General features: G+C 66.9%; 51 protein-coding genes (1 of these 51 running past the window's edge). 33 read left to right on the top strand and 18 right to left on the bottom strand.

Annotated features, from left to right (window positions below):
• The 6 genes from sucC to purH all read left to right on the top strand — a co-directional run.
• Positions 1–395 carry the end of an ADP-forming succinate--CoA ligase subunit beta gene (gene sucC, locus B9C43_RS12100; protein ID WP_084428059.1) on the top strand. It extends 784 nt beyond the left edge of the window, so the window shows 395 of its 1,179 coding nt (coding positions 785–1,179); its start codon lies off the left edge, out of view; the stop codon is at positions 393–395.
• Positions 396–400: 5 nt separating this feature from the next.
• A complete protein-coding gene (gene sucD / locus B9C43_RS12095; RefSeq protein ID WP_084428057.1) occupies positions 401–1,285 on the top strand; it encodes a succinate--CoA ligase subunit alpha in 885 nt (294 codons plus the stop codon).
• A gap of 752 nt (positions 1,286–2,037) precedes the next feature.
• On the top strand, positions 2,038–2,649 hold the full coding sequence (locus tag B9C43_RS56675; RefSeq protein ID WP_235038572.1) for a DUF5336 domain-containing protein: 612 nt from the start codon (positions 2,038–2,040) through the stop codon (positions 2,647–2,649).
• Between the two features lie 153 nt (positions 2,650–2,802).
• A complete protein-coding gene (locus B9C43_RS12085; protein ID WP_084426185.1) occupies positions 2,803–4,161 on the top strand; it encodes a cell division protein PerM in 1,359 nt (452 codons plus the stop codon).
• Positions 4,162–4,202: 41 nt separating this feature from the next.
• A complete protein-coding gene (gene purN / locus B9C43_RS12080) occupies positions 4,203–4,835 on the top strand; it encodes a phosphoribosylglycinamide formyltransferase (RefSeq protein ID WP_084426184.1) in 633 nt (210 codons plus the stop codon).
• Positions 4,832–6,397, top strand: coding sequence for a bifunctional phosphoribosylaminoimidazolecarboxamide formyltransferase/IMP cyclohydrolase (purH, locus tag B9C43_RS12075; RefSeq protein ID WP_084426183.1), 1,566 nt, complete (start codon positions 4,832–4,834; stop codon positions 6,395–6,397). Before purN ends, purH begins: the two co-directional genes overlap by 4 nt.
• Before the next feature lie 138 nt (positions 6,398–6,535).
• Here the strand turns inward: purH and B9C43_RS12070 are convergent, their stop codons facing one another.
• Entirely contained in the window at positions 6,536–9,625 is a 3,090-nt protein-coding gene (locus tag B9C43_RS12070) for a S8 family serine peptidase (RefSeq protein WP_160096487.1), read from the bottom strand.
• Between the two features lie 171 nt (positions 9,626–9,796).
• Here B9C43_RS12070 and B9C43_RS12065 point away from each other — a divergent pair, with 171 nt between their 5' ends.
• Positions 9,797–10,975 (top strand): phytase, encoded by a 1,179-nt coding sequence (locus B9C43_RS12065; protein ID WP_084426181.1) that lies wholly within the window; start codon positions 9,797–9,799, stop codon positions 10,973–10,975.
• On the opposite strand, the gene B9C43_RS12060 is transcribed toward B9C43_RS12065, so the two are convergent.
• A complete protein-coding gene (locus tag B9C43_RS12060; RefSeq protein WP_033392785.1) occupies positions 10,960–11,727 on the bottom strand; it encodes a putative hydro-lyase in 768 nt (255 codons plus the stop codon). The two genes, B9C43_RS12065 and B9C43_RS12060, sit on opposite strands and share 16 nt — an antisense overlap.
• On the bottom strand, positions 11,724–12,977 hold the full coding sequence (locus tag B9C43_RS12055; protein ID WP_033392786.1) for an MFS transporter: 1,254 nt from the start codon (positions 12,975–12,977) through the stop codon (positions 11,724–11,726). The genes B9C43_RS12060 and B9C43_RS12055 overlap by 4 nt, the downstream gene beginning before the upstream one ends.
• A 94-nt stretch (positions 12,978–13,071) precedes the next feature.
• Between B9C43_RS12055 and B9C43_RS12050 the strand changes: the two genes are divergently transcribed.
• From B9C43_RS12050 to B9C43_RS57500, 3 genes are all read left to right on the top strand, one after another.
• Positions 13,072–13,764 (top strand): GntR family transcriptional regulator, encoded by a 693-nt coding sequence (locus B9C43_RS12050; protein ID WP_033392787.1) that lies wholly within the window; start codon positions 13,072–13,074, stop codon positions 13,762–13,764.
• A gap of 112 nt (positions 13,765–13,876) precedes the next feature.
• A complete protein-coding gene (locus B9C43_RS12045) occupies positions 13,877–14,629 on the top strand; it encodes a hypothetical protein (RefSeq protein WP_143446295.1) in 753 nt (250 codons plus the stop codon).
• 717 nt (positions 14,630–15,346) lie between these two features.
• The gene (locus B9C43_RS57500; protein ID WP_200825536.1) at positions 15,347–15,523 is read left to right on the top strand and encodes a hypothetical protein; all 177 of its coding nucleotides are present in this window, start codon (positions 15,347–15,349) and stop codon (positions 15,521–15,523) included.
• A gap of 15 nt (positions 15,524–15,538) precedes the next feature.
• Here the strand turns inward: B9C43_RS57500 and B9C43_RS12040 are convergent, their stop codons facing one another.
• Positions 15,539–16,159: a tyrosine-protein phosphatase gene (locus tag B9C43_RS12040; protein ID WP_084426179.1), complete on the bottom strand. Its 621-nt coding sequence runs from the start codon at positions 16,157–16,159 to the stop codon at positions 15,539–15,541.
• Between the two features lie 261 nt (positions 16,160–16,420).
• Between B9C43_RS12040 and B9C43_RS12035 the strand changes: the two genes are divergently transcribed.
• The gene (locus B9C43_RS12035) at positions 16,421–17,965 is read left to right on the top strand and encodes a DNA polymerase Y family protein (protein WP_084428055.1); all 1,545 of its coding nucleotides are present in this window, start codon (positions 16,421–16,423) and stop codon (positions 17,963–17,965) included.
• Positions 17,966–18,706: 741 nt separating this feature from the next.
• The gene (locus B9C43_RS12025) at positions 18,707–20,668 is read left to right on the top strand and encodes a S9 family peptidase (RefSeq protein WP_084426174.1); all 1,962 of its coding nucleotides are present in this window, start codon (positions 18,707–18,709) and stop codon (positions 20,666–20,668) included.
• 186 nt (positions 20,669–20,854) lie between these two features.
• Here the strand turns inward: B9C43_RS12025 and B9C43_RS57495 are convergent, their stop codons facing one another.
• On the bottom strand, positions 20,855–21,598 hold the full coding sequence (locus tag B9C43_RS57495) for a hypothetical protein (RefSeq protein WP_200825535.1): 744 nt from the start codon (positions 21,596–21,598) through the stop codon (positions 20,855–20,857).
• Between the two features lie 106 nt (positions 21,599–21,704).
• Here B9C43_RS57495 and B9C43_RS12015 point away from each other — a divergent pair, with 106 nt between their 5' ends.
• A complete protein-coding gene (locus tag B9C43_RS12015) occupies positions 21,705–25,013 on the top strand; it encodes an error-prone DNA polymerase (protein WP_084426173.1) in 3,309 nt (1,102 codons plus the stop codon).
• A 1-nt stretch (position 25,014) separates the two neighbouring features.
• Here B9C43_RS12015 and B9C43_RS12010 read toward each other — a convergent pair whose 3' ends face one another.
• The gene (locus B9C43_RS12010) at positions 25,015–25,608 is read right to left on the bottom strand and encodes a hypothetical protein (protein ID WP_084426171.1); all 594 of its coding nucleotides are present in this window, start codon (positions 25,606–25,608) and stop codon (positions 25,015–25,017) included.
• Positions 25,609–25,784: 176 nt separating this feature from the next.
• Here B9C43_RS12010 and B9C43_RS12005 point away from each other — a divergent pair, with 176 nt between their 5' ends.
• On the top strand, positions 25,785–27,023 hold the full coding sequence (locus tag B9C43_RS12005) for a reverse transcriptase family protein (RefSeq protein ID WP_235038571.1): 1,239 nt from the start codon (positions 25,785–25,787) through the stop codon (positions 27,021–27,023).
• Between the two features lie 17 nt (positions 27,024–27,040).
• Positions 27,041–27,493, top strand: coding sequence for a universal stress protein (locus B9C43_RS12000; RefSeq protein ID WP_037251523.1), 453 nt, complete (start codon positions 27,041–27,043; stop codon positions 27,491–27,493).
• Here B9C43_RS12000 and B9C43_RS11995 read toward each other — a convergent pair.
• Both B9C43_RS11995 and B9C43_RS11990 read right to left on the bottom strand, forming a co-directional pair.
• On the bottom strand, positions 27,490–29,775 hold the full coding sequence (locus tag B9C43_RS11995) for an NHL repeat-containing protein (protein ID WP_200825534.1): 2,286 nt from the start codon (positions 29,773–29,775) through the stop codon (positions 27,490–27,492). The two genes, B9C43_RS12000 and B9C43_RS11995, sit on opposite strands and share 4 nt — an antisense overlap.
• A 214-nt stretch (positions 29,776–29,989) precedes the next feature.
• A complete protein-coding gene (locus B9C43_RS11990) occupies positions 29,990–31,870 on the bottom strand; it encodes a TNT domain-containing protein (protein ID WP_407657086.1) in 1,881 nt (626 codons plus the stop codon).
• Between the two features lie 126 nt (positions 31,871–31,996).
• On the opposite strand from B9C43_RS11990, the gene B9C43_RS11985 reads away from it, so the two are divergent.
• The 6 genes from B9C43_RS11985 to B9C43_RS11960 all read left to right on the top strand — a co-directional run bounded on the left by B9C43_RS11985 (position 31,997) and on the right by B9C43_RS11960 (position 37,012).
• Positions 31,997–33,214, top strand: coding sequence for an MFS transporter (locus B9C43_RS11985; protein ID WP_084426167.1), 1,218 nt, complete (start codon positions 31,997–31,999; stop codon positions 33,212–33,214).
• Complete coding sequence (locus B9C43_RS11980) at positions 33,211–34,143, top strand: DMT family transporter (protein ID WP_084426165.1); 933 nt, start codon at positions 33,211–33,213, stop codon at positions 34,141–34,143. The genes B9C43_RS11985 and B9C43_RS11980 overlap by 4 nt, the downstream gene beginning before the upstream one ends.
• Positions 34,140–34,988, top strand: a complete 849-nt coding sequence (locus B9C43_RS11975; protein WP_033394218.1) for a bifunctional methylenetetrahydrofolate dehydrogenase/methenyltetrahydrofolate cyclohydrolase — start codon at positions 34,140–34,142, stop codon at positions 34,986–34,988. Before B9C43_RS11980 ends, B9C43_RS11975 begins: the two co-directional genes overlap by 4 nt.
• The gene (locus B9C43_RS11970) at positions 34,985–35,275 is read left to right on the top strand and encodes a DUF3017 domain-containing protein (protein WP_051898429.1); all 291 of its coding nucleotides are present in this window, start codon (positions 34,985–34,987) and stop codon (positions 35,273–35,275) included. The genes B9C43_RS11975 and B9C43_RS11970 overlap by 4 nt, the downstream gene beginning before the upstream one ends.
• A gap of 89 nt (positions 35,276–35,364) precedes the next feature.
• On the top strand, positions 35,365–35,928 hold the full coding sequence (locus tag B9C43_RS11965; protein WP_084426163.1) for a VanZ family protein: 564 nt from the start codon (positions 35,365–35,367) through the stop codon (positions 35,926–35,928).
• 94 nt (positions 35,929–36,022) lie between these two features.
• A complete protein-coding gene (locus B9C43_RS11960; protein WP_033394216.1) occupies positions 36,023–37,012 on the top strand; it encodes a malate dehydrogenase in 990 nt (329 codons plus the stop codon).
• A 48-nt stretch (positions 37,013–37,060) separates the two neighbouring features.
• Here B9C43_RS11960 and B9C43_RS11955 read toward each other — a convergent pair whose 3' ends face one another.
• Genes B9C43_RS11955 through B9C43_RS11945 form a run of 3 tightly spaced genes read right to left on the bottom strand, consistent with a single transcriptional unit; the run spans position 37,061 to position 40,275 of the window.
• Positions 37,061–38,242: a cytochrome P450 gene (locus tag B9C43_RS11955; RefSeq protein WP_084426161.1), complete on the bottom strand. Its 1,182-nt coding sequence runs from the start codon at positions 38,240–38,242 to the stop codon at positions 37,061–37,063.
• Between the two features lie 60 nt (positions 38,243–38,302).
• Positions 38,303–39,589, bottom strand: coding sequence for a sensor histidine kinase (locus B9C43_RS11950; protein WP_084426159.1), 1,287 nt, complete (start codon positions 39,587–39,589; stop codon positions 38,303–38,305).
• Entirely contained in the window at positions 39,589–40,275 is a 687-nt protein-coding gene (locus tag B9C43_RS11945) for a response regulator transcription factor (protein ID WP_033384682.1), read from the bottom strand. The genes B9C43_RS11950 and B9C43_RS11945 overlap by 1 nt, the downstream gene beginning before the upstream one ends.
• A 66-nt stretch (positions 40,276–40,341) precedes the next feature.
• On the opposite strand from B9C43_RS11945, the gene B9C43_RS11940 reads away from it, so the two are divergent.
• Both B9C43_RS11940 and B9C43_RS11935 read left to right on the top strand, forming a co-directional pair.
• Complete coding sequence (locus tag B9C43_RS11940) at positions 40,342–41,160, top strand: inositol monophosphatase family protein (protein WP_143446294.1); 819 nt, start codon at positions 40,342–40,344, stop codon at positions 41,158–41,160.
• Positions 41,147–42,337, top strand: coding sequence for an MFS transporter (locus B9C43_RS11935; RefSeq protein WP_033384680.1), 1,191 nt, complete (start codon positions 41,147–41,149; stop codon positions 42,335–42,337). The genes B9C43_RS11940 and B9C43_RS11935 overlap by 14 nt, the downstream gene beginning before the upstream one ends.
• On the opposite strand, the gene B9C43_RS11930 is transcribed toward B9C43_RS11935, so the two are convergent.
• The 3 genes from B9C43_RS11930 to B9C43_RS11920 all read right to left on the bottom strand — a co-directional run bounded on the left by B9C43_RS11930 (position 42,277) and on the right by B9C43_RS11920 (position 43,634).
• Positions 42,277–42,468, bottom strand: coding sequence for a DUF1918 domain-containing protein (locus tag B9C43_RS11930; protein WP_033384679.1), 192 nt, complete (start codon positions 42,466–42,468; stop codon positions 42,277–42,279). The two genes, B9C43_RS11935 and B9C43_RS11930, sit on opposite strands and share 61 nt — an antisense overlap.
• Before the next feature lie 156 nt (positions 42,469–42,624).
• The gene (locus tag B9C43_RS11925; protein ID WP_033384677.1) at positions 42,625–43,200 is read right to left on the bottom strand and encodes an HhH-GPD-type base excision DNA repair protein; all 576 of its coding nucleotides are present in this window, start codon (positions 43,198–43,200) and stop codon (positions 42,625–42,627) included.
• Positions 43,201–43,259: 59 nt separating this feature from the next.
• The gene (locus B9C43_RS11920; RefSeq protein ID WP_084426155.1) at positions 43,260–43,634 is read right to left on the bottom strand and encodes a DUF4267 domain-containing protein; all 375 of its coding nucleotides are present in this window, start codon (positions 43,632–43,634) and stop codon (positions 43,260–43,262) included.
• 75 nt (positions 43,635–43,709) lie between these two features.
• On the opposite strand from B9C43_RS11920, the gene B9C43_RS11915 reads away from it, so the two are divergent.
• A complete protein-coding gene (locus B9C43_RS11915) occupies positions 43,710–44,258 on the top strand; it encodes a TetR/AcrR family transcriptional regulator (RefSeq protein ID WP_084428048.1) in 549 nt (182 codons plus the stop codon).
• Between the two features lie 21 nt (positions 44,259–44,279).
• On the opposite strand, the gene B9C43_RS11910 is transcribed toward B9C43_RS11915, so the two are convergent.
• Together B9C43_RS11910 and B9C43_RS11905 are read right to left on the bottom strand one after the other, a co-directional pair.
• Positions 44,280–44,873 (bottom strand): class I SAM-dependent methyltransferase, encoded by a 594-nt coding sequence (locus B9C43_RS11910; protein WP_235038569.1) that lies wholly within the window; start codon positions 44,871–44,873, stop codon positions 44,280–44,282.
• A 10-nt stretch (positions 44,874–44,883) separates the two neighbouring features.
• The gene (locus B9C43_RS11905; protein ID WP_033384671.1) at positions 44,884–45,690 is read right to left on the bottom strand and encodes a metal-dependent hydrolase; all 807 of its coding nucleotides are present in this window, start codon (positions 45,688–45,690) and stop codon (positions 44,884–44,886) included.
• Between the two features lie 202 nt (positions 45,691–45,892).
• Between B9C43_RS11905 and B9C43_RS11900 the strand changes: the two genes are divergently transcribed.
• The 5 genes from B9C43_RS11900 to B9C43_RS11880 all read left to right on the top strand — a co-directional run bounded on the left by B9C43_RS11900 (position 45,893) and on the right by B9C43_RS11880 (position 50,518).
• Positions 45,893–46,591 (top strand): LPXTG cell wall anchor domain-containing protein, encoded by a 699-nt coding sequence (locus tag B9C43_RS11900; RefSeq protein WP_084426151.1) that lies wholly within the window; start codon positions 45,893–45,895, stop codon positions 46,589–46,591.
• 150 nt (positions 46,592–46,741) lie between these two features.
• On the top strand, positions 46,742–47,956 hold the full coding sequence (locus tag B9C43_RS11895) for an NADP-dependent isocitrate dehydrogenase (RefSeq protein WP_033384668.1): 1,215 nt from the start codon (positions 46,742–46,744) through the stop codon (positions 47,954–47,956).
• Positions 47,957–48,098: 142 nt separating this feature from the next.
• A complete protein-coding gene (locus B9C43_RS11890) occupies positions 48,099–48,464 on the top strand; it encodes an SH3 domain-containing protein (protein WP_235038568.1) in 366 nt (121 codons plus the stop codon).
• A 148-nt stretch (positions 48,465–48,612) separates the two neighbouring features.
• Positions 48,613–49,416, top strand: a complete 804-nt coding sequence (locus B9C43_RS11885) for an exodeoxyribonuclease III (protein WP_084426147.1) — start codon at positions 48,613–48,615, stop codon at positions 49,414–49,416.
• Positions 49,417–49,612: 196 nt separating this feature from the next.
• Positions 49,613–50,518, top strand: a complete 906-nt coding sequence (locus B9C43_RS11880) for a hypothetical protein (protein ID WP_143446293.1) — start codon at positions 49,613–49,615, stop codon at positions 50,516–50,518.
• On the opposite strand, the gene B9C43_RS11875 is transcribed toward B9C43_RS11880, so the two are convergent.
• Both B9C43_RS11875 and metG read right to left on the bottom strand, forming a co-directional pair.
• Positions 50,515–50,943: an RDD family protein gene (locus tag B9C43_RS11875; protein WP_033384664.1), complete on the bottom strand. Its 429-nt coding sequence runs from the start codon at positions 50,941–50,943 to the stop codon at positions 50,515–50,517. The genes B9C43_RS11880 and B9C43_RS11875 overlap by 4 nt on opposite strands.
• Positions 50,940–52,331: a methionine--tRNA ligase gene (gene metG / locus B9C43_RS11870; protein ID WP_084426143.1), complete on the bottom strand. Its 1,392-nt coding sequence runs from the start codon at positions 52,329–52,331 to the stop codon at positions 50,940–50,942. The genes B9C43_RS11875 and metG overlap by 4 nt, the downstream gene beginning before the upstream one ends.
• A 197-nt stretch (positions 52,332–52,528) precedes the next feature.
• On the opposite strand from metG, the gene B9C43_RS11865 reads away from it, so the two are divergent.
• From B9C43_RS11865 to yhjD, 4 genes are all read left to right on the top strand, one after another.
• Positions 52,529–55,045, top strand: coding sequence for a bifunctional FO biosynthesis protein CofGH (locus tag B9C43_RS11865; RefSeq protein WP_084428046.1), 2,517 nt, complete (start codon positions 52,529–52,531; stop codon positions 55,043–55,045).
• Between the two features lie 259 nt (positions 55,046–55,304).
• On the top strand, positions 55,305–55,556 hold the full coding sequence (locus B9C43_RS11860; protein ID WP_143446292.1) for a hypothetical protein: 252 nt from the start codon (positions 55,305–55,307) through the stop codon (positions 55,554–55,556).
• A 30-nt stretch (positions 55,557–55,586) separates the two neighbouring features.
• Positions 55,587–56,603 (top strand): tryptophan--tRNA ligase, encoded by a 1,017-nt coding sequence (gene trpS / locus B9C43_RS11855; RefSeq protein WP_084426139.1) that lies wholly within the window; start codon positions 55,587–55,589, stop codon positions 56,601–56,603.
• A gap of 44 nt (positions 56,604–56,647) precedes the next feature.
• Complete coding sequence (gene yhjD, locus B9C43_RS58435; protein WP_084426136.1) at positions 56,648–57,625, top strand: inner membrane protein YhjD; 978 nt, start codon at positions 56,648–56,650, stop codon at positions 57,623–57,625.
• Positions 57,626–57,671 lie beyond the last annotated feature (46 nt).

Raw genomic sequence — 57,671 nt, 5'->3', positions numbered from 1 at the left:
TGTCCACTTTGGACGTTGTCGCTTACGCGGGCGAGAAGCACGGCGGCGTGAAGCCTGCCAACTTCCTCGACATCGGTGGTGGCGCGTCGGCCGAGGTGATGGCCAACGGGCTGGAGATCATCCTGTCTGACCCGGACGTGCGCAGCGTCTTCGTGAACGTCTTCGGCGGCATCACCGCGTGCGACGCGGTCGCCAACGGCATCGTGCAGGCCTTCAAGCTGCTTGAGTCCCGCGGCGAGGCGGTCAGCCGGCCGATCGTGGTCCGGCTGGACGGCAACAACGCCGAGGAGGGCCGCCGCATCCTCACCGAGGCCGCGCTGCCCGGCCTCGAGCAGGTGGACACAATGGACAACGCAGCTGACAAGGCTGCCGCACTTGCTGCTGCGGGGGCGTGAACGAGATGGCCATCTTCCTCAACGAGAACTCCAAGGTCATCGTCCAGGGCATGACCGGGTCCGAGGGCACCAAGCACACCAAGCGGATGCTCAAGTCGGGCACGAACATCGTCGGCGGCGTGAACCCGCGCAAGGCCGGCACCGAGGCTGACATCGACGGCACGCTCGTACCGGTGTTCGGTTCGGTGGCCGAGGCGATGGAGAAGACCGGCGCGGACGTGTCGGTGATCTTCGTCCCGCCGAAGTTCGCCAAGGACGCCGTGATCGAGGCGATCGACGCCGGCATCGGCCTCGCCGTCGTGATCACCGAAGGCATCCCGGTGCACGACTCGGCCTACTTCTGGGCGCACGCGGTCGCGAAGGGCAACAAGACCCGGATCATCGGCCCGAACTGCCCCGGTGTGATCTCGCCCGGCAAGTCCAACGCGGGCATCATCCCCGCGGACATCACCGGCCCCGGCAAGATCGGCCTGGTGTCGAAGTCCGGCACGCTGACCTACCAGCTGATGTACGAGCTGCGCGACATCGGTTTCTCGTCCGCGGTGGGCATCGGCGGTGACCCGGTCATCGGCACCACGCACATCGACGCGTTGGCGGCGTTCCAGGACGACCCCGAGACCGAGCTGATCGTGATGATCGGTGAGATCGGTGGTGACGCCGAGGAGCGCGCGGCGGCCTACATCAAGGAGAACGTGACCAAGCCGGTCGTCGGCTACGTCGCGGGCTTCACTGCCCCCGAGGGCAAGACCATGGGCCACGCGGGCGCGATCGTGTCCGGCTCGGCCGGTACCGCCGCGGCGAAGAAGGAAGCCCTCGAGGCCGCCGGCGTGAAGGTCGGCAAGACCCCGAGCGAGACGGCTGCCCTGGCACGGGCCATCGTCGAAGGCTGATCGCACGAACGGTCCGTTCGTACGCGGAGTTGTTGGCCGTACGAACGGACCGTTCGCAAATCTGGTTGTCCACAACCCGCCGTAACCCCTTTGACCAGCCCATACCCCCAGTAGAATGGGATCGGGGTCGCCCCCCGGGAGTGGTGGGGGCTGCTTGGGAGCGGGTTTTCTGGGTGAGCGCAGTGGTCTGGTGATGTCGCGGGCCCTGTGTAAGCCGGTTTCGCCAGGTTCGCCTGGCTGTGTTGTGGGTGTGCGCGTGAGGTTGGGGACGACGGCCCAGGTGAGGAACTTCGGCACCAGCCCCAGCCAATGCTGTGTGTCTCGCGGATCGGTCGTCCGGTCGAAGTGTTCTCGCAGGTCGCAGCGTTCTCGACAGACTGCATGGCGGTCGGCTTTCCCGCGCCGGGCCAAAGTTTTCGCTGGTCTGCGGGTTGTGTGCGGTCGTGTCCATGGGTTGTGGCGCCGTTGGGCGGCGCACCGGGGCGAAGAGTGATTCACTGACAGGGCTGGGCGCTGGTGTAGCGTCCGGCCCTGCCATGTGTGCAGTAACCGGAACAATCGGGAACCGTGTTGTGCCGGGCTGCGTCAGAGGTGGAAAAATTTCATCCGAACTATCGCGGTGAGCAGCAGCTGAGGAGAACCACGCGATGACCTTCCCGAGCGGAGCGCCGGGCGGCTACCCGGGTCAAGGCCCGCACCAGCCCCCGCCCGGCCCACCTGGTTACGGTCCCCCGCCCGGCCAAGGCGCCGGCATGAAAATGAGCCTCCCGCAGATGCTCGCGCTCGGTGCGGGCGGTCTCGGTGTGCTCAACCTCTTCCTCGGCTTTGCCCCGATCATCACCGGCAGCGCCTTCTACGAGTCGCCGTTCGGCTGGCTGCCCGCGTTGTTCGCGGCCGGTGGCTTCGCCGCGCTCCCGGTGATCCTGCCGGGTGACAAGGACAAGAAGGCAGGCGTGCTGCCCGCGGCGTTGAGCCTCGGCGCGATGCTCGCGTTCTTGTTCACCGTGTTCTCCATTTCCGGCAGCCTCGCGGCCGGTGGCGTCATGGTGTTGATCTTCGGCATCTTGCAGGCCGGTGCCGCGGTGGCGGCGTTCCTGTTCGAAGAGGGCGTCATCAAGCCGCCCGCGCCGAACCCGTACGGCGCGCCGGGTGGTGGTTACCCGCAGCAGCAACAACAGCCTGGTGCGTACCCGCCCAGTGGTGCGTTCCCGCAGCCTGGTGGCGGTCCGACGGTGCAGCAGCCGCAGCCCGGCCAGCAGCCGTTCGGCGGGCCCGGCCAGCAGACGCAGTTCGCGCCGCAGCAGGGCCAGTTCGGTGCTCCCGGCACCCCGCCGGGTGGCTACCCGCAGCAGCCGCCGCAGTAAAGGATCTTGTCCGGCGGGCGGGTCGTGATCTTCACGGCCCGCCCGTCGTCTTATGTAGACACTCTGTGAGCAGCGCCGACAGTGTTCACTTGATCGGTTGACTGGCGGCGTGCCGTCCGGCGGGCGGCCCGCGACGGCTGTCAGGGTGCGTGCATGTCGCTGTACCCACCCGATGTCGAGGACGACGTCGACGAGCCGATCCGCAGCCGTGCGCGGGTCCTGCTGGTCGCCGGTATCGGCCCGCTGTTCGTGGGGTACGCGGGTGTGGTCGTGGTGCTCGCGTTGGTGATCTCCGTCGCGACCAAAGCCGACGTCTCCACCGTGAGTGTGTTGTCCGCGGCCATGCCGGGCTGGCTTGCCGCGTACCAGGTGCCACTGCGGCTCGACGGGCACGACCTCGGCGCCTTGCCGCTGCTGCCGACGTTGTTGATCATTCTCCTCATCGGCCGCGCGGTCACGAACGCCGCCGATCGCATCGAGGTCGACTCCGCGCGGGACACCTTGCCGATCATCGCGACTGTCTCGGCCACGCACGCCATCGCGGGCGGGGTGCTCGCTGAGGTCACGTCATCGGCGTCGCTTGCGGCCGGATTGCTTGTGCCAGCTGGGGTTGCCGCGCTGGCCGCGGTGATTGGCCTTGCCAGGCAGGGATATCTGGACGACGTGTTCGACCGGGTCGACGAACTCGCGGTGCACGGCCTGTGGGCCGGACTGATCGGTCTCGGCACGATGATCGGCGTGGGCACCTGCCTGGTCCTGTTGGGATTGGGCACGTCCTTCACGACGGCCGCTGGTCTTTTCTCGCCGGGGATCGGCGACAGCGTCGGCATGTTCTTGCTGTCGGTCGCGTACCTGCCGAACGCCGTCGTGGGCGGAATGTCCTTCGCCGCAGGCCCTGGCGTGACGATCGGCCAGCTCACGGCCACGCCGCTGCATTTCACCGGCGGTCCGTTGCCCGGTGTGCCAGTGCTTGCCGCCCTGCCGGAGACCGGTGCGGCGTGGTGGCCGGTGTTTTTCCTGCTGCCGCTTGGCGTTGGCGCGTTCGTGGGCTGGATTCTGCGTGACGCCAGCGAAGACCCGATCGCACGGCTGCGCGCGGTGGGCGCAGCGGCCGTGGTGGTGGCCGGTGGTTGTCTGTTGCTCGCCATTGGCGCGGGTGGACGGCTCGCGGACGGCATGTTCGATCCGTTGAGCATGCATCCGTGGAGCCTCGGCCTGGCGATGCTGTTGTGGATCGCGTTGCCCGCGGCGACCGTGGCGTGGTGGGCCGGGCCGCGTCTGGTGCTGGTTCCGTCGCGTGGGCTGCTTGACGACGCCATCGAGGCCGAGGCCGCCGCCGAAGCCGCTGAGGAGCCCGAAGACCTCACGGACAGTGCCGAAGCGCAAGACGCCGAGGAAGAACCGGCCGAGGAGCAGGAGGCCGGCCCACCGGCGGAACCGGTCGCGCAGGACACCGATGAGCAGGCCGAAGACAACGATGAGCCGGACCTGCCGGAAGAGATCGAGAAGTGAGCACTTAGGCTGGCCACAACCGACCAGGCCAGGAGATCACGCTGAGCGCTCACCCGACATCTCTGCCCACCCCCGCCAAGGTCGTCGTGCTCGTCTCCGGATCGGGCACCCTGCTGCAGGCGCTGCTGGACGAGGCCCGCGACGAGACCTGTCCGATCAAGGTCGTCGCGGTCGGAGCCGACCGCACGGGTATCGAAGGGCTGGCGCGCGCCGAACGCGCCGGAGTGCCCACGTTCGTCGAACGCGTGCGTGACCACGCCGACCGGTCCGCGTGGGACCAAGCGCTCGCCAAGGCGGTCGCGGCCTACGAACCCGACTTGGTGGTCTCGGCGGGCTTCATGAAGATCCTCGGGTCTGCGTTCCTGACTCAGTTCGCCGGGCGCGTCATCAACACGCATCCCGCGTTGCTGCCCGCGTTCCCCGGCGCGCACGCGGTCGAAGAAGCGGTCGCGTACGGCGTGAAGGTCACCGGCTGCACCGTGCACCTGGTGGATACCGGTGTGGACACCGGACCAATCCTGGCCCAGGAGGCGGTGCCGGTCGAGTCCGGCGACGATGTGGCCGGACTGCACGAACGGATCAAGACGGTGGAGCGGCGGCTGCTGGTCGACGTGCTCGCGCGGTTGGTGCGCGAGGGCTACACCGTGGATGGACGAAAGGTGAGCATCCCGTGAACTCAGAGACACGTCCGGTGCGGCGTGCGCTGATCGGCGTCTCGGACAAGGCCGGTCTGCTGGAGCTTGGGACCGGGCTGCACGCGGCCGGGGTGGAGATCATCTCCACCGGCGGGACCGCGAAGGTGCTCGCCGACGCGGGCGTGCCCGTGACGCCGGTCGAGCAGGTCACCGGGTTTCCCGAGTCGCTCGACGGCCGGGTCAAGACGCTGCACCCGCGTGTGCACGCCGGTCTGCTGGCCGACATGCGCCGCCCCGAGCACGTCCAGCAGCTGGCTGACCTGGACATCAAGGCGTTCGACCTGCTCGTGGTGAACCTGTACCCGTTCGAGCAGACAGTCGCGTCCGGTGCGTCGCCGGACGAGTGCGTCGAGCAGATCGACATCGGTGGCCCGGCGATGCTGCGTGCGGCGGCGAAGAACCACGCGTCGGTCGCGGTGGTGATCGACCCGTCGCGATACGACTGGGTGCTGGAGAAGGTCAACTCTGGTGGCTTCACCATCGAGGACCGCCAGCAGCTTGCGCTGGAGACCTACCGGCACACCGCGTCGTACGACATCGCTGTGGCCTCGTGGATGGGCAGCGTGCTGTCGCAGGACGACGAGGGCAGCAACTTCCCCGGCTGGGTCGGCGCGAGCTGGAAGCGCTCGAACGTCCTGCGCTACGGCGAAAACCCGCACCAGAGCGCGGCGTTGTATGTCTCGAGCCACGGCGGATCCGGCCTGGCGACTGCAGAACAGTTGCACGGCAAGGAAATGTCGTACAACAACTACGTGGACGCCGATGCCGCCTACCGCGCGGCGTACGACCACGCCGAGCCCTGCGTTGCGATCATCAAGCACGCCAACCCTTGTGGTATCGCAGTGTCCACTGTGAGCATTGCCGAGGCACACCGCAAGGCGCACGAGTGCGACCCGGTCAGCGCGTACGGCGGCGTGATCGCCTCGAACCGTGAGGTCACGCTGGACATGGCCGAGCAGGTCGCGGAGATCTTCACCGAGGTGATCCTGGCGCCTTCGTACGCCGAGGGCGCGGTGGATGTGCTGACCCGCAAGAAGAACATCCGCATCCTGGTCGCGCCCGAGCCGCAGCGCGGCGGCGCCGAGATGCGCCCGGTGTCCGGCGGCTTGCTGCTGCAGACCAAGGACACGCTGCAGGCCGACGGCGACGACCCGGCGAACTGGACGCTCGCCACCGGCGAGGCCGTTGACGAGGAAACGTTGGCGGACTTGGCTTTCGCGTGGCGTGCATGCCGGGCCGTGAAGTCCAACGCGATCCTGCTGGCTTCTGGTGGCGCGACCGTTGGCGTCGGTATGGGCCAGGTCAACAGGGTTGACTCGTGCCGGCTGGCGGTGACCCGTGCTGGTGACCGGGCGAAGGGTTCGGTTGCCGCTTCGGATGCGTTCTTCCCGTTCCCCGACGGCCCGCAGGTGCTGATCGACGGTGGCGTGAAGGCGATCGTGCAGCCGGGTGGCTCGATCCGGGACCAGGAGACCATCGCGGCGGCCGAGGCCGCGGGTGTCGCGGTGTACCTGACCGGGACGCGTCACTTCGCCCACTGATTGACTGAGCAAAGGGCCGCCCAGCCAGGTCTTCCCTGGCTGGGCGGTTTTGTCAGACCCCACTGATAACGTGAAATCAGGGGGACCCCCTCGGGAATTGCTGTTGCGGTCGGGGCTGCCCGTCTGGCGGGTCTTCCCCTATTTCAGCAGGAACGCGCGGTGGATGGTCTGGTCGACCGCGTTGCCGTCCGCGTCCTTGGCGGATGCCTTCAGCGACACGGTGTTCGCGGAACTCGGATGCGACACCACCGTGAACCACTTGCCGTTGAAGTTCACCACCGGCGCGGCCTTCCAGGTCAGGCCGTCGTCATGGGAGACCTGGACTGACAAGGACCGTGCCTGACCGCCCGAGTTGTGGTCGATGTGCACCGGGACCACGGTCGGAATCAGCCGGGAAACCCGCTGGCGGGCATCCACCGCCGGAGCGAAGCGGACGGCCATCAGCGGCAAAGCCTGCTGTGCGGGCGTTGTCCCCGAACGGAACGTCCAGTCCACGACGACCTTGTTGGAGACCTCCAACTGGTTGCGGGCCTCGATGTGCAGCCGGAACTGAGCGTCTCCGGCAGGCACGGTGTGCAGCCCGTATCCGGACCACGGCTCGGTGCCGATCTGTTCGCCGTCGCGGTACAACGTTGTTGAACCGGTGTCGTTCGAAGCGCCGGTTCTGCGCAGGTCGTGGTCGGCGTAAAGCCCGAAGTTGAAGAGCATCACGTCGCCCGCGCGAGCCGCGGAGGTGTTGACGGTGTTCGGCTGTGGCACGAAGGCGGGACCGAAGACCCCGAAGTTCCACCGTTCGGTGACCACCGGACCCAGCTTGTAGGACCGGCGGGTGTCGGTGCGCGTCGACGACTGCGGACTGCCGTCGCTGCTCTGCTGGGAGAACTTGTTGTACCAGGGGAAATCGGGCGTGTACAACTCGTCCAAAGTGTACGGAAGAGGTCTGGTGACGATGCTGTCACGTGCGCCGAGGCTTCCCGGAGCCGTGGTGCCGTGCTCGGAACGCACCCGCGCAAGCTGATTGTCCCGCACGCGAACCATCAGCGAATCGGGAACACGGCCGTCGACATCGTGGTTCAAGTGGTACATGTACGGACTGGTTGTGAAGCCGCCGTTGCCGTCCGGTTCCGCCATCCGGGTCTGCGTTGTGTAGGTGAACTGGCCCGGTGCGGCGGACGTCTGGGATGGCACGACATGCACCCCGTCGAAGTTCGGCCACAGGAAACCGGCTCCGGTTCCGCCCGGCCACGACGTCTTCCGGGCGAACTGGAAGAACGCCGTGCCAGCCTTGGCGTTCGGCTTGTCCACAGTGAACCCGATCGGTTTTCCCTTCCTGGCGTCGATGTCCAGTGTCGTGTTGCTGGAGACCACGAATTCGGGTTCCATCTGCAGGGTGATCCGGTTTCCGGGATCGTCGACGCCCGAGTCGACGAAGTACCGTCCTTTCGGCAGCCGGGCGACCAGTGAACCCGTTGGGTTGTCAGGGATGAACGCCTTGCGGATGTCCATCTCGACGAACCGGATCTCGGATTCCGGGGTCAGGTTTCCGTTCTGGTCAATGAAGTTCACGGTGACGTCGTAGCTCTCGACCTCCCGGTCGACCGCGATGGGCGTCCGAACCCCGCCCGCCTCGACGACTCCGCTGTAGAACCCGTCCGGGCCGTTCACCCGAGTGTCGATCGTGACGACGACCTCGGCTTCACCACCGGCGGGAACAGTGATGCTCGGCGAGGAGAAGGTGAACATCCCCGCGGGCGCTGGGTTTCCGTGCGGGTCGCGAATCGAAGCCGTCATGTCGGCGGTCATCGGTGCTGAACCGGAGTTGTGGTACCTCACCGTTTTCCGGATCGGCTCGTCGTCATGGTGCGGCCACAGAGCCACACCGGCGTTGATACTCGCCGGAGCGGACCGCAGCGGCTGCTTGGCCGCCTTGGCCACGTCGAGCCGTCCGGAACCCTGCTCGAACACCGTCAACGAGGGATTGGGCTTGGCACTGCCCATCAACGCGGACTTGATCTCCGTGGCAGTCCAGGACGGGTGGATCCCGGCCATGATCGCTGCCGCACCGGCGACGTGCGGCGCGGCCATCGACGTACCGGACAGCCGGACGTGCGTGGGGTCCACAGGCGCCCCGATCCGGCCGTTCGTGGCCTTCGCGGCGGCGATGTCCACGCCTGGTGCGGTGATGTCGGGCTTGATCGCGTTGTCGCCCCAGCGTGGGCCACGGCTGGAGAACTCCGCGAGAGCGTCGTTGTGGTCGACCGCGCCGACCGTGAGCGCCGCGTCCGCCGCGCCTGGGCTGGGCGGCATGCCGCCCGTGTTGCCCGCCGCGATGACGAACAGCGAACCCGTCTCGGCGGTCAGCCTGTTCACCGCCTGGGACATCGGATCGGTGCCGTCGCTGGGCAGCGAGCCGCCGAGGCTCATGTTGATCACGTCGGCGCCCTGCTTGGCCGCCGCCCACTCCATCCCGGCGATGATCCAAGACTCCTGACCGGAGCCGAAATCGTTGAGCACTTTGCCGTTCAGCAGCTTGGCGTCCGGTGCGACACCGCGATACTTCGCGTGTTCGCCCGTGATGATCGAGGCGACATGTGTCCCGTGTCCATCGCGGTCGTCAACGCCGCTGGCGGAACCGGTGAAGTCCTGCGCGCCGACGACGGCGTCGGAGAGATCGGCGTGGGTGGCGTCGATCCCGGTGTCCAGCACTGCGACTGTCGTGCCTTTGCCGGTGTGCCCGGAGTTCCACGCCTCCGGCGCACCGATTTGCGGGATGCTCTTGTCGAGGGACGCCCGTACGGGGCCATCCAGCCATATCTTGTCCGCGGCTGCGAACGTCCGCAGCCCTGCCGCCTTGTCCACGCGGACGACGGATGCGTTCAGGCTCGGCAGGTCTCGTTCCTTTGCAAGGCCCACGCCGCCGCTGACGATCAACGGGATGTCCGCACGTGTCTTGTCGTCGTAGCCGTTCTTGATCAGCTGTGTGACGTTGAACAGTCGCCGATCAAGCTTGTCCGCGCGTAAGAGCGGTCTGGCATCCTCGGGGATCACATGGATGTCGCCGCGTTCGTCGGAGTAGTAGGAGAAACGGGTCCCCTCACGCCCTTTGCCCGCGAGCACAGTCACCTCGTGCTCGCCGCCGAGAACCACTTTGTCCCCGGTGAACAACGTGACCGCACGGTCTGGCGGCAGTGTCCGGGTGAGCGGGGCGGCGGTTGCCGTCCCGCTCACTGGAACGGTGAGGCCGCAAGCCACTAGACCGGCCAGCACAGCTATGGCAGAACGTTTGTGACTCATGCACCCACAGGTGCCATAAGACGCCGGTTTGTTGCGTCCTCCTGAAGGAGGATTCGACGTCTGCTGTTAGAGAGCCGTTCACAGTCGGCAGGAAGGATCCCCGGAATGCGAAGAGTGCTGCTGGTGCTGACCGTATTGCTGCTGACCGCCCCCGCGGCCGCCGCGACGGGTGTTCCGCAAGTCAAAGCGCAGGTGGAGACGCCTGGGCTGTTCGACGACGAGGAAGGCGGCAACGCCGACGCCGACGACCCGGCGATCTGGGTGAACGAGCGCGATCCCGGCCGCAGCATCGTGGTCGCGACCGCCAAGGAAGGCGGGCTGTACTCGTACCGGCTGGACGGCACGCAGATCAAGCACGTGCCCGCGCCCGCGCGACCGGGACCTGAGCACGCCCCGGGCCGGTTCAACAACGTCGACATCGTGGGCGACTTGGCGATCGTGTCCGACCGCGGCCGGGACCACATCCGGTTCTACCAGGTCAACGGCCTGGTCGACGTGACAGCGCCGGATGTGCCGTTCGTGTTCAACAGCTCCCAGTCCGAAGTGGACGAGCAAAAGACGGCCTACGGCCTCGCGGCGTGGTACTCCCCGAGCGATCGCGCCACCTACGTCCTGGTGAGCCGCAGGTCGACGACCCAGGTCGCGTTGCTGAAAGTCCTGCCCCAGGGCGGAAAGTACAGCTACCGCGTCGTCCGGACCCTGGACCTGCCTGCCGAGTTCACATTGCCGAACGGCACAAAGTGGCAGCCATGTGACGAACCCGGAGTCCTGCCGCAGGTCGAGGGCATGGTCGTCGATTACCGGACCGGGACGTTGTACGCCGGTCAGGAAGACGTCGGCATCTGGCGGATGCCAGCCAATCTGGTCGGCGAGCCCGTGCTGATCGACAAGGTCCGTGAGTTCGGCGTGCCGGGGACGTACGACCCGGAGACCGAGGAGTGCACGCCTGGTGCGGACCCTGGCTTCGGCGGCAAGCACATCTCGGCGGACGTCGAGGGTTTGACCATCCACTATGGACGCAACCTGTTGCTCGCGTCGAGCCAGGGCGACAACACATTCGCGGCCTACGACCTGCCGGGCAAGTACAAGACGTCGTTCCAGATCAAGCTGGGTGACGACCTGGTGCAGGAGAGCGACGGCGCCGCGGTGATCGGTACCGGCCTCGGCCACCGGTTCCCGCACGGCCTGCTGGCCGTGCAGGACGGTGACAACGCCGGCGAACCGAGGGAGAGCACCAACTTCAAGTTCGTCCGGTGGGACTTGGTCGCTCAGGCGATCCGGTAGGTCTCGTCCGGGACGTCCGTGATGAACATGTGGCCCGGCGAGTGCGTGATCGCGAACGGCGGGCACGAGGTCATCAACGCCGCCTGCGGGGTCACCCCGCAGGCCCAATAAACCGGCACGTCACCGGGTTCGGCTTCGACCGCGTCCCCGAAGTCCGGTGTGGACAGGTCCTTGATGCCGAGCCCGCCCGGGTCGCCGACGTGCACGGGTGCGCCGTGCACGTCCGGCATCCGGCTGCTGATCCTGCTCGCCAGCTCGACCATGTCCGCCGGGATCGGCCGCATCGACACCACCAGCGGGCCACGCATCCGGCCAGCCGGCCGGCAGTCCCGGTCGGTGATGTACATCGACACGTTGCGCCCCTGCTGGACGTGCCGCAGCGGGATGCCCGCCGCAGCCAACGCATGCTCGAACGTGAAGCTGCAGCCGAGCAGGAACGCCACCAGGTCCGAGCGCCAGAGCCGGGTCGCGTCCCGCAGCTCGCACACCAGCTCGCCGTTCTCCCAGACGCGGTAGCTCGGCAGGTCTGTGCGCAGGTCCGCATCGGGCGCCAGCGGCGTGCTTGTCACGCCCGGATCCGTGACGTCGAGGATCGGGCACGGCTGCCGGTTGCGTTGCGCGAACAGGAGAAGGTCGTACGCCCAGTCGCGCGGGACCGCGATCAGGTTGGCCTGCGTGTACCCGGGGGCCCAGCCGCTGGTCGGCGAGACTGTCCCGTCGCGGAAGGCTTTTCGTGCTTGCTCCGGGGTCATGTCAGCTCCCTTCCCACGGTTTCCGGCAGCCACAGCAACGCCAGCACAGCGATGCCGTACGCGACCGCCCCGAACACCATTGCACCACCGACGCCCCAGCTCGTGGCGAGGAAACCGACCAGAGTCGGGAACAGCGCGCCGACCGCGCGACCGAAGTTGTACGTGAACCCTTGGCCCGTGCCGCGAAGTGCGGTCGGGTACAGCTCGGCGAGGAATGACCCGAACCCGCTGAAGATGGCCGACGCGGAGAAGCCGAGCGGGAAGCCGAGGAACAACACCAGGGTGTTCGCGCCTTCGGGAATGTTGATGTACGCGACGATCAACACGGCGGACAGCACGGCGAAGAGAGTGAAGGTCTTCTTACGCCCCAACCGGTCGGTGAGATAGCCGCCGGTGACGTACCCGATGAAGGCGCCAGAGATCAGGAAAGCCAAGTATCCGCCGGTGCCCACGACCGTCAGATTCCGCTCCTCCTTGAGGAACGTGGGCAGCCACGTCGCCAAGGTGTAGTAACCGCCCTGCACGCCGGTTGCCAGCAGTGCGGCGAACAACGTGGTCTTGGTCAGCTCTCCTTTGAAGATCGCCGCGAAAGACCCGCGGTTCTTGTTCGCTGTGCGCTGTTCTGCGACGTGTGGCGCGTCGGTGACGTTGCGGCGCACGTACCAGATCAGAATCGCGGGCAAAGCGCCTGTCCAGAACAGGATCCGCCACGCGATGTCCGGGTCGGCGAGGCTGAACACGACCGTGTAGACGACCACCGACAGACCCCAGCCGACCGCCCACGCGCTCTGGATGAACGCGACCGCACGGCCGCGGTACTCGGGTTTCGCGTACTCGGCGATCAGAATGGCGCCCGCGGCCCACTCGCCGCCGAAGCCAAGGCCCTGGAATGCCCGCAGGACAAGCAAAGTCTCGTAGTTCGGGGCGAACCCACACGCCACCGTGAAGACCGCGTACGTGATCACCGTGAGCACCAGCGTGCGGACCCGGCCGATCCGGTCGGCCAGAATCCCCGCCACGGCACCGCCGATCGCCGACACCACCAGGGTCACCGTGGTGAGCAGGCCCGCTTCCGGCTTGCTGAGGCTGAAGTACGCGGTGATGGCCACCATGCCGAGTGGCAGCACCTGGAAGTCGTAGGAGTCGAGGCCGTAGCCGCCGAACGCGCCGACGAAGGCGCGGCGTCCGCGCTGGCCGAGCGACCGGAACCACTCGAACGGCCTGGCTTTGTCCTGGGTCGTCGTGCTCATCCGCACCTCCCGAGGATGTGCTCTGGGCCTGGTGGCCCAGGTCGTGTTGACTGTAAGGATCGTTCAACAATCCTTCAAGAGGTAAGATGAGCGAATGTCGCTCGAAACGTCCGGACTGATCGCCGATCGAGCGCTGCTCGGCCGGACCAGCACCGCCGAACGAGTCGCTGACGTGCTGCGGACGCGGATCAGCGAAGGCTTCTTCACGCCCGGCACGCGGCTGGCCGAGGACACGATCGCGAGCGCGCTTGCCGTCTCCCGCAACACTTTGCGTGAGGCGTTCCGGTTGCTGACACACGAGCGCCTGCTGACGCACGAGCTCAACCGTGGCGTGTTCGTCCGGGTTTTGACCACCGACGATGTGATTGACATTTACCGCGTTCGCAAGTTCATCGAATGCGCCGCTGTTCGCGACATGACAGCGCCGCCCGCTGGGCTGGACGCTCTGCTAGCCGCGGTGTCCGACGGTGCCGCGGCGGCCGAGAAGTCCGATTGGCGTGCGCTCGGCACCGCGAACATCCGGTTCCACCAAGTGATCGCGTCGTTCGCGGGCAGCCCGCGGGTCGACGAGATCATGCGCGGCATCCTCGCCGAGCTGCGTCTGGTGTTCTACGTGATGGCGGATCCGCGCTGGTTCCACGAGCCGTACCTGGTGCGCAACGGTGAGATCGCCGCACGTATCCAGCAGGGCGATGGCGCGGGCGCGGCAGGCATGCTGGCGGCGTATCTGGACGACGCGGAACGCCAGCTCGTGGGCGCCTACTCGAAGCACAACCCATCAGAGTGACCCGCCTTGCGGTCCGAATCGAAACCTGGATAAGCTAGCCTCAGCGCTCGAACACATGTTCGAGACGCGCCGGCTCCCCACGGCGGTCGTTCGGTGTGCGGGAGGTGTTCCGGTGTCAGGGTCGGCAGTGACGAGAGCGGCGTCGCTGAAGTCCGTGGCCATGCCCGACGGGGTGGGAGTGGCCAGCGGCCTGACCCTGACATCGGTCGACCGGGAACGAGTGCTGCCGGTGTGTCAAGCACTGGCCGGGCTCTTCCCATGGGGTGGCTTGCGGCGTGGCAGCACAGTAGCGGTACGCGGGTCCGTCACTGTGCTGCTCGCGCTGCTCGCCGAAGCCACGGCCGGCGGGTCGTGGGCGGGGGTGATCGGCATGCCTCGATTGGGGGTCGTGGCCGCGGCGGAGCTTGGTGTCGCCGTGTCCCGCTTGGCACTGGTTCCCCGTCCCGGGCCCGACCTGCCAGCCGTGGCAGGCGCACTGCTCGACGGCGTGGACATCGTCGTGATCGCGGCGGCCGGACGGCTGCAGGAGTCGCACGCCCGCCGTTTGTCAGCGCGCGCCCGGCATCGGGGTGCCGTGCTGATCCCATTCGGCCCCTGGCCCGGCGCCGACCTCGAGCTGACGCACGTCGAGTCAAAGTGGTCAGGCCTGCAAGACGGCTACGGCCACTTGCACACGCGCGAGCTCACCGTCTCAGCCCGTGGCCGCGGCTCAGCGGCCCGGCCGACCACGACCACAGTTTTCGTTGGCCCAGAAGGCATTTCCGAAACGCCGACACCGCTGCCCTCCGAAGGCATATGGCCCCCGCATGCGGAGGAGACGCCGCGCCCGGTCGAACTGGCCGCCGTGGATGGCGTTATCCGCTGACGACCCGCGGTTGCGCCTCGGCGGGTTCACGCGCATCCCGTCTCCACGTCCGTGGATACCTCTTCCGTTGTGACCGGATGTGCGTGGGCGAACTGTCTGTCATGGTCGCGATCACCACAACGCCAAGGTGCAGCGGGAATTCCGCCGCCCAGGACCCTCCGCCTCTACTGCCTCCGCCACGGCCACGGCCACCACCGCACAACTGCTACCACCACCGGCGCTTACAGCCGCCATAGTCGCGGCCACCGCCACCGCCAACAGCCACGGCCGCTTACAGCCGCCGCCCGGTCATGGCTGCCACCACCGCCGCACGGCCGACACGCCACCTCAGCCAAGGCTGCCGCTATCGCTGCCGCGCGGCTGCCGCCGCCGCTGGTGCAACTGCTTCGCCATGCCGCCACCGAAGAAGTCGTCCACCTTGCTCACCGAAGGTTTTGAAGCTGCACTGGTTCCGCAGGCGGGCGTCCGTCTGGCGTGCCGAGGCCATTTCCGAAGCGGAGCACCCGCCATCGTGGACAACCGGCGACTCCAGGTACGCAAGGTTCTTGGACACCTTTGTGTCCCGTACGGGCCGGGGCAGACCGGTCAGGAATCGAGAAGCGTCCGCCTGCGTGCCGGAACTAGCGTGACCACCACGGAAATCACCACTCAGTCGAGTTCCTGCGGGAGGTTCCAGTGTGGAGCAAGCGGATTCGCTCAACCCATCGTTGGCTGTCCATGACCTTCTTGTTGACCGTCGTCATCACCGCAATCGCTGTCGCCACGCAGGATCAGCCCGCCGATTGGGTGTTGTACCTACCGCTGTTCCCCTTGGCATTCCTCGCGTTCAGCGGTGTGTACTTGTTCGTACTGCCCTACAAGACCAAACGTCGAGGCACCGTCAGCGCGGAATAGTCCAGAGTGGACCTGTCATCGCGTTTCCAGTAGGCGGTTCCTTACTTGCCTGAGCTGGGCGTGGCTCGCTCCACCCGCCAGCAAGTATGCATCCACGCCTCCATGTTGGTTATGCAGGTGGGTCAGCGTTCGGAGGATTGTGTCGCCGCTGCAGCCATCTGTGAGCGCGTAATCCGCGGCGATCGACGTGGGTGGCACGCCCGCGACGCTCAGCGCAAGCGCCACGAGTACTCCCGTCCGGTCTCGGCCTGCGCTGCAGTGCACCGCGAGTGGGCCGGGTGGTGCGTCAACTATCCGCGTGAGGACGTCAGTGATTTGACGTTGGTTGTTGTCGAGCATGGATCGGTAGGCGTCCGGCATGGTGGTGCCTTGCTCTGCCAGCTCTGCAATCAATGGCACGTTGCAGTACACGGGATCATCTGCGAACGGGCTGGGTTCCTGCTCGGTCTCCCGCGTCCAGCGGAGGTCCAGTATGCGAGTGATCCCCACGGCGCGGACTGCCGCTATTCCGTCGGCGGTCAACCGACTGTGGCTGTCTGACCTGAGAAGCACGCCGGAGCGGATTCGTCGACCATCGGACGAGGGCAATCCGCCTACGTCACGGCCGTTGAGGCAGCCCTCCCATTCCAACACCATCAAGCAGCTCCAAGGAATCTCAAAGTCTTGCCTGGGACAGGGATCATGCGGCTCGCCGCCCGGCGATGTCGTCGTCGACATCCAACGGTCCGGAGGTTATCTGATCTGAGACAAGGCGTGGGCGATCTCGATCACCACTCGCCAGCGGGGGCCTTCTCGACAGTCAGTCCATTGTGGACGACCATAGGAGGTCGCTGCCGACGGCAACCCCATCGAGTGATTGACTCTCCATCCCCTCGAACCTATGTTCGAATTATGCGCATGCTCGTGGTCTGGTGTCCGGACTGGCTGGTGGTGGCGGCCGCTTCGGGTGCCGGGCTGCCCTTGACGATTCCCATGGCTGTGGTGGCGGCCAACCGCGTGGTCGCCAGTTCCGCCGTGGCGAGGGCGGAGGGCATCCGGCGGGACATGCGGCGCCGGGAAGCTCAGGGCCGGTGTCCGGAACTGGTCGTGTTCGAGGACGACCCGGTTCGGGACGCGCGGTTGTTCGAGGCGGTCGCGGCGGCGGTGGAGGAGCTGGCCGTCGGCGTCGAGATCGTCCGGCCGGGGTTGGTCGCTGTGCCCGCGCGGGGGCCGGCGGGCTACTTCGGCGGTGAGGAGGCGGCGGCCGAGCGGCTGATCGATCAGGTCGCCGACCGGGCCGGGGTGGAGTGCCAGGTCGGTGTGGCCGACGGCCTGTTCGCCGCCACCCTGGCCGCGCACCGGGGATTGGTCGTGGAACCAGGGCGGAGCGCGGAATTCCTGGCGCCACTGGCCGTGAACGAGTTGCGGCAACCGGGCGGTCCGGACCGGGCAGAGCTGATCGATCTGTTGCGGCGCTTGGGGTTGCGTACTCTCGGTGCGTTCGCCGCCATCACCGAACGCGACGTGGCCACCCGGTTCGACACGGACGCGGTCCAGGCGCACCGGTTGGCCAGAGGTCTGGACGAGCGGCCGCCGTCCCGGCGCAGGCCGCCGCCGGACCTCTCGATCAGTACCGAACTCGACCCACCGGTCGAGCGGGTGGACGCGGCCGCGTTCGTGGCCAAATCCCTCGCCGAGCGATTACACGCGGGGCTGGCCGCGCACGGGCTTGCCTGCACCCGCTTGGGAATCTATGCGCGCAGCGAGCGGGACGAGGAGCTTGGCCGGGTTTGGCGGTGCGCGGAACCGTTGACCCCCAACGGGATCGCCGACCGGGTGCGCTGGCAGCTGGATGGCTGGTTACGGGTCGGCGGGCCGACCGCCGGTATCCGGACACTGTGGCTCGAACCAGAGGAGGTAGTCGAAGGCAAAGCACTACAACTGGATCTCTGGCGGGGCGAAGGGCACGCCGAGGCCGCGGAGAAGGCCGGCCGGGCGATGGTCCGGGTGCAAGGCCTGCTGGGCCCGGAAGCCGTGTGCACCCCGGTGCTTGGCGGCGGGCGCGACCCCAGCGAGCGGGCGCGGCTGGTGCCGTGGGGCGAGGAACTCACCCCGGCGGCCGACCCCGGTCTGCCTTGGCCGGGACACCTTCCGGCGCCATCGCCCGCGGTCGTGTTCCCCGATCCGGTGCCCGCGACCGTCTTCGGTGAGGCAGGTGAGCCTGTTCACGTCACCGACCGCGACATGTTGACGGCCGCGCCCGCCACGGTCGGCGTCAACGGTGGCGCCCCGCGTCCGGTGGCGGCCTGGGCCGGCCCATGGATTGCGAACGAGCGGTGGTGGAACCGCGAACCGCGGTGCCACGCGCGGCTCCAGGTCCTCATTGGCGCGCAGCCGGCTCAGGCTGCCCTGCTGCTCGGCTACCACCAGGGAAAATGGGTCGTCTACGGCCACTACGACTGACTCGCGTCCGCTGACGACGGTACGTATGTCCATTGTTTCGACACCTGGCGTTCAGCTGTCTGCGGCGAAATTGCGGTTCCGGCATCGAGCACGTCGTGGCGCCAACCGGACAAAACGACCGGCATTTCCGGTAGTCCACTGCTGGTGTCAATTTTATTTTACGGTCCCCTTGAAACCACAGTAAGAAACTCGGCCGGGGCTGGAATTCCGCGGATTCGGGCCAGTCGTTGAATTGGAGTCGGCTGACCAGAAGTCGCCACCACCTTGACGTTTCGTTCGATGGGGAGTCTATTCAAACAGTGTTTGCATTCCCCGGAAATGCCCCAGGGAACAGAATTCAAAGGGAGTGAGTGACATGGGCGGCACGCCGGACTGGACTGCGAGGCGCGCGTACGAGCTGAAGCACGTCGGGGTCAGGTGGCGAATTATGCCGGTACCGCTGAAGGCCGAGGAATCACCACAGGCAAACGTCGCGGTCGACCGAGACGACAGGACTCCGGTTTCCCCGTCGAACCGCCACAACCGGCCCTACATCGTGGCTTCTGGCCAGCGCCGGTGAACCCGCTGGGGAGCTGAGTTCTCGCGGCGGTGGCTTCGGTACACGTCATCTGATGAACCCGCCGCACGATTTCACCCCAGCAGTTGGCGAGCGCCACGGTCGTGCCGTTCGCCGACTCGGGCCTCCCGCATGGGCAGACTGAGCGCATTCCGATTGACCTGGGCACGTGGTAAGACGGCCTAATGATCAGCAGTCCGTTCGACGACCTCGACGACTACGTCCGGCTTCCGCGGATCACCGATCTTCGCTTGTCGCCGGACGGCGGCAGGCTGGTGTACTGCGTCGCTGTACCCGACGAGAAGAAGAACCGGTACGTCGCCGCGATCTGGCAGGTCGAAGCGGCCGGCGCCGGCGTACAGCGGCGACTGACGCGGGGAGCCGAGGGCGAATCGGGCCCGGCGTTCACCTCCGACGGCGACCTGCTCTTCTTGGCCAAACGGCCGAGTGACCAGGAAAAGACCTCGATGTGGCGGCTGCCCGCCGGTGGTGGGGAGGCGACCCAGGTCATCGCGCCGCCGGGTGGCGTCAAGCACGTCAAGGTCAGCAAGAGCGGCACGGTCGTGGTGGCCGCGCCGTTGCTCCCATCGGCCACGGATCTGGCCAACGACAAGGAAATCCGGCAGCGCCGGGACGACGCGGGCGTCACGGCGATCCTGCACGAGGAATACCCGATCCGCTTGTGGGACCGCCATCTCGGGCCTGATCACACCAGGTTGCTCGTCCTCGACGCCGATGGGCCGCGTGACATCACCGGGCATGTCGGCCGGGCACTGACCGACGAGAAGAGCTGGGACATCTCGCCGGACGGGACGACTGTGGTCGCGTCGTGGCTGGTCGGGGAGCCGACCGGCGCGCAACGGAGCACGCTCGTGGTGATCGACGTCGACTCTGGCGAACGCCGGACCCTCGCCGACGACGCGGACTTCGAGTACCGAACCCCCGCGATTTCGCCTGACGGCACACAGGTTGCCGCGATCGCCACCCTCCGCGGCACTCCGGAAGACCTGGGCGACAACCTCTTGGTCGTCTTCCCGATCGCGGGCGGCGAAGCCCGGGTGGTCAGCCCGGACTGGGACCGCTGGCCGCAGAATCCACAGTGGACGCCAGATGGCCGGTCGCTGCTCGTGACGGCCGACGACCACGGCCGCGTGCCAGTGTGGCGCGTCGATGTCGACACTGGCGCGCCGACCCGGCTGACCAGGGACGACGGCGCGTACGCCGATCTTCAAGCCGCACCGGACGGGCAATGGGTCTACGCACTTCGTGCGGCCGTCGACAGCCCTCCCACACCAGTCCGGATCGCGCTGCACGAGTCCACAATAGAACCGTTGATCGAGCCGGAGTTCCAGGTTCCGGGACGGTTGGAGGAAGTCACGACCACGGCTGCGGACGGGGCCTCGATCCGGGCGTGGATCGCCCTGCCGCACAATGAGAATCCCGCGCCGATGCTGTTATGGATCCATGGCGGCCCGTACATGTCGTGGAACTCTTGGTCCTGGCGCTGGAACCCGTGGCTCGCGGTCGCGCAGGGCTACGCGGTGCTCCTGCCCGATCCTGCGCTGTCCACCGGCTACGGCAAGGACTTCATCCGTCGCGGGTGGGGTGAGTGGGGCGGTGCGCCGTACACCGACCTGATGTCGATCACTGATGCCGCACTGGAACGACCCGACATCGACGCCACGCGGACGGCCGCGATGGGCGGGTCGTACGGCGGATACATGGCCAACTGGGTGGCCGGGCACACCGACCGGTTCGCCGCGATCGTCACCCATGCCTCGCTGTGGGCGATGGACCAGATGATGCGGACCACCGACTGTGCGTTTCTCTTCCCGCGCGAGATGACCGCGGAGCGCGCCGACGCCAACTCGCCGCACCAGTTCGCCGACGACATCACCACGCCGATGCTCGTGATCCACGGCGACAAGGACTATCGCGTGCCGGTCGGCGAAGGCCTGCGGCTCTGGTGGGATTTGTCGTCTCGCGCCAAGGGCCCGGACAGCCCGCACAAGTTCCTGTACTTCCCGGACGAGAACCACTGGATCCTCAAACCGAATCACACGAAGGTGTGGTACTCGACGATCTTCGCCTTCCTGGCCCAGCACGTGCTCGGCGAGCCGTGGCTGCGGCCGGAACACCTGGGCTGACCAGCTAAAACATCACGAAGGGCGGCCGTGCTCAGCACGGTCGCCCTTCGACTTGACCAAGGTGACCCGTAGGGACATACTCGAACACATGTTCGAGAACTTTTCTTCACTGTCCCGGTCCGACCGGGACATGGCTCAGGATCTGCTGGCCGAACTGATCCCGAGGCAGCGCCCGCCGATGGACGATCAGCCCCGGAAGTTCTGGGGCCCTGGTGGCGGCGGGTATCCCGGTCCTGCCGACGCGGACTTGAAGTAGGCGTTCGACTCGGGCTGGAACAGGAAGTACATCGTCGCGGCGAGTGCGGCCACCTGCACGATCAGGAAGATCAGCAGCACCGCGCCGAACCCGCCGAGGACGGTGAACAGCAGGCCGATGCCGAACAGCGCGATCAAGCCGAACAGCAGGCCGAGACCGGTGAGGATCGCCAGGACGATCCGCGCCCATTCGGCGCCGTTGCGCATCATCACCGCGATGACGAACAGACCGGCGCTGATCAGGACGCTGAAGACGACGGAGCCACCGTTGTAGAACCCGCCGTAGTAGCTGGAGAACCCGATCGCGTAGACGATGTTGTAGAGCGCGCTGAAGATCGCGCCACCGCCGGCGAGCAGGAACGCCCAGATGACGCTCTTGGGCGTGGGCAGTGTCGGCCGGTTGCCGCCGGAGCCCCAGTTCGCGCCGATACCGGTGAACTTCTGGGCGAAACCGGGGATTTCCGGGGTTTTTCTGCCACTACCGCCTGGCTGCTGGTAGTTGCCGTAAGGCTGCTGCGGCTGGCCATAAGGAGGCTGCGGCTGGCCGTACGGCGGCTGCTGGCCGTAGGGCTGTTGCGGACCGCCTTGAGGCTGCCCTTGACCTTGTGGTCCTTGGCCATGGGGGTTGCCGCCGGGTTGGCCCGGCTGGTACGGGCCCTGCGGGTGCTGAGTCACGGCTGGACGGTAAACGCGTGGAACGCTCCGAAAAAGGGTTCTTGTTCCCAAGTGGACCAAAGTCTGCCCGGTTGGGCAGTTGCCTGGTAACCCGAAAGGGGGCGAGATGGGCTGGAACAACCCACCCGTCCGATGGTCGGATCTTGAGCGAGCCTTGTCCGGCAAGCCTTTCCAGACCGGGGACGGCGGCGACAGTCCAGCGTGGACACACCACCGCGAGCCGTACACGCTCCCGCCGGACTTCCAGCTGCCCGGCGCGATCGACCACCCCGGCGGCGCGGAGCGGGTGCCGTATGCCGAACTGCACTGCCATTCCAACTTCAGTTTCCTCGACGGCGCCAGCCATCCCGAGGAACTCGTCGAGGCGGCCGCCATCCAAGGCCTTGAGGCGATCGCGATCACCGACCACGACGGCATGTACGGCGTGGTCCGGTTCGCCGAGGCGGCCAAGGAACTCGGTGTCCGCACGGTCTTCGGCACCGAGTTGAGCCTCGGCTTGCCCGAACCGCAGACCGGCGTGCCGGATCCGGTCGGTGAACACCTGTTGCTGTTGGCCCGCAGGCTGGACGGGTACACCGCACTGTGCCGGGCGATCAGCGCGGGACAGCTCAACGGTGCCGAGAAAGGCCGTCCGGTGTACGACATCGAGCAGGTCGTCGATGAGGTCAGGGACCAGTGCGTTGTGCTCACCGGCTGCCGCAAGGGAGCCGTGCGCCGTGCGCTGGACACCGAAGGCCCAGCCGCCGCGGCCGGGAAACTCAGGCAACTCGTTGACATGTTCGGCAAAGAGCACGTCTTCGTCGAACTGACCGACCACGGTATGCCGCAGGACAGTTTCCGCAACGACGTGCTCGCCGGGATGGCCGCGGAATTCGGGCTGCCGACAATCGCGACGAACGCCGTGCATTACGCGCATCCGAACCGGGCCCGGCTGGCGGCGGCAATGGCCGCCGTGCGGTCCCGGAAAAGCCTGGACGAGATGGCGGGCTGGCTTCCGCCTGCGACCGCGTACTTGCGGTCAGGTGCGGAAATGAAGGCGCGGTTCGATCGGCGTTATCCCGGTGCCGTCCAACGAGCCGCCGTCCTCGGCGTCGACCTTTCGTTCGATTTGCGTTTGGTGGCGCCGAAATTGCCGCCGTTCGACGTGCCGCCGGGGCACACCGAGGACACGTACCTGCAGTATCTGACGTACAAAGGCGCGGCGAGCCGCTACGGCCGGTCGGATGAGAATCCCAAGGCGTACGCGCAGATCGAGCACGAGCTCAAGGTGATCGAGGAACTCGGGTTCCCCGGGTATTTCCTCGTGGTGTGGGACATCGCGCGGTTCTGCCGGGAAAGCAACATCCTCTGCCAGGGCCGTGGCTCGGCCGCGAACTCCGCAGTCTGCTACGCGCTGGGCATCACGGGCGTCGACGCGGTCGCGCACGACCTGTTGTTCGAACGGTTCCTCGCACCGGCCCGCGACGGCCCACCGGACATCGACCTGGACATCGAGTCCGATCGCCGTGAGGAAGCGATCCAGTACGTCTACAAGAAGCACAACCGTTGGTGCGCCGCGCAAGTCGCGAACGTGATCACGTACCGGGCCAAGTCGGCGGTCCGGGACATGGCGCGTGCGCTCGGCTATTCGCCGGGGCAGCAGGACGCGTGGAGCAAGCAGATCGACCGCTGGGGCCCGGTGAAGGCCACAGTGGACGAGAACGATCACGACATCCCCGACGTGGTGCTCCAACTGGCCAACGAGATCGAGGGTTTCCCCCGGCACCTGGGCATCCACTCCGGCGGCATGGTGATCTGCGACCGGCCGGTCGGCGAGGTCTGCCCGATCGAGTGGGCCCGGATGGCCGACCGCTCGATCCTGCAGTGGGACAAGGACGACTGCGCGTCGATCGGGCTGGTCAAGTTCGACCTGCTGGGCCTGGGCATGCTCTCCGCGCTGCACTACGCGATCGACCTGGTGCGCGAGTTCGAGGACAAGGAGGTGGACATCGCGCGGCTCGACCTGACCGACAAGAACATCTACGACATGCTGAGCAAAGCCGATTCGGTCGGCGTGTTCCAGGTGGAGAGCCGCGCGCAGATGGCCACGCTGCCGAGGCTCAAACCGCGTGAGTTCTACGACCTGGTGGTGGAGGTCGCGCTGATCAGGCCGGGCCCGATCCAAGGCGGCTCGGTCCATCCGTACATCCGCAGGCGCAACAAGATCGAACCGGAGGTCTACGAGCACGATCTGCTGAAGCCTGCGTTGAAGAAAACCCTTGGCGTGCCGTTGTTCCAGGAACAGATGATGCAACTCGCGGTCGACGTCGGCGGGTTCAACGCGGCGCAGGCCGACGAGCTGAGACGGGCGATGGGTGCCAAGAGGTCCACGTACCGGATGGAACGGCTGCGGGAGAGTTTCCACGAAGGCGCGGCGCGCAACGGGATCACCGGCGATCTGGCCGAGCGGATCTACGAGAAGATGCTGGCGTTCGCCAACTTCGGCTTCCCGGAAAGCCACGCACTGAGCTTCGCGCACCTGGTGTTCGCCAGCTCCTACTTCAAGTACTACCACCCGGCCGCGTTCTGCGCCGCATTGTTACGGGCCCAGCCAATGGGTTTCTATTCACCGCAGTCCCTGGTCGCCGACGCCCGCAGGCATGACGTGGAAGTGCGCGGCCCGGACATCAACGCCAGCCTCGCGCACGCGACCTTGGAACGTACGGACACGAAACCCGCTGTGCGACTGGGTATCGGGACGGTACGGACCATAGGCCAGAAACTCGCGGAGATGATTGTCGCGGAACGTCAGGAAAACGGTCCGTTCGCGAGCATGACCGACCTGGCCAGGCGCGTTCAGCTGACCACGGCCCAGGTCGAAGCGTTGTCGACGGCAGGGGCCTTCGGCTGCTTCAAGATCAGCCGGCGGGCGGCCCTGTGGTCCGCCGGCGCCGTCGCCGGTGATCGGCCAGACCGGCTACCAGGCACAACCGCCGCCGCCGAAGCGCCTGCCCTGCCAGGGATGGACGCGGTCGAGCTCGCGGTGGCCGACGTCTGGGCCAACGGCCTGTCACCGGACAGTTTCCCGACCCAGTTCGTCCGCGAGCACCTCACCGAACTGGGCGCACTCCCGGCCGCCGAGTTGTCCAAAGTGGATAATGGAACCCGCGTCCTGATCGGCGGTGCCGTGACACACCGCCAACGCCCGGCGACTGCGGGCGGCGTGACGTTCCTGAACATCGAAGACGAGACCGGGATGGTGAACGTGGTGTGCTCACCGGGTTTGTGGGCCCGGTACCGCCGGGTGGCCAGGGCGAGCTCGGCCATGCTGGTTCGCGGGATCGTGGAGAAGGCCGAGGGAGTCATCAGCCTGCAAGCCGATCGCCTGCAGAACCTGAACTTGCGGATCCCGTCCAAGTCACGGGATTTCCGCTAGATCACGGCCGGCGACCGGTCAGCGCGAGGTACTTGTCCTTCCACGACGCGTCCTCGCCGACCTCGACGGGCTGGCGGTAGATGCCGAAGGAGCGCCACATGTCCGCGGATGGCGCGGTGCCCTCGTACATGCCGCGTGCGAGTTCCTCGGTGATCGGTGACGGGACGCCGATGTGCAGGGCGAGGTCGTGGGCGGCGAGGGTACGGGCGATGTTGAGCTGCCAGAAGTAGTCCCACGTCGGCACGTCACCGTAACCGCAGTGGACAACGGCTTCCCTGTCCTCGGTCTTGCGCGCGGCCTCCATCGCGGCTTCGGCGATCTGGTTGATGGCGGCCATCCGGTCATCACCGAGCAGGTCGCCGTCGTAGCGGTCGCGGCCGACTTCGTCCATCGTGCGACCGGCGAGCATGTCCGGGATCCACGCGTCGTCGTACACGTGGTGCCTGAGGACGTCACGGACGGGCAGCGGCTTGTTCGCGCCTTCCATGTCGAACAACGGCGGGAACATCGTGTCCATGTGCTCGTCGCGCAACTGGGCGTAGACGCTGACCACTGCCTGCTCGGCCAGCAGGAAGACTTTGGCTTCAGGAATCATGCGGTCAGCCTATGGGCCATTCAGGTCAGTTCTCGGCCGCAATCGAAATGCAGGTACATTCGGTTCCGATGCGGCGACACGGCAGTGAGCACGGTGGTGAACACCACCCCTCTGGGGCTACCCCAGGGAGCACGGATTTACCTGCGGATGGCGCCCCACGCGCGACAGCACACGCTGTGTACGCATGGGCGCGCGGATATCGGGAGAACAGGTCACTTCGTGTCGCCGCATCCGCTCTCGACGGCCCGTGGACGCAGACCGACATCGCGACGAGGTTGAGCGCTCTGTACGCCGACCCGGCCGCCGCCGAGGTCATGGCGGATCTGTTGGTCTCGCACAGTCCACGCCAGCCCTTCGGCAGCCTCGATGAGCTCGCACGTCAGATCGCGGCATTCCCGCCGTTGCCGAAACCGCCGGCACCCGAGCCGCCGAAGCCCAAGAAATCGCTTGACCTACAAGCACTGCTGGACGTCACCGCGTCCGAATTGGACTGGCTGGCCGACGCGAGAGGCTGGAACAAGCGCGCCGGGCAACCGTTGTGGCACTACCGATCCCGGTGGGTAGGCACATCCACCGGCGGGCTGCGGTTGATCGAGGCGCCCAAACCACGGCTGGCCGAAGCGCAACGCCGGATCGTCCGGCACGTCGACCTGCCCGTGCACGAAGCGGCACACGGATTCCGCAAAGGACGGTCCGCGCTCACGTATGCCGCGCCACACGCGGGAAAGCCGCTGGTGGTCAGGATGGACCTGGAAGGCTTCTTCGCCTCGGTCACCGGCGCGCGAGTCCGGGCGTTGCTGCACGAGTACGAGCAAGCGGCCACCTTGGCCGGTCTGCTCACCACCAGGACTCCGCTGAAGGTCTTACGCGCCGCGCCGACAACGTCCGGTGATCCCGACATTCGCCGGAGGTTGTTGGCCCATCTGGCACATCAGCATCTGCCGCAGGGAGCGCCGTCGTCACCCGCCGTTGCCAACGCCGTCGCGTATCGGCTCGATTGCCGGCTGGCAGGCCTGGCGAAAGCATTGGGTGCCGAATACACGCGCTACGCCGACGACCTGGCGTTCTCTGGTCCGCAAACGCTTCCGGTGCACCGCTTGCTTCCTGGGGTCGTGATGATCGCGCGGGACGAAGGCTTCCGGGTCCGCCCGGACAAGACCTCGGTCGCCAGGCAGCACCAACGGCAGAAACTCGCCGGACTCGTGGTCAACACCGCACCGGCCGTGCCACGCGTCGAGTACGACGCGCTGAAAGCCTTGCTGCACAACTGCGTCAAGACCGGGCCGCAGGCGCAGAACCGCGCAGGCCACAGTGATTTCCAGGCGCATGTGCGCGGCCGGATCGAGTGGGTGGCGGCCGGTCATCCGGCCAGGGGCGCGAAGTTGCGCGAGCTGTTCTGCCAGGTCACCTGGTAGTCCCTTACGATCCCGGTGTGGCCGAGGGCGAAGCCGATTTCGAGATCGGTAAGGACGGCTTGACCGTGATCATCGTGGGTGTCGACGGCAGCCCACCGTCCTTGCACGCCGCCGCGTGGGCGGGCGGCCTGGCCCGCCGGGAGCGGGCCAAGCTCGTCCTGGTCTACGTCGAGCCGATCGCCAGTCCGGCGTACTGGACGGCGATGGGCATGGCGGGCGCGACCGAGGCTGCGACGGCGTTCGTCGACGAGATCCGCCGCGAGGCCGCCGCTTACCTCGACCACGCGGGGATCCCGTGGGAACTCGTGCACTACCGCGGCGATCCGGCGCACGGCCTGGAAGCCCTCGCCGAGGAGCGACGCGCCGACTGCATCGTCGTCGGTCGCTCCCGGCACGGACGCGGCCTGGTCGGCTCAGTGCCCAAGATGCTCGTCAAGGACGCCAAGCGGCCGGTCGTCGTCGTTCCCTAGACCCGGCAGGGCGTGCCGCCGGGGTTGCCCGCGGTTGCCTCCACGTTGGCCTTGGCCTCGCCGATGACCACATCGGTGAGCAGCGTGTCGAGCACAACTGCCTGTTGCACCACGGTTGTGGCCGTGGTTGTGGTGCTGTTGAGCCGCAGCGAACCGATCACCAGCGGAATGGTCAGCGGAGCACTGCCGACCGTCACCGGCACGCCGTTGATCCTCAGGCTGGCGACGTGCGACGAGCCGCTGAACTGCGGCACCAGGCCTCCTGGCCCGGCGGCACAGATGGCGCTCGCCGTCGAATGGATCACGCCCAGCTCGATGGTCACCAGTGCGGAAGTGATCCGGGTGGACTCGACTTGGGCCGTCGAAGTGGCGTTGTCACCGGCTGCCGGTGGTGTGGCCGTCAGGTTGTCCGGTGTCTGATCAGTCCGCGCGTCGAGTGCGTTCGCCCGGACAGTGAGGATCCCGGCCGACAGTTGCACGGCCGCCAGGTTCTCGTGATCGTCCACACAGGGCACATCCGCCGGGTTGGCCTGGGTGGAGATCAGCGCGGCGATCTTGAGCACGGTCGCCTGGCAGGAGAACACCCCGGTCCGGTCGGACGTCCGGATCCGCAGGTCGGACAGGATCGGGCTGGTTCCGTTCGGGCTGGCCCTCAACGTCGCCCGGACCTCGATGTACCGCCCGGTCATGGTGAACTGCGTGCCGTTGGCCACGGCCGCGAACGGTTGGCTCGCCAGATCGGCCTCGGTGTTCGCCGTGCGTGCCTCGACCGTGATGCTGGTTCCCGGCGGGACACTGCCCTGTGGCTCGGTGTTCCAGGTGACCTTGCCCCACGTCTGGTTGGCGACGCCGCCGTCCTGCACGACCGACCAAGTTCCTTGCGGCGCCGTGATTTCACCGAGCACCGATCCCGTCATGTCGCTGTAGTTGTACGGCCCGGCACCCGCGCCGAGGCTGACGGTCAGGTCGACCGCGCCGACCGGGAAGCCACCGCCGCCGATCGGCCCGGCGTTCGGGTCGATCCGCATCACGTTGCTGGTGTTGTAGTTCGTCACCCAGACCTTGCCGTTGGTGTCCACGGCGACGCCGGTGGGTCCGGCTCCGCCTGGTAGCGGCACGTTGCCCACGTACGTGCCGTCAGTGCGCAGACGCCCGACCGTCGTGGCGGGCCCGAGCAGCGAGTGCGCGACCCACACGTTGTTGTTCTTGTCCACCGCGACACCCTGTGCGTTGGCACTGCCGTGCGGGAACGCGCCGAGGACGGTTCCGTTCGGGGCGAGTTTCGCGACCCGGTTGCCGGCGACGTTGGTGTGCCAGATCTCGCCAGTGTTGGGGTCCATGCCCAGGCCGTAGTCGCCGTGGCTGGTGTCAAGGCACGCGCCTGTGTTCGTGCTCGGCACGTACCGCAGCAGGTTGGCGCCGAAGCGGGCCGACCACAAGGTCCCCGCTTGGTCGACCAGGCCGCCGTAGCCGCCGCAGCCGAAGTTGATCTGCGTGCCTGCGACTGGTTGGCCGGTCATGCCATTCAGCTTCTCGTGGTCCAGGTCAGCACCGCCTGTCCACAAGTCGTTGTTGGCGTCGACTGCGACCGTGCGTGTGTTCGTACCGGTGACACGGGTGTAGTTGATGACGCACTCGTCAGCGGCGGTTGTCACGCCACCGTTGTTGTCCGCGCCGCCCGCGTTGGTCCACGGTCTGATGTCCGACTGCCCGCGGGTGGTCGCGATCAGCCCGTCGCTGTCGCGGTCTACACACGTGTTGTAGGCGAACGGCGCTTTGAGGTAGTCGCCTGTCGGGTTAGGGCTGCCGTCCGCGTTGGTGCGCGTGCCACCCAGCGTCACGCCGATCCTGGTGACCGATCCCTTGCCGCCCTCGGCCTCGTTCCGGTTGGAAAGCCAGGTGTTCCCGAATTTGTCGACGGTCGTTCTCGACGGGTTGCGGCCGCGGCCGTCCGGTGCCGACCACCATTCACCGACAATCGCGCCGGTGTTCACGTCAATGCGTAACATTGTGCCGCGGTCGGATGCGGCCACGTTGACGAACGGGAAGAATGCCGTGCTCTTGTTCAGCTGTAACTGGTTGTTGTTCGGCGCGTCATGATTCACATCCTGCAACACGCCCTGATCAAAATCGGCATCGGTCGTGTAGAGAACATTCTTGCCGATTACCGGTGCGGCGACTGCGGTCCCTGCCGTCATGATCGACGCAGGTAACAGCGCTGCGGTCAGCAGGGCGACGACCCGTTTCGATCTTCGGCCGGTAATGGATCCGCGAATGCGCATATCTGCTTCCTTTCGCGACAGGACAGATCGGTGTCACGAAAGTCCACCGACCTGACAACGCCCTTTCCGGGGGCGGTGCCGTGGGTGTCGTGATCGGAAAATGTGCCGTTACCGGCTTTCTCTGCGGAGTTTTCCCGTACCGCCGATCGGGTGGCGAAAAACAGCGAAGGCGGCTTTTGCAAGCCGCCTTCGCGTTAGTTTCCGAAAGTGCGAATCAGGTTAGCGGTGGCGGTTCCCGGCCGGGGATCTCGACCAGGTAGCCGTCCTCGATCATGTCCTCGACGGCGTGCGGCAGCAGGAACGCGGTTCCGCCGCCTGGCTGCTCGAACCACGGGATGGCCACACCGGTCAGCACCTCGAACGGCTGCTGCACGCGGTACACGCGGTACTCCCGGTTCACCCACTCCGGCACGAGCGACCGCAACGGGAACGGCGTGCCGACGGCGTACGTCAGGTTGCCGTCGCCATCACCGAACCGGTCGATCTCGGTGCCTGGGTGCAGTTCGATCATTCGCTTGCCACGGAACAACGTCAGCGGCGGCTCGCCGTACAGCGGCTGGATCGGCCAGTCCTGCGGGCGGGTCTCCGTCATCGCGCTGCTGGGGCCGCCGCCACCTCGGTTGGGGGCAGGCAGCATCGCTGTGGAGTTGCCCACCTCAGGCGGAGGCGCGGCGGGCACCGATACGGGCTCGCGCTCGTCCGTGTCCTCCAACGCCGACAACGAAGGCAGCGAGAGGACCGTCCGTGCCGCTATGTCGTCCTCGTCGGCGACCGGAGGTGCTGGCGGCGGCGGAGGAGGTGGTGGCGGAAGCGGCGGCGGTGCCGGGGGCGCGGCGGCCGGAGCGGGCTCCGGCAGTGCGGGCCGAGGCCCGTCCAGCAGCACCTTGCCCAGCAGGAACGCCGTGGCGTCGCCGACATCTTCGAAGTCCGACGGCGAAACGTACTGGTCACGCTCGTACCAGCCGACTCGCCAGCCGTCGTCGACCCGCTCGAGGTTCCAGGTCCGGTCGACCGGCGGGCCGATCCGGTACGCCGAGTCCGGTACGCCGAGGTCAGCGAACTTCGCCCGGAGCGCGTTCAACGCGGGACCAGGCGAAGGCGGCGCCGGCACGGCCGGAACCGCGGGCACGGTCGGCGGCTGTGGGACAGCCGCGACCGCGGGCGGCGCTGGAGGCGGTGGTGGGGGTGGAGGAGGAGCCGGCGGCGCGACCGGACGGCCCGGCGGAGGCGGCGGGGCGCCACGGTTGACCACGGCGGACGCTTCGTTCACCGTCGCCTCGTCGACCTCCGGCAGCTCGAAGCCCTGCCTGCGGATGTGCGTGACCAGGTCGGGCTCGGGGCTCACGCCGTACGTACGCAGGTAGTAGTTCACCGACGCAGGCCAGATCCACGTGCCGTCGGTGTGGAACGCGATCGGCACGGAGTTGCGGCCCTCGGGGTCCAGCCGGTCGACGTCGTAGCCACGGCTGGGCATCGCCAACGGGCCGTCGTCCAGGTAGGCCAGTATCGCCTCGGTGTCGAGCTCGTCGATCTGCGGCCGGTTGACGATCGGCCGGCCCTGCGGGCCCATCCCGTCGAACGTCCTGGCGATCCGGAACCGCTGCCGCTCGAAACCACCCGGCGGGGTGGACGGCGGCATCGGGGCGGGCGGCGGAGGTGGCGGCGGAGCGGCCAGCCGCCGGGTGAGCCACTCGGGGATGTTCTCTTCCTCACGGGGGAACATCTGCAGCTCGTCGGGGTACGCCGGAGGCGGCGGCGGGTTGTCCCACTGCGGCTCGTCGCGGTCGTACTCCAGGTTGTAGCTCGACGGCCGATCCAGCTGGTAGCGCGCGTTGAACCAGGTCCCCCGGCCGTCGCGGTACATGCCCGCACGCAGGCGCGCGAACAACGCGGCCATGTCCGGCGAGACCGTCCACGCCCTCGGTTCCTCGTTCTCGCAGGTCAGTTCGGCCGACATCTCGTGATAGCGGCCGACAGCCCGGTAGTGCACCACGACTTGCTGCCACTCGGGCGGTGCAGCCCGCAGCAGCGCCAAGCCGATCTGCTTGACCAAGGTGTCCTGCTCGGTCGGATCCAGCTGGGTCGGTTGCGTCACGTCCCCATCCTCCCTTTTTCGACCTGGTTCGGCACATGCGTCATTCGCCATATGCCCAACCCGGCCCGTGACGTCCTTGAGAGTAATCGTTCGCAGATTGTCGGTGCCCCTTGAGACAGTGAGCGGGTGCTGCAGCCCTACCGCGAACTCGCCGCTGTCCCCCGGGTGCCAGGCCTGCTGACCTGGGCAACGTTAGGGCGTTTGCACATGACCGGGACCCCGCTGGCGATGTCGTTCCTGATCGCGGGATGGACCGGGTCGTACGCGATCGCCGGTGTGATCGGCGCCGCTCTGCTGGTCGGTCTCGGGGTCTCCGGACCGATGCGTGGCCGGGCGGCCGACCGTCGTGGTGCCGCGGGTTTGATCGTCTTCACGGGCGTCTGTTACGGCATCGGCATGACGGTGCTGGCCTTCCTGCCCACCTGGTTACCCAGCTCGTGGTGGCCGCTGATGGCGTTGGCCGCGTTCACCGTAGGCCTGTTCAACCCGCCGGTCATCCCCGTCGGCCGGGCGATCTGGCCGCGGCTGCTGTCCGGATCGGCGCTGAACTCGGTCTACACCGTGGACGCCACGCTGACCGAGCTGATGTACGCCGTCGGCCCGCTCTTGGCTGCCGCGTTGGTCGCCGCGGTCAATCCCGAGCTGTCCATTGTGATCTCGGGCGCATTGGCCACGATCGGGGCACTCGGGTTCGCCCGGATGCTGACGCTGGCCGGGCTTGGCGGGCCAGTGCCGACGATCCACCACGCCAAGCCACGGCGCGCGGGACTGTTCAACGTGCCCGGTGTGGTCGCCTCCCTGATGCTGTCGTTCTTCCTGGTCGCGGCGCTGCTGATGGTCGACATGACGATCGTGGCCTGGGCGCGCAATGTGAACTTGCCGATCTTGGCCGGTGTGCTCGGCGCGGTGTGGGCGGTCGGCTCCGGCATCGGCGGGCTGATCGCGGGTGGTTTGACCGGAACGCCGAGGCTGACCCGTCGCGTAGTGCTTAACCTGGTTGGAGTGGCCGCACTGGTACCTGTGTTACCCCCGGTTTTCGACCCGGCCTCGCCGTGGTTGATCGGCGTGGTGCTGCTGCTCGGCGGTGCCGCGATCGCGCCCGCCGCCGCGGCGGCGAACGCACGGCTCGGTGAACTCGCGCCAGAAGAGCGCAGAACCGAGGCGTACGGTTGGTTATCGTCGGCGTCCACCGCTGGCTTCGCGCTCGCGTTGCCGACGTCCGGTTTTCTGCTGGATCACGGTGGTCCGTCGTACGCCGCGGCCGGTGCGGTCGTGCTGGTCGCGCTGGGTGTTGTGCTGGCGATGCGCATACCTGCGGCGAAACCTGTGCCGGTCCTCTCGTGAGGCGATGGCCGTACGGTCTGGCAGCGGTTCTCACCGGGGTTCTTCTCTCGTCACAAGGACGGGTGAACGGTCAGCTTGGCGCGCAGCTGCAGGACGGTGTGCTGGCCGCGCTTATCTCTACGGGCTTCGGCTGGATCGTGCTTATCGCTTCGGTGGTCCTCACGCCTGCCGGGCGACGCGGTGCCGGCCGGGTCGTCGAGGCGTTGCGCAAACGGGAGCTGCGCTGGTGGCAGTGCCTCGGCGGGTTCGTCGGCGCGTACATGATCTTCACGCAGGGCGTCACGATCACCGCGCTCGGCGTGGCCGTGTTCACCGTCGCGACGGTCAGCGGCCAGCTGGTGAGCAGCCTGCTTGTAGACCGCGCCGGACTCGGCCCGGCCGGGCCGCAGCCGGTCACCGTCTGGCGGCTGCTCGGCGCGGCGATCGCCGCGGGCGCGGTCGTGCTCGCCCTGCAAGGCCAGTTCGACAAGCCGGAGAACGTGTGGCTGTTCGTCCTGCCCGCGATCGCCGGGTTCGGGCTGGCCTGGCAGACCGCGATGAACGGGCAGGTCCGCGAGGCGTCCGGGAACGCGGTCGTGGCCGCGATGGTCAACTTCGGCGTGTCGATGGTGTTGCTGGTCGTCGCGACCGCGGTGGATCTGCTGATCCGTGGCTGGCCGAAGGACTTCCCCGACGAGTGGTGGGTCTACACCGGTGGAGCGTTCGGGATCTTCGTGATCGGCATCTCGACGGTCACCGTGCGCGCCATCGGGGTGCTCTTGCTCAGCCTGTGCGTGGTCGCCGGACAGCTGATCGGCGCGGTCCTGCTGGACGTGTTCGTGCCCGCCAGGGACGCCCATCTCACGTTCACCGAGGTGCTCGGTGCGGTGATCACGCTGGTCGCGGTGGCCGTCGCGGCGGTACGTACCTCTGAGAGGATGACGGCGTGAGCGCGACGATCCTGGATGGCAAGGCGACCCGTGACGCGATCTACGAGGACCTCAAGGTGCGCGTGGCCGCACTGCGGGCCAAGGGGATCGCGCCAGGCCTGGGCACAGTGCTGATCGGTGACGACCCAGGGTCGGCGATGTACGTGCGCGGCAAGCACGCGGACTGCGCGAAGGTCGGGATCACCTCGATCCGCAGGGACCTGCCCGCGGACATCTCCCAGGAAGACGCCGAAGCCGTACTGGACGAGCTGAACGCCGACCCGGCGTGCACCGGCTACATCGTCCAGCTGCCGGTGCCCAAGCACCTGGACACGGGCAGGCTGCTGGAGCGCGTCGACCCGTCGAAGGACGCGGACGGCCTGCACCCGGTCAACCTCGGCCGGTTGGTGCTGATGGAACCCGCGCCGCTGCCGTGCACCCCGCGTGGCATCGTCGAGCTGCTCAACCGCTACCAGGTGCCGATCGCGGGCGCGAACATCACGGTCGTCGGCCGTGGCGTGACCGTCGGCCGCCCGCTGGGCCTGCTGCTCACCCGTCGCTCCGAGAACGCGACGGTCACCTTGTGCCACACGGGAACCAAGGACCTGACCGCCGAGGTCAGCCGGGCCGACATCGTGGTCGCCGGTGCCGGTGTGCCGCACCTGATCACGCCGGAGATGGTCAAGCCCGGTGCGGCCGTGCTGGACGTCGGCGTGAGCCGCACCGAGTCCGGAATGGCCGGTGACGTGCACCCGGATGTCCGTTCCGTGGCCGGCTTCCTGTCGCCGAACCCGGGCGGTATCGGCCCGATGACCAGGGCGATGTTGCTGACCAACGTGGTCGAGGCTGCCGAGGCGCAGGCGTGACCGTCGTGCCGTCCAAGTCGAAGCTGCGTGACCAGTGGCCGTTCGGTCTGGTGCTGTTGATCGTGGTGATCGGCCTCGCCCTGATCGCCATGTACTACTGGCGCCGCGGCACGTCCCTGATCGGCGGTGCCCTGCTGGTCGCCGCCGCACTGCGGCTGCTGCTGCCGGACAGCAAGGCCGGCCTGCTGGCCGTGCGCAAACGCCGGGTGGACATCCTGCTGTACGGCGGGTTCGGCCTGATGATCCTGTACATCTCGGCCTCGATCATCGGCGGCCCGCTCAACTGATCGGCCGAGAAACGCCTCGGTCAAGCGGCTGACCAAGACGGACTCTTCGACCGAAGTCGTGGCGGCGGAATTTCCATAACGTCGTCACCATGACCGCGACGCAGCTGAAAGCGATCCACTTCGGACTGATCGGGTTCGCCCTGATCTGGCCGGTTGTCCTGGTGGCCTTGCGCGGCAGGGTGCGTCCGCTGATCAGCGGAGCCGTCACGCTCTACGCCAGCCTGGCGCTCGCGGTCGTGTTCCTGCCGCTGCCGACGGCGTCCACGCCACGGCTGAAGCAGGAGATCCAGCTCATGCCGTTGCAGTGGGTGCTGGACACGGTCGGCGGCGACCTCAACGCGGCCAAACAGGTCCTGCTGAACGTGCTGTTGTTCGTGCCGCTGGGCATTTTCGCCCGCGTGCTGTGGCGGCGCACCGCGCGGCAGGCGCTCACGATCGGGTTCGTGGCGTCGCTCACGATCGAGGTCACCCAGCTGTCCGGCAACTTCGGCACGGCACCGTTCGTCTACCGGATCTTCGACGTGGACGACCTGATCACGAACACATTCGGCGCGTTGCTCGGTTACCTCCTGGCAACCGCGGTCGCGCAGAGCGGTGTCCCACAGCTGATGAGAGTCGGATCACCGGCCCGGGACCACGCGCTGCGGGGTTGATAGCCTGCCGAGGCTGGTCCCGGCGCTGAGACTGTGCTGGCGGTAGCTGGTCACGCCCGAGACCCCAATACACGCTTGAGTGGATCGGAAGGCAATGACCCGCACCCCCGTCAACGTCACCGTAACCGGCGCGGCCGGCCAGATCGGCTACGCCCTGCTGTTCCGTATCGCGTCCGGCCAGCTGCTCGGCCAGGACACCCCGGTGCGCCTGAAGCTGCTGGAGATCGCGCCGGCGCTCAAGGCAGCCGAAGGCACCGCGATGGAGCTGGACGACTGCGCGTTCCCGCTGCTGTCCGGCATCGACATCACCGACGACCCCAACGTGGCGTTCGACGGCGTGAACGTCGCGCTGCTGGTCGGCGCGCGGCCGCGGACCAAGGGCATGGAGCGCGGTGACCTCCTCGAGGCCAACGGCGGCATCTTCAAGCCGCAGGGCCAGGCCATCAACGCGCACGCCGCGGACGACGTCCGCGTGCTCGTGGTCGGCAACCCGGCCAACACCAACGCTTTGATCGCCCAGTCGCACGCTCCGGACGTGCCCGCGGACCGCTTCACCGCGATGACGCGGCTCGACCAGAACCGTGCGTACACCCAGCTGGCCAAGAAGCTGGGCGTGACCGTGAACGACATCCGCAAGCTGGTGATCTGGGGCAACCACTCGGCGACCCAGTACCCGGACCTGTTCCACGCCGAGGTCAACGGCAAGAACGCCGCCGAAGCCGTGAACGACCAGGCCTGGATCGAGAACGACTTCATCCCGACCGTGGCCAAGCGTGGCGCGGCGATCATCGAGGCGCGGGGCGCGTCCTCGGCCGCGTCGGCGGCCAACGCCGCGATCGACCACGTCTACGACTGGGTGAACGGCACCCCGGAGGGCCAGTGGGTCTCCGCCGGTGTCGTGTCGGACGGCTCGTACGGCACGCCGGAGGGCCTGATCACGTCCTTCCCGGTGGTCAGCAAGGACGGCAAGTACGAGATCGTCCAGGGCCTGGAGATCGACGACTTCTCCCGCGCGAAGATCGACGCCTCCAACGCCGAGCTCGCCGAAGAGCGTGACGCTGTGAAGGGCCTCGGCCTCATCTGATCCGAAGACAAGGGGCGCCTTGGCGAAAGCCGAGGCGCCCCTTGTGCTTTACCAGGCCACGGGCAGTGAGTGCACGCCGTAGATCGCCATGTCCTCGCGCATCGGCACGTCCTGCGGCTCGATCGCCAGCCGCAGCGTCGGGAATTCCCGCAGCAGCGTGGCGAAGCCGATCCGCATCTCGATGCGGGCCAGTTGCTGGCCGAGGCATTGGTGGATGCCGTGCCCGAACGCGACGTGCCCGGTCGGGGTTCCGTTGAGCGCCAGGCGGTCCGCGTCGACGAACCGCATCGGGTCGCGGTTGGCCGCGGGCAGGGAGATCGCCAGGGGCTCACCGGCCTTGATCAGCTGGCCGTCCAGTTCGACGTCCTCGAGCGCGGTCCGCGTTGTTCCAAAGTGGACGATGGTGAGGTAGCGCAGCAGTTCCTCGACCGCGTTGTCCACCAGGCTTTCGTCGGAACGCAGCACCGCCAGCTGATCCGGGTTGGTCAGCAGCGTGTAAGTGCCCAGCGCCAACATGTTCGCGGTGGTCTCGTGACCGGCGACGAGCAGCAGGAAACCGATGTTGCTCATTTCCTCGTCGGTCAGCTCGTTCAGCTGCACCAGTCCGCTCATCAGGTCGTCGCCCGGCTGTTCCCGCTTCGCCTTGACCAGATCGAGCATGTAGCCCTCGACCGACTCGACCGCCGCACGCACTTCCTCGATCGGCTTGCTGAGCGAGAGCATGTTGCTGGAGTCGCGCTGGAACCGCGCACGATCGTCGTACGGGACGCCCAGCAGCTCGCAGATCACCAAGGACGGGATCGGCAACGCGAACTCCTGCACCAGGTCGACCGGCGGGCCGTGCCTGCGCATGCCTTCGATGTGCTCGTTGGTGATCTCCTGGATGCGCGGGATCAGCTGGTTCATCCGGCGCACGGTGAACTGCCCGGTCAGCAGCCGCCGGTAACGCGTGTGCTCGGGCGCGTCCTGCGCGATGAACATGCCCGGCTTGGTCGGCTCGTCGGACAGGTTGTCGCGGATCGGCGATTTCCGAAGCTCACCGCGGGCACTGAACCGAGAGTCCGCGAGGATCGCGCGTGTCAGCTTGTGCGAGGTGACGAGCCAGCCGACCGTGCCGTCGGCGAAAGCCAGCCTGCTCAACGGACCGCGGTCGTGCAGCTCCGGTGGTGGGTCCAGCGGTGTGGTGCGGTGCTGGGGGATCGTCGGGACGTCAGGCAGTGTCTCGGTCATTCGTTCACTCCTTGGGAGTCGTCACCATCGACGTTTCCGCGTGAACCTGACCTGCCCCTGTCACTTTCCTGACGAACTGCTGACCGTCGGCAGCTCAACGGTGAATGTGCTGCCCTTGCCGAGCTGTGTGGTCACGGTGATCTCACCGCCGTGCGCCTGCACGATCCCACGCGCGATCGCCAGTCCCAGCCCGGAGCCGCCGACGTCGGACGCCCGGTTTTCCGCGCGGTAGAAGCGTTCGAAGACGCGTGCCGCCGTTTCCGGCGGCATGCCAGGACCTTCATCGGCCACGGACACCCGGTTGCCGTGCACGCTGATCGTGATCGGCGTGCCGTCTGGCGTGTGCCGCACGGCGTTGCTGATCAAGTTCGCCAGCACGTGCCGGAGCAGGGTCTCGTCCCCGTTGACGATCATTTCGGCCGGTGCGTCCAGCGTGATGGCCCGGTTCGTGAGTAGTGCCGAGCAGTCCGCGACGATCTCGGCGGCGATCCTGCGCACGTCAACCGGCTCGCGCCGGATCGTCCGGTTCAGGTCGAGGCGGCTCAGTTCGAGCAGCTGGTCGACCAGGAGGTTCATCCGGTTGGCCTCCTTCTCGATCCGGCTCAGTGCTTTCGCCGCCAGCTCCGGTTCGCCGGACACCCGTTGCAGTTCCGCCCATCCGCGGATCGTGGTCAGCGGTGTGCGCAGTTCGTGCGAGGCCGCGGCCACGAAGTTGAGCAGCCGCGTTTCCATGTCCCGCTGTTCTCGCAGTGCGCGGTTGAGCACGTGCGCACCGAACACCGTGACCGCGAGCACCGCGGCGCCGGTCGCGATCAGCTCGAACACCAGCAACTGCTGGACGGCGTCCTCGCCGGGGCCGAGACTGCCGCCGACGACCACGTACCGGAACCGCACCGGTGTGGTCGTGCCTGGCAGGATGATCGCCGCGTTCGCGCCGAGATCGAACGTCTGCACCCGGAACCGAGTGTCCGAAGAGGACAGCGTGATCGGCTGGGCGGCCCAGCCCACGGGCACCGGGTCGGGGATCGGCGGCGCGGTGATCGTCTCCCCGGACAGCAAGTACGGCTTCGCTGTCGTCAGCACGTGCCCGTCCTGGGCGACGACCGCCGCGACGAACCCCTCCGGCAGCTGTTGTTCCAGCGTCAGACCGTCCACATTGATCGTTCGGTTGCCGATGATCGGCAATGACCGCTGTACCTCGGTCAGGGTGCGTTCGACCCGGTTGAGCGCGTACAGGTCGACCACGAACAGCGCGGCCACGTCGATGATCGCCATGGCGAGCAGGGTCAACGAGATCAGGCCGAACAGCATCCGGCCGCGAACCGCGCGGATTCCCTTGCGGGGCATCAGGTCTCAGCGATCCGGTAGCCGAACCCGCGGACGGTGTGGATCAGCGGGCTGCGGCCGGCGTCGACCTTGTGCCGCAACCGGGAGACGAGTTTCTCGACCACGCCTTCGCCGAACTCGTGCTGCCAGACGTGCTGCAGGATCTGTTCCTTGGTCATCACCTGGCCGGCGTTGACCATCAGGTACCGCAGCAGTTTGTACTCCGTCGGGGTGAGGTCGAGCGCCTCGCCGTCCCGCACGGCCTGGAACTTGGTCTCGTCGAGGACCAGGTCGGCGCAGCGCAGCACCGGTTCGTCGGGGCCGCGGCCGGATCTGCGCAACAGCGCCTGCACCCTGGCGAGGAGTTCAAGGACGTGAAAGGGCTTGGTGACGTAGTCGTCGCCGCCGATCCGCAGCCCGGTCACGGTGTCCTCGACCGAACTGCGTGCGGTCAGGAACAGCACGGGTGGCGCGTGCCCGCGCTCGGCCAGCCTGCGGCACACGGTGAAACCGTCCATATCAGGCAGCATCACGTCGAGAATGATCATGTCGGGGCGTTCGGCATCGACCGCGTTCAGCGCCGCGTGGCCCGAGCCGACCGCGGAAACGCGGTACCCGGCCAGGTTGAGAGTGGTGGACAACAGTTCGGTGATTCCGGGCTCGTCGTCGACCACCAGCAGGTGCTGACCATCCCCGGTGTGTTGCACAACGCCTCCTTATGGTTACGCAACGTTCAGAGGACCAGGGGCGTTCCCGCTTGTACCGTTCTCGGTATGTCGATGATCACGTGGCCGGTGCCTGCGCCCAGCCTGCCCGAAGGCGTCTACTCCCCGCTTGCCGACGCCGCACGGGCCGCTGCGGCCGCGTACGGCGCCGCGCGGAGGCGTTATCCACGTCAAGAGCTCGCCGAAGAGGTCGCGACCGGCGCGGACGGCACGCCGACCATGCGTGTGGACGCGCTGGTGGAAGCCGCGATCGTGGACGTCATCGACGCGGCCCAGGTCAACCTTTTGAGTGAAGAAGCCGGGTTCGTCGACCACGGCTCGGCGGTGACCCTGGTGATCGACCCCATGGACGGATCGGCCAACGCGGCAATGGGTGTTCCGTTGTCGTGCTTCGCCGGAGCGGTCTTCCGTGACGGCGTCGCCACCGAGGCGCTGACGGTCTGGCTCGACACAGGCCGGGCGTGGTGGGCGCTGGCTGGGCAACCGACTCCGTACCAGACAACGGGTCGTACCACTGTGGACGGTTCGTCGATCGCCATGTTGCGTCCCAAGGACAACAGCAGAGAAGCGTGGCTGAGAGTGGCATCACGAGTCGACCGGGTCCGGGTGCTGTCGACGACGTGTCTGGAGACCGCGTTGGTCGCCGAGGGTTCAATGGACGCGTTCGTCGACCCGGGCTCGGACACGCACCGGATCATGGATTTGGCGGCGGCCATGGTGACTTTGCCGTCGGCGGGCGGGGTTGTGATGGATGTGCGGGGCCGTCCGCTGGAATTCGACCTGGACCTGTCGCGCAGGTGGTCCGGTATCGCGGCGGCGACCCGCCAGCTGGCCGACGAACTGGCGGAAACCGTTGTCCTTACGTAATTACCTGCTGGCGACCGGGACATTCGCGGCAGGCGTCAGCGCGCAGGTGATCGCCGGAGTACTCCCGGATCTCGCGGCCGCCAGGCAGGTTTCGGTCGCGACGGCCGGGCAGTTGCTGACAGCGTTCGCGCTGACTTATGCCGTGGGATCACCTTTGCTCGCGGCCTTCACCGGTCGTTGGGAACGCCGAACGCTCCTGGTCACCGCGATGGCGGTGATGGCACTGGGCAACGGTTTGGCCGCCGTAGCCCCGAATTACGGGTTGTTGTTCGCCGCCAGGATGATCACGGCATTGGGCGCCGCCGTGTACACGCCGACAGCCACAGTCGTTGCGGCAACGCTGAATCCTGTCGAGCGCCGCGCTCGTGCCTTCGCCACCGTCTTCGGAGGCCTCACGGTGGCGTTGGTCGTCGGGATCCCGCTCAGCAGCGCTTTGGTGCCGTCGTTGGGTTACCAAGGTGTGTTCGGTGTTGTGGCTGGGTTGACGGCTGTCGCCGCGGTCGCCGTATGGCTGGTTGTGCCTCGGATGCCTGCGCCCGCGTCGGCTAGTTTGCGCTCGCGTTTCGCTTTGCTGGCAGACCGTCGGATCGTCGCCCTGCTCGTGGTGACGTTGCTGATCTCGCTCGCCGGACTGACTGTGTACGCGTACCTGACGTCCGTGCTCGCGGACATCACAGGCGTGCACGGCGTGGTCGTGAGCCTGATGCTGTTCGCGTACGGCCTAGGCGGAGTGCTCGGAAACTGGCTTGGCGGACGGGTAACCGACCGATTCGGCACCCGCGCGCCTTTGATCTGTGCGTTGGCGCTGTGCACGGTGTCGCTGGCTGTGCTGCCGTGGGTCGCGTCCGTCGTGGCCGGCGCGGTGGTGATCCTGCTCGTGTGGGGGATGGCGAACTGGTCGATCAACCCGCCGATGCAGAGCAGGCTCGTGGACCTGGCACCGTCATCGGCCGGGCTGACCCTCGCGATGAACGCGGCAGCGATTTACCTCGGAATCGGCCTTTCCGGCGTGACCGGCGGTCTCGTGCTGGAGTTTTCGGGCACGCTCGCGCTCGGGCCGGTGGCCGCCGTGATCGCGTTGGCGGCCCTCGTGGTGTTCATCGCGGCGAGCCGACGTCAGGACTCGCTCGCGCGCTCCACAACGCAGTCGGGGCCGGGGAACACCAGCCCTTCGTGACCGTCAGCGAATCGGACGAGATAGGGCGGAGCGCCGTTGTCGCCGCGCACCTCGATGATCTCGCCATGCTTGTCGGCAAGGCCCACGTTCTTGCCGTGGACGAGAAGCCGGTCACCCACCGTCGCTTGCATGGTTCTCACCTCCGGTCATCCAGGGTAAAACCGGACACAAGAGGTAGTCACGACTTCACTGCGGGCTTCGGACCGAACTGTTCGCGACGTGCCCGCTGTCGTCAACCTCAGCGGAGAACGGACCCGGCCCCTGGACCGAAGGACTATTCCGATAGTTCAGCTTTGCTTTGCCGCTGCCTTCGCGGCCTTCTTGAAGCTGCGGACTTCAGCGAGCGTTTCGGGGCTGGTCACGTCGGCGATCGAGCGACGAGAACCTTCTTCACCGTAGGCCCCTGCGGCTTCCCGCCACCCCTCTGGGGTCACGCCGAGTTGCTTGCCGAGCAGGGCGACGAAGATCCGTGCTTTCTGGTCGCCGTAGCCCGGCAGCGCCTTGACCCTGCGGAGCACCTCTTTGCCGTCCGGCTTGCCGGATTTCCAGATCTTGTCGGTCTTGCCGTCGTAGTTCTCGATGACGAAATTCGCGAGGGCGTGCACGCGGCGCGCCATGGAGCCGCCGTACCGGTGGATGGCAGGCGGCTGCACGCACAGCTCTACGAACTCGTCGATGTCGGACTCGGCGATCTTGGTGATGCTGAAGCCGTCCATGCGGTCTGCGATCTTCCGCGGACCGGCGAACGCGTGCTCCATCGGGAACTGCTGATCCAGCAGGAGCCCGGTGAGCAGCGCGAACGGGTCCTCGCTGAGCAGCTTGTCGGCGGCGGGGTCGCCGGTCAGTCGCAGCTTCTTGGGCATGGCTCCAATTCCCGGGTCAGAGTGGCTTGCGCGGCATGGCCACATCCTGGCACGCGGGCTCAGCTGAGCAAGAGCAGGACGCCCGCGACGGTCGTCGCCACGGCTGTCGCGGCGTGAACGCTGTATGCCGTGGTCTTGTTGCCGCGGTACTTGAGGATGGTCAGTGCGTCGCCCAACGGGGTGACCGTCGAGGCAAGGATCAGCCAGCCGGTGAGGTGAAGGTTGCCCATCGCCAGCGGGATGAGGATCACCAGGCCGGACGTGATGTCGCGGATTCCCTTGAGGTTGAGCCACGCGAGGTCGTTTCCCGTCGACGGCCACGACGGCAAGCCGAAACCCTTCGCGCTCGCGACCGGTGCGAGCAAGAACTGGACGCCGATGACGATGATGCCGACCCCGATCAGGGCGGCCAGTGCGATTCCGACGTAGTGCATCTGAGTTCTCCTAGCGTTGCTAGATGTTGTAGCAATGCTAGACATAGCGGTGCTCGCTTGTCTAGCGATGCTAGGATTTCAAGCATGGCTAGGCGGGAGCGTGAACGAGCCGAACGGCATCAGCTGATCATCGCCACGGCCAGGCAACTGGCCGAGACAGAAGGGTGGGACGCGGTCACCACCCGCCGGCTGGCCGACGCGATCGAATACAGCCAACCCGTGCTGTACAGCCACTTCGACGGCAAGGAGGCGATCGTCGCAGCGGTCGCGCTCGAAGGATTCGCCGAAATGGCCAACGCCATCGGCAAGGCGAAGGACGTCGCCCAGATGGTGCGGATCTACCTGAGCTTCGCCGAGGACAACCCGGCGGTGTACGACGCCATGTTCACGATGAACACCCGGCTGCGGTTCGCCGAGGAGGACACGCCTGAGCCTATGAAGGCGGGGTTCAGGGCTATCCAGGATGTGCTCAAGCCGGTCGCGAAAGGCCGCGACCTGGGCATTTTCACTGAACTCGCATGGAGTGCCCTGCACGGCCTCGTCACCCTCACCCGTGGTGGCCGCCTACCTGCCGAAGGGCAACGCGAACGGATCGCGATGCTGGTGGATCAACTGGTCGCGTAGATAGCCCAGGGTGCTCGCGGATCAGCTCGTGGCGTACACGAGGAACACCACGCGGGACGACACCTCAAGCCGGTGCGCGACCACGTTCTCGTACCCCGCGTGCAGAGCTATCGCCGCAGCCTCGGACTCGGACGACGGCAGCGAAACGTCGTTGGCGACTAACGACGCGAAAGCGGGTGACGGGTTGAACGTCCCCGCGAGCGGCATGCTGAAGGCCAGTCGGCCCGCGGGTTTCAGCACGCGCAGCCAGTCCTTCAACGCCTCCGTTCCCAGGAAGTGCAATGAGGACGCGCACACCACCAGGTCCGTGCTCGCCGCTGGCACAGGTGCGGGCACCGCCGGACCGACGTGCCAGGTGATCTTGCCGGATGGGTCTTGGACGGCTGCTTTCGCTCGTGCGCGGTCGATCATCTTCGCTGAGAGGTCGAGCGCGACTACCGAGCGTGCGCCGAGGTGTTGCAGCGCCGCGAAAGCCGCCGCGCCTGTTCCGGTTGCGACGTCCAGGACGAGTTCGGGCTGTGGGGCGTCGGCGACGCCGTTCACCAGCTTCTCGGCGACGACCTGGTGGAACAGGTCGTCGTCGTACCCGGCCGCGATCTCGTCGAACACGTTCACCCGGCGGATTCTAACGAGGCAGGAACGTGAATCCCCACAACGAAGGAATGGCTCCTGTCTGCTGCAACGCCGCCAGTGACAGCCAGATCGACGCCAGCGTGATCAACGGCCCGATCACCGCCATCTCGACCTTCCCGCCGGTCTGCATCCGCAGGATCTTCGGCGGCGCCACCGGGAACCACGTTTTGCCGCCCAACGGGATCGGCCACAGCATCGGGCAGCCCTGCTCGGTGATCGCGTCCCCGATGTAGTGCGCGATGCAGCCGATCCCCACCGCCACGCCACAAGCCGCCGCGTTGGCCGATGTCTGCTCTGTCCACAACAGACATAACGCTGTCACGCCCGCCGAGGTCAGGGTGATGAACAACGCGTCTTTGCGGGGATGCCACTTGTGCAGGATTCCGCGCACCGCGAGGCCCGCGAACACGAACATCAGCACCGGCAGCGCCCATTTCTCGCTGGTCTGCACTACTGCCGTGGTGATGACCGCTGCGATGACCGCGAAGACGAGCGTGTGCGTCAGACCGCGATGCCCGCCGTCGCGGTTGGAGTCACGCTTGGTTCGGGTCAACCGGTACACGCCGTGACTCAGCGCGTTGATGCCGCTGGAGAAGCCCTGACTGATCGCGCCGAACGTCCTGGACACCGTCGACTCCGGGTGGTCGAGGTCGGGCAGCAGCGCCGCGCCGGTTGCCAGCACCGCTCCGACCACCCACGCGCGTGGGCTGAGCTGTCCGATCGAGTGGTCGGTCGCCAACGCGGTAGTCGCCGACCACGCCAATAAGCCACTCATGGCATGCGTGGGCCCAGTTGCCATCTGCGGAAATCCCCCTCAAGATCAGCTTTTCGCAGGATAGCGGTTTTTCGGTGCTGACCTGGGGATCCTTTGTGGACGGTGTCGCTTGCCGGGTAACGGGCTGCTAACGGGCAGGTCAATAGTCGATCCGGAGCAGTTGCTTACACCGATCGGCTGACGATGATCCCTTCGCCCCCCGCAGCTGTCCTAAGGAGACATTCATATGGAGCGCACCTTCCGCCGCGCGCTGACAGCACTCGCCGTGTCACTAGGCGTCTCGCTCGGCAGCGCCTCCATCGCGGCCGCTGCACAGGCCAACCCGCCGGTGTCCGGTGACCCGCGGGCGATCGCCGTCGCCGGCAACGTCACGACCTGTGCGGGCGCGGGTCTCGGCGGCGAGATCATCAAGGTGACGTCGAACATCACCGGGAACACCTACATCGACATCACCGCTGTTCCTGCCGGCTATCAAGTGACCGGCGTGATCGTCAAGGGCGGCCCGAACTACAACAAGTACCTGCCGCCCGCCTTGGGCTCGTTGCCGTGGGACGACCTGCACGCGCCGCTCGTGGAAAGCGGCAAGCCGGCGGAGATCAGCCACTGGTTCGTGTGCGGCAAGAAGAAGACCACCACCACGACGACGACCAAGACCACGACGAAGACGACCACTAAGACGACGACGACCTCGACGGGGACCAGCACCAGTACCAGCACTGGTTCCAGCTCGAGCTCGACCAGCTCGAAGCCGGCCACGACGTCGTCGAGCGCGGCCGTGGTCGTCGGGGCGCCGAACAACACCTCCGGCAAGTCCGGCTTGGCCCAGACCGGCTTCAGCGGTGGCACGTACGTCCTGGTCGGCGGACTTCTGCTGATCGGCGGCGTGGCAGCGCTCGTGCTGGCAAGGAGGCGCCGCCGGGTCTGAATCGACCCGTAACCTGCGTTCCTCTCCCGGGCGGTCATACGATCCTGGCCAAGTGACGGCCGCGACACGGCCAGGACAAGCTACCAGTACGCTTGTACCGTTAACCGCAGACTCAAAGACGAGAACATCCCGGGAGAGGAACCCAGGCAGATGGCCAAGATCAAGGTCCAGGGGACGGTCGTCGAGCTCGACGGCGACGAGATGACCCGCATCATCTGGCAGTTCATCAAGGACAAGCTGATCCACCCGTACCTGGACATCAACCTGGACTACTACGACCTGGGCATCGAGCACCGGGACGCCACCGACGACCAGGTCACCGTGGACGCGGCGAACGCCATCGCGCGCCACGGCGTCGGCGTCAAGTGCGCCACGATCACGCCGGACGAGGCGCGGGTCGAGGAGTTCGGCCTGAAGAAGATGTGGCGCAGCCCGAACGGGACCATCCGCAACATCCTCGGCGGCGTGATCTTCCGCGAGCCGATCGTCATCTCCAACATCCCGCGGCTGGTGCCCGGCTGGACCAAGCCGATCATCATCGGCCGTCACGCGCACGGCGACCAGTACAAGGCCACCGACTTCAAGGTGCCCGGCCCCGGCACGCTGACCATCACCTACACGCCGGAAGACGGCAGCGAGCCGATGCAGTTCGACGTCGCGAACTTCCCCGAGGGCGGCGGCGTCGCGGTCGGTATGTACAACTACCGCAAGTCGATCGAGGACTTCGCGCGTGCGTCGCTGCGCTACGGCCTCGAGCGCCAGTTCCCGGTCTACATGTCGACCAAGAACACGATCCTCAAGGCCTACGACGGCATGTTCAAGGACGTGTTCCAGGAGATCTACGAGGCCGAGTTCAAGGCGGACTTCGACGCCAAGGGCCTGACCTACGAGCACCGGCTGATCGACGACATGGTCGCGGCGGCGCTGAAGTGGGAGGGCGGCTACGTCTGGGCCTGCAAGAACTACGACGGTGACGTGCAGTCCGACACCGTGGCGCAGGGCTTCGGCTCGCTCGGCCTGATGACCTCGGTGCTGATGACCCCGGACGGCAAGGTCGAGGCCGAGGCCGCGCACGGCACGGTCACCCGGCACTACCGCCAGCACCAGGCGGGCAAGCCGACCTCGACCAACCCGATCGCGTCGATCTACGCGTGGACCCGTGGCCTGGACGCGCGCGCCAAGCAGGACAGCACCCCCGAGGTCGCCGGCTTCGCGCACGCGCTGGAGCAGGTCGTCGTCGAGACCGTCGAGAGCGGCAAGATGACCAAGGACCTGGCCCTGCTCGTCGGCCCTGACCAGGCATGGCAGACCACCGAGGAGTTCCTGGCCACCCTGGACGAGAACCTGCAGCGCAAGATGGCCTAAGGTTCGCACTTGGGAGCACCCCCATGGCTCTGCCCATGGGGGTTCTTTCAAGGCATAATCACCGTGGGTGGTTGGTCGCTGACTCGGGTGGTCTTCGCGCGCAGCGGTTATGCCCGGCTGTGAGCTGCGTTATACGTGTCTCATGGTGACGAAAATTGTGGCCAGGGCGAGAGAGGTGATCGTGTTGGCACCGAAGCGGACACTGATCGTGGTCGCGGTGCTGGTCGGGGTCGTCATCTTGTACGTGCTTGGCAGCGAGAAACAGCAACAAAACGGCGGTACCAACAACGCGAACGCGCCCGCGACGACGGCGTGCCGGGTCGCGGTCACGGCCGACGTGTTGAACGTGCGTGCGGCTCCGGACGCGAAGTCGCAGATCGTCGGCAAGTTCCGGCTCAACGCCGAGGCCGACGCGGAGAAGACCGTGCAGAACGGCTTCCGCAAGCTGTCCGAGGGCCGCTGGGTGTCCAACGACTACGTCAAGCCACTGCAGGGCCGCGACTGTTGACTTGGTCGCGCCGGGCATTTACGCCACGCAACACGCCCGACGCCGCCCCCGCCACAGCGGAGAGCGGGCACTGCGCGGTGTCGGCTGCGTGGGGCGGGGTGGAAATGGTCGGCTTTGGCGGCCAAGTCCGCCGAGCGGAGCGAGGCAATTGGACACTGTGATTGTCTCCTCTATAAACGTAAACGGGCTCAGGGCCGCTGCTCGTAAGGGTTTCAGCGAGTGGCTGGACGCCACTGATGCCGACGTCGTCTGCCTGCAGGAAGTGCGGGCCACCATGGACCAACTGCCGCCCGAGGTCCGGGCCCCGAAAGGCTGGTTCGCCACGCATGCGCCCGCTGCCGTGAAAGGCCGTGCGGGCGTGGCGGTGTACAGCCGCGTGGAGTCTGAGGCGGTCCGGATCGGTTTCGGCGCCGCGGAATTCGAGGACAGCGGCCGGTACGTCGAGGTCACGCTGCCCGGGATCGTGGTCGGCAGCGTGTACGTGCCGAGCGGTGACGTGGGCACGGAACGCCAGCTGGAGAAGGAACGCTTCATGGACGCGTTCCTGCCGTATCTCGCCGAGTTGCGCGACAAAGCCGCCGCGGTCGGCGACGAGGTCCTGGTCGCGGGCGACTGGAACATCGCGCACCAGCAAGCGGATCTGAAGAACTGGAAGGGAAACCAGAAGTCCTCCGGCTTCCTGCCCGAGGAACGCGCCTGGCTGAGCCGGATCTTCGACGAGGTCGGCTACGTCGACGTGGTCCGCGCGCTGCACCCCGAAGGCCCTGGGCCGTACACGTGGTGGAGCTACCGCGGCAAAGCCTTCGACAACGACTCGGGCTGGCGGATTGACCTCCAGATCACGACTCCGGGCTTGGCCGCCCGTGCGGCCAACGCCGTCGTTGAACGTGCTGCGACGTACGGCGAACGCTGGTCTGACCACGCGCCTGTGACGGTCACGTTCGCCAGTTGATCGCTGTAGTACGCTGCCCGGGGCTGTGGGCGGACGTGACAGACGTCGGCGAACACGAACTGGAGGCCAGCTCTTGACTGCCAAGGCGGACAGTCGTTCCACGCAGAAACACCGGGCCGCACTGGAGTCGTTACGATCCCAGGCGGACAAGATTCGCTATGCGTGCGAACAGGTTCCGCAACCGACGACCGCCGCCGTGCGTGAGTGGTTAGCCACGTACAAAGTGCGGCCTGACCGGTCTCATCTGTCCAGTGTGGTCAGTGCATGGCGCAAGCAGCAGGGCATCGGGTCCACCGGCGAGCTGGTCAAGATGACGCCGGAGCTGATCGCCGAGCTGGACTCCATCTCGGCTTCCCCTTCTCCGCGAGAAACTCCGCAGGCGCCGGAACCAAAACCGGCCGGCGAACCACGAGAAGCGCCGCAGAAACGCTTCAGCACTTGGGTTTTCCTGCTCGGCGCGATGGTCGGCCTCGTCGTCTCGGTCGACACCAGCTGGCGCTTCTTCGGTGACAAGCTAGGCGTCACCAACATTCCCGAACGCATCGCGATGTTCGCGGGCATGGAAATCGTTCTGATCGCGTGCGGTATCGCGATGTTCGAGGGCGTACGCCGCCGTGGCGGGACTCCTGGCCCAGCTCGTTGGCTGGCTTGGGCACTGTGTGGTGCGTCGGCCTACGCGGCCCTGGTGCTGTCCGGGCCCTTCCTTGGCGCCGCCCGCGTGATCTTCGGCCCGGTTCTGTCGGTCGTGGCGTTGCACTTCGCTCTGGGCGTCGAACTGCGGGCTCGTGGCTACCAGCGCACCGGCACGCTTGCCCGGATCGGCCGTGAACTGCGGGAACGGTTCCTCTCCCGCTTCGGCCTCGCTGACGACGAGCGTGACGCCATGACCCGGACCCGCGACCGCGCCGCACGTCGTGTCGCCAGGCTGGCGATGGCGCCGAAGTGGACGCCGTTGCGCAGGTCCCGGCTCGACCGCGCGATGCGCAAGTCCAACATCGCGCATGACGAGGACGTCCGAGCCCGGATGCTCGCCGAGCTCGCGGCCATCCGGCACGCCAGGGACCTGCGGAACCTCAAGCAGGAATCGCCCTGGCAGGGCTAGGACAAGAACGCGAAGATCCCGAGTACGCCGAAGAACCACTGCCAGACCAGCATGCCCAGCGTGGGCCGTTCGCCGGTGTCGTCGCGGATCACGCGCAGTGCCGTGATCGCCTTGCCGATCGTGGCCTGCGTGGCCCACTGAACGAAGATCCGGTCGAGGATCGACATCGCGACGAACCCGGCCGCCCAGATGATGGCGAACTGTGCGTTGGTGATCCCGGGCTCGCGCATGTCCAGCGCGTACGCCACTGCGCCAGGGACACCGGCGTGTACGACCAGGTCGATGGCGAAGGACAGCACCTGGCGGATCCCCGTCGGCGACGGGTAACGGGGATCCGCGTGCTTGCCCCGCGGCCGTGCGTCAACCGGGACGGGTTGACGCAGGTCACGGCGTCGCACGGACACCACATCGGCGGTCGGGCTCATGTGGCCGATGATGCCTGAGCGGTCTCCTTCTTATCGGCCAAACGGGGAAATGCCCGTGAGGCGTTGAGCACTCGGTTCGCGCCTGACGGCAGGAACGGTGACAGTTCGTGCGCGATCGTCCGGCACGCGCCGCCCAGCCTCGCGAGGACTTCTTCCCGTTCAGTCCCGGACAGTTCCCACGGCCGGGTCGTCTCGATCAACCGGTTTGTCTCGTCGACCGCGGCCACGATCGCCGCTGTCGCTGCCCTGAAGTCGAAATCGCGCAGTGCTGCGTCCACTGTGGATGCGAGCTCGATCGCCGGGCCTTCTGGGATGGACCCGCCGGCGAGGCCGCGGACCCGGTTGAACAGGTTGCCGACGCCGTTGGCCAAGTCGCTGTCGAAGCGGTCGACCAGTCGTTCCTCGGTGAAGTCCGTATCGCCGAGTTTGGCCGGTTCGCGCAGCAGCCACCAGCGCACCGCGTCGACGCCGTACTTGTCGATCAGGTCCACAGGGGACACTCGGACGCCGGAGCTCTTCGAGATCTTGGCGCCGTGCGAGGTCAGGTACTCGTGCACGAAAATCGTCTTCGGCAGCGGCAAACCTGCCGACAGCAGCAACGCGGGCCAGTAGACCGCGTGGAACCGGATGATTCCCTTGCCGATCACGTGCACCTGTTCGCCGTCCCGCCACCACTGGTCGAACGAGTCGGCCAGGGTTGTGACGTAGTTGGCCAGGGCGTCCCACCAGACGTAGATCACCTGCGACGGGTCGTCCGGCACCGGGATGCCCCAGCCGTTCGACCGGGCCGCCGGACGGGACACGCTGATGTCCGACAACCCCGACCGGACAAAGGAAAGCACCTCGTTGCGGCGTGCTTTCGGCTCGATCCGGATCTCGTGCTCCAGCGCGTGCAGGATTGCATCGGCGTACTTGGACAGCCGGAAGAACCAGTTCTCCTCGGTGACGATCTCGGCCTTGGTGCCGTGCTCGGGGCAGTAGGGCTCGGTGACGAACGCTTCACAGCCCGAGCAGTAGTAGCCGGTGTAGGACTTGCGGTAGAAATCGCCCTTTTCGGCGGAAGCGCGCCACAGTTTCTCGACGCCCGCGAGGTGCCGCGGATCGGAACTGGTGCTGACGAAGTCGTCGTACGACAGCTCCAGCGGCTCGCGCAGGGCCGCGAACCGTGCGGCGTTCCCTTTGACGAACTCGTGCACATCGACCCCGGCCGCGCGGGCCGCGGTGACGTTCTTGAACGCGTTGTCGTCCGTGCCGGTCTGGAACCTGACCTGCTCGCCACGTAGTCGGCGGTGCCGGGCGAGGACGTCTGCCTGGACTAACTCCAGGGCGTACCCGATGTGTGGTTCGGCGTTGACGTACGCGATCGAAGTGGCGACGTAGAAGCTCATTGGTGTCTGTCCTCCTGCTTCAGACGAACCGGTCATCAGCGGGGACTTGACGGCACCCGGTTGACGACCGGGTACCTTGGTGCGAGATCAGTGCACGCTGACGGGGCCCGGGAAGGGCCGCATCATGTTCGACACAATCTTTCGCATGACCTCATTGTACGTGATTCGCCTAGGCTAGTTCGGTGGCTACCGAATTGATGATGACCCCGCCCGAGCCGCGTCCCAGTGACGCGGCGATGCGGCGGGCGTTGCGCAGGGCGAGCGACGGCTCAACGTTGGACCTCACCGAGGCCACGGTGTTGCTGCACGCCAGGGGCGAGCAGCTGGACGAGCTGATGGCCGCCGCGTCCCGGGTCCGGGACGCGCACCTGCGGGCCGAAGGTCGCGAGGGGATCGTCACCTACAGCGGCAGCGTCTTCATTCCACTGACCCGACTTTGTCGTGATCGTTGTCACTACTGCACGTTCGCGACCGTCCCGCACCGGCTTCCGGCGGCTTATCTCGAGCGTGACGAAGTTCTCGAAATCGCCCGCCAGGGCGCCGCGGCCGGCTGCAAGGAAGCGCTCTTCACGCTCGGTGACCGGCCGGAGGAGCGGTGGCCTGCCGCGCGGAAATGGCTGGAAGAGCGCGGTTTTGAGTCCACTTTGGACTACGTGCGCGCCTCGGCCATCGCGGTGCTCGAAGAGACCGGTCTGCTGCCGCACCTGAACCCTGGAGTGCTGTCCTGGGAAGAGCTATCCCGGTTGCGACCGGTCGCGGCGAGTATGGGCATGATGTTGGAGACCACGGCCCACAGGCTGTGGAGTCAACCGGGGGGCCCGCACTATGGCAGCCCGGACAAAGAGCCGGCGGTCCGGTTGCGCGTGCTCACAGACGCGGGCCGGGTCGCTGTGCCATTCACCACCGGCATCCTGGTCGGCATCGGCGAGACGCTCACCGAGCGCGCCGAGTCGCTGCTCGCCATTCGCGGCATCGCCCGTCAGTACGGGCACATCCAGGAGATCATCGTTCAGAACTTCCGCGCCAAGCCGGACACGGCGATGCGCGGTATGCCCGACGCCGACCTGCACGAACTGGCCGCGACCGTGGCCGTCGGCCGGTTGCTGATGCCGCCGGGCGTGAGCGTGCAGGCCCCGCCGAACCTTGTCGGCGAGGAATTCCAGCTCTTGCTGCGCGCGGGCATCGACGACTGGGGCGGCGTCTCCCCGGTCACCCCGGACCACGTCAACCCGGAACGTCCTTGGCCTGCCTTGGACTCCTTGCGTGAGCAGACCTCGCAGGCCGGTTTCGCGTTGCACGAGCGGCTGCCGGTCTACCCGCGTTTCCTCAAGGGCGCACCTGGGCAGTGGACCGATATCCGTATCGCGGAACACATTTCGGCGGTCTGCACACCGGAAGGCCTTGCCGCGGACGTGAAACCGGCCGGGTTGCCGTGGCAGGAGCCGGACGGCGGCCTGGAGACGGTCGGCCGCGCGGACCTGCACTCCACGATCGACACCACCGGCCGGACCGGTGACCGCCGCGGTGACTTCGACTCGGTCTACGGCGACTGGGACGAACTGCGCAAGCAACTGCCGAAGGCGCCCGAACGACTCGCTGCGGACGTGAAGGCAGGTCTTTCGCTCGCCGAGTCCAATCCGGGCGCTTTGCTCGACTCGGACAACGCGGACCTCGCGCTCGCCTTGATGACAGCGGACGGTCCTGCGTTGGAGAAGCTGGTCGAGCTGGCTGACGCGGTGCGTAAGGAGGCCGTCGGCGACGACATCACGTACGTCGTCAACCGGAACATCAACTTCTCGAACGTGTGTTACGTCGGTTGCCGGTTCTGTGCCTTCGCGCAGCGCGAGCGCGACGCGGACGCGTTCCGCCTGTCGGTGGAGGAGGCCGCAGACCGCGCCGAGGAGGCATGGAACGACGGCGCGACCGAGGTGTGCATGCAGGGCGGCATCGACCCGAAGCTGCCCGTCACGTACTACGCGGACCTGGTGCGTGCCATCAAGTCACGCGTTCCGGGCATGCATGTGCACGCCTTCAGCCCGATGGAGATCGTCAGCGCGGCCTCCAAGGCGGGCGTGAGCGTCCGGGAATGGCTGACCGACCTGCGCGATGCCGGACTGGACACGATCCCGGGCACGGCCGCGGAGATCCTGGACGACGACGTGCGGTGGGTGCTGACCAAGGGCAAGCTGCCCGCGTCCACCTGGATTGACGTCGTGTCGACCGCGCATTCACTGGGCATCCGGTCCTCGTCGACGATGATGTACGGCCACGTCGACCACCCAGGGCACTGGCTGGCGCACTTGCGCACGCTGGCCCGTATTCAGGACTCCACGGGCGGGTTCACCGAGTTCGTGGCATTGCCGTTCGTGCACCGCAACGCCCCGATCTACCTGGCAGGTGTTGCTCGGTCTGGTCCGTCGCGGCGTGACAACCGCGCGGTGCATGCCATGGCGCGGCTCGGGCTGCACGGCCGCATCCCGAACATCCAGTGCTCGTGGGTCAAGCTCGGCGAGGAAGGCACCGCGGAGATCCTCCGCGGCGGCGCCAACGACGTCGGCGGCACGCTGATGGAGGAGACCATCAGCCGGATGGCCGGATCGGAACACGGCTCAGCCCGGACGGTCCGTCAGTTGGAGGAATTGGCTGCGTTGGCCGGTCGCCCCGCACGCCAGCGCACGACAACGTACGGCCCGCTTTCCGCAGCGGCGCATTAGCGCAGGTACCCGCCGCGTCCCCGGACGCGGCGGGTCTTGATCGACACCCCGAGACCGACCTGTGACCGAACGGGCGATAGCCTTCTGCGCCGTAAGACCGGTGTCCGGCGGCCACGCTTGACACGCTCGGTAGCTTTTTCTTGGCTCGGTAGACAACCGTGTCCCTCGATCGGGGGATGCCAGGTCGGTTTGTGTCGCAGGAGGCGAACCAGTGCGTGACCGGGTGGCTAGGACCCGTTCCCTGGTGACTGTGTCTTTCGTGGCCCTTTTCATGGTCGCGCCCGCCGGGATGGCATTCGCTCAGGACAGCACGAACGCGATGCCCGTCAACGTCGCCGGACCGGTTGGCATCGCCGTGGCAGCAGTCGGCCTGACCGGCATGCTGCTCGGCCTGTGGCGCTTCATGCGCAAGTCCGCGAAGGACAAGGCCGTGGCGGCCGAGACCACCGAGGCGCAGCCCATCGTGGTGGCCGAGCCGGAGCCCGCACCGCAACCCGCCCCGACCTCCTGAAGTTGGCCCACACCGTGGGTTGAATAGGATTTGGCTGTGTCCACCGAGCTGCAGAACCGTCCCAGGGTGTTGTCCGGCATTCAGCCGACCGCCGACTCCTTCCACCTCGGCAACTACCTCGGTGCGATCCGCCAGTGGGTGGCGATGCAGGACACGCACGACACCTTCTACTGCGTGGTCGACCTGCACGCGATCACGGTCGAGCACGACCCCGAACTGCTCAGGCAGCGCACCCGCGTCTCCGCCGCGCAGCTTCTCGCGCTGGGCATCGACCCGGACCGCGCCACGCTGTTCGTACAGAGCCAGGTGCCGGAGCACCCGCAGCTTTCCTGGGTGATGGAGTGCATGGCCGGTTTCGGCGAGGCCAGCCGGATGACCCAGTTCAAGGACAAGTCCGCGCGCCAGGCCCTCGACCGGGTCAGCGTCGGCCTGTTCACCTACCCGATCCTGCAGGCCGCCGACATCCTGCTGTACCAGGCCAACTTCGTGCCGGTCGGCGAGGACCAGCGGCAGCACCTCGAGCTCACCCGGGATCTCGCGCAGCGGTTCAACTCCCGTTTCGGCAAGACCTTCACGCTGCCCGAGCCGTACATCGTCAAGGACACCGCCAAGATCTTCGACTTGCAGGATCCGACCGCCAAGATGAGCAAGTCGGTTCCAGCCGGTGTCGTCGAGCTGCTCGAGGACCCCAAGAAGGTCGCCAAGAAGATCCGGTCCGCTGTCACCGACACCGGCCGGGAGATCGTTTACGACGTCGAGAACAAGCCCGGGGTCAGCAACCTGCTCTCCATTTACTCCGCGCTCACCGATCGCACCGTCGAGGACCTGGAGAAGGCCTACGACGGCAAGGGCTACGGCGACCTGAAGAAGGACCTCGGTGAGGTCGTCGTCGAGTTCGTGACGCCCATTCAGGCCGCGGTGAAGGCATACCTCGACGACCCGGCCGAGCTGGACAAGCTGCTGGCCAAGGGTGCCGAGCGGGCCCGTGGGGTGGCCAGCCGGACGCTGTCGAAGACCTACGAACGGGTGGGTTTTCTCGCCGGGTGACGTTTCATCATGCGAACCCGGCGCGGCGGTCTTAGCGTCGATATGTGGGAAAGCTGGATGATTACCGCAGGAAGTGGCGTTGGCTCGACCATTTGATCCAGGCCAACGACGCTTTTTCCGAGCGTTACGGTAACCAGTTCGCCGCGGCCATCACGTACTTCAGCGTGCTGTCGCTGTTCCCGCTGCTGATGATCGCGTTCGCGGTGGCCGGGTTCATTCTCGCCGCGCAGCCGGAGTTGCTCGCGCAGCTCAAGGACGGCATCACCAAGGCCGTTCCCGGCACCCTCGGCAACACCATCAACGAGGTCGTCACGACCGCACTGGATTCCAAGGGCACGGTCGGAATCCTCGGTCTGCTGGCCGCGCTGTACTCCGGCGTCGGGTGGATGACCAACCTGCGGGACGCGCTGACGGCGCAATGGGGCCATGAACGCAAACAGTTGCCGCTGGTCTCCACCACGCTCAAGGACTTGGCCGCGTTGGTCAGCCTCGGTCTTGCCCTGGTCATCTCGTTCGGTTTGACCGCGGTCGGGACCGGGCTGGGGAACCTGCTGTTGCGCCTGGTCGGCCTCGAGGACGCCGGGTGGGCGCGATTCCTGTTGTTCCTGGCGGCTTTGGTGCTGTCGGTCATCGCGAACTGGCTGGTTTTCCTCTGGGTGCTCACGCGGCTGCCACGGGAAAAGGTCAATGTCCGCAGTGCGGTCAAAGGCGCGTTGGCCGCCGCGATCGGCTTCGAGATCCTCAAACAGCTCGGTGCCATCTACCTGACCGCGGTCACGAGTTCGCCGACCGGAGCCATTTTCGGCCCGGTGATCGGTCTGCTCGTGTTCGCCAACCTGGTCGCCCGGTTCCTGCTGTTCATCACCGCGTGGACGGCGACGGCTAATCCTCCCGGAACAGCCGGTCGATCCGATCAAGCTGAACAGTCTGATCCAGATCCGTCTCAGCCGGAACACCAGCAGGCACAGCCCGACGGGCGTAGCGCAGTCGAATCCGCCAGATCAAGAACCCCAGGATCGTGACGCCGGCGATCGACATCGCCGCCGTGGGCAGCACGCCCCTGTTGTT

The sequence above is a fragment of the Kibdelosporangium aridum genome, from assembly GCF_900176515.1.
GTDB classification, from domain to species: domain Bacteria; phylum Actinomycetota; class Actinomycetes; order Mycobacteriales; family Pseudonocardiaceae; genus Kibdelosporangium; species Kibdelosporangium aridum.
The sequence above is the reverse complement of the archived record's forward strand: the minus strand, read 5'-3'. Positions and strand labels throughout refer to the sequence as shown.

Coding starts and splice junctions, on each gene's coding strand:
- sucD (WP_084428057.1), top strand. CDS start 401: ATGGCCATCTTCCTCAACGAGAACTCCAAGGTCATCGTCCAGGGCATG.
- B9C43_RS56675 (WP_235038572.1), top strand. CDS start 2,038: ATGAAAATGAGCCTCCCGCAGATGCTCGCGCTCGGTGCGGGCGGTCTC.
- B9C43_RS12085 (WP_084426185.1), top strand. CDS start 2,803: ATGTCGCTGTACCCACCCGATGTCGAGGACGACGTCGACGAGCCGATC.
- B9C43_RS12065 (WP_084426181.1), top strand. CDS start 9,797: ATGCGAAGAGTGCTGCTGGTGCTGACCGTATTGCTGCTGACCGCCCCC.
- B9C43_RS12060 (WP_033392785.1), bottom strand. CDS start 11,727: ATGACCCCGGAGCAAGCACGAAAAGCCTTCCGCGACGGGACAGTCTCG.
- B9C43_RS12055 (WP_033392786.1), bottom strand. CDS start 12,977: ATGAGCACGACGACCCAGGACAAAGCCAGGCCGTTCGAGTGGTTCCGG.
- B9C43_RS12050 (WP_033392787.1), top strand. CDS start 13,072: ATGTCGCTCGAAACGTCCGGACTGATCGCCGATCGAGCGCTGCTCGGC.
- B9C43_RS57500 (WP_200825536.1), top strand. CDS start 15,347: ATGACCTTCTTGTTGACCGTCGTCATCACCGCAATCGCTGTCGCCACG.
- B9C43_RS12040 (WP_084426179.1), bottom strand. CDS start 16,159: ATGGTGTTGGAATGGGAGGGCTGCCTCAACGGCCGTGACGTAGGCGGA.
- B9C43_RS12035 (WP_084428055.1), top strand. CDS start 16,421: ATGCTCGTGGTCTGGTGTCCGGACTGGCTGGTGGTGGCGGCCGCTTCG.
- B9C43_RS12025 (WP_084426174.1), top strand. CDS start 18,707: ATGATCAGCAGTCCGTTCGACGACCTCGACGACTACGTCCGGCTTCCG.
- B9C43_RS12015 (WP_084426173.1), top strand. CDS start 21,705: ATGGGCTGGAACAACCCACCCGTCCGATGGTCGGATCTTGAGCGAGCC.
- B9C43_RS12010 (WP_084426171.1), bottom strand. CDS start 25,608: ATGATTCCTGAAGCCAAAGTCTTCCTGCTGGCCGAGCAGGCAGTGGTC.
- B9C43_RS11995 (WP_200825534.1), bottom strand. CDS start 29,775: ATGCGCATTCGCGGATCCATTACCGGCCGAAGATCGAAACGGGTCGTC.
- B9C43_RS11965 (WP_084426163.1), top strand. CDS start 35,365: ATGACCGCGACGCAGCTGAAAGCGATCCACTTCGGACTGATCGGGTTC.
- B9C43_RS11960 (WP_033394216.1), top strand. CDS start 36,023: ATGACCCGCACCCCCGTCAACGTCACCGTAACCGGCGCGGCCGGCCAG.
- B9C43_RS11955 (WP_084426161.1), bottom strand. CDS start 38,242: ATGACCGAGACACTGCCTGACGTCCCGACGATCCCCCAGCACCGCACC.
- B9C43_RS11950 (WP_084426159.1), bottom strand. CDS start 39,589: ATGCCCCGCAAGGGAATCCGCGCGGTTCGCGGCCGGATGCTGTTCGGC.
- B9C43_RS11940 (WP_143446294.1), top strand. CDS start 40,342: ATGTCGATGATCACGTGGCCGGTGCCTGCGCCCAGCCTGCCCGAAGGC.
- B9C43_RS11930 (WP_033384679.1), bottom strand. CDS start 42,468: ATGCAAGCGACGGTGGGTGACCGGCTTCTCGTCCACGGCAAGAACGTG.
- B9C43_RS11925 (WP_033384677.1), bottom strand. CDS start 43,200: ATGCCCAAGAAGCTGCGACTGACCGGCGACCCCGCCGCCGACAAGCTG.
- B9C43_RS11920 (WP_084426155.1), bottom strand. CDS start 43,634: ATGCACTACGTCGGAATCGCACTGGCCGCCCTGATCGGGGTCGGCATC.
- B9C43_RS11905 (WP_033384671.1), bottom strand. CDS start 45,690: ATGGCAACTGGGCCCACGCATGCCATGAGTGGCTTATTGGCGTGGTCG.
- B9C43_RS11900 (WP_084426151.1), top strand. CDS start 45,893: ATGGAGCGCACCTTCCGCCGCGCGCTGACAGCACTCGCCGTGTCACTA.
- B9C43_RS11895 (WP_033384668.1), top strand. CDS start 46,742: ATGGCCAAGATCAAGGTCCAGGGGACGGTCGTCGAGCTCGACGGCGAC.
- B9C43_RS11890 (WP_235038568.1), top strand. CDS start 48,099: ATGGTGACGAAAATTGTGGCCAGGGCGAGAGAGGTGATCGTGTTGGCA.
- B9C43_RS11875 (WP_033384664.1), bottom strand. CDS start 50,943: ATGAGCCCGACCGCCGATGTGGTGTCCGTGCGACGCCGTGACCTGCGT.
- metG (WP_084426143.1), bottom strand. CDS start 52,331: ATGAGCTTCTACGTCGCCACTTCGATCGCGTACGTCAACGCCGAACCA.
- B9C43_RS11865 (WP_084428046.1), top strand. CDS start 52,529: ATGATGACCCCGCCCGAGCCGCGTCCCAGTGACGCGGCGATGCGGCGG.